The following is a 57,671-nucleotide window of genomic DNA, read 5'->3' as shown; positions in this document are numbered from 1 at the left end:
CGCGTTTAGCCCTGTGCCCACCGCCGTGCCCCCGATGGCTAGCTCACTTAGATATTCCAAACTCTGTAAAATCTGCGCTTTAGAATGCTCGAGCATACTCACATACCCGCTAAATTCCTGCCCTAGAGTTAAGGGCGTGGCATCTTGTAAATGGGTGCGCCCGATTTTAATAATGTCTTTAAATTCTTGGCTTTTGGCTTGCAAAGTGGCGTGCAGTTTGTCTAGCGCGGGCAAAAGGGTTTTATGCAATTCTAGCACGCTCACAATGTGCATAGCTGTGGGGAAAGTGTCATTAGAGCTTTGGGACATATTTACATGGTCATTGGGGTGGATGAGCTTTTTTTCTCTAAAATTCCCACCCAAAATCTCGGTGGCGCGATTGGCAATGACTTCATTCACATTCATATTCGTCTGTGTCCCGCTCCCAGTTTGCCAAATGGCTAGGGGGAACATGTCAGCTAATTTGCCCGCGATCACCTCATCACAGGCTTGCACGATGGCTTGGGATTTTTGCGTATCCAATTTACCTAGTTGTGCATTCACCACCGCAACAGAGCGCTTCAACTTAGCAAAAGCCCTAATGAGCGCGGGGGGCATTTTTTCTGTGCCAATTTTAAAGTTTTCAAAACTTCGTTGGGTTTGCGCGCCCCAATACTTGCTATCTTCTACCTTGACTTCCCCCATAGTGTCGTGTTCGGTGCGATAAGACATGTCGTTCCTTTGGTTATAAGATGAAAAATTCTAACACGCCAAACTTTAATTTCCACAAATGATCCACAGAAACACACTACTATAACGCCATCTTATTTTGTAAGGAGTTTAGATGAAAAAATGGCATGTGTTGGCGTTAGCGTGCGCCTTGAGTTTGGGGAGTTTACAAGCATGGGATTTAAAGATCAAGGCTAAAGAGGTGGACACCCTTTTAAAATCCGATCAAAAGCCCGTGAGTGGTGATAACCATTTTACTTTAAGTCCCACTCTTAAGGGCAAACCCCTCAAAGGCGCGCATGTCAAGGTGAAATTTAGCATGCCTGAAATGCCCGGTATGCCCGCCATGCACGAAAACGCCCAAGTAAAAGAAAAAAATGGGATTTATGATGTCAAGGTCAATCTACCTATGGGGGGTACTTGGCAAATTAGAGTAGACATTAAAACTAAAGAGGGCAAACTCTACAAAGGCAAGGGCAGTATCGATCTATGAGGCTAAGGGCTTTGATCTGGGGGGTGTTGTTTATGTTGGGGGGGCTAAAGGCGTGGCACTCAGAAACTAGCCTAGAGTCTGTGAGTGTGAGCGCGCCCCTGCCAAACAAACGCCTAGACTTGCCCAGCATTTACAACAAATTTTTGCACAAGAACGCTAAAATCGCCAGTCTGCAAGCCCAAATTGAGAGCCTGCGCGCCCAAGCTAAAGCCAGCGCGCGCTGGGATAATCCGATTTTGTATGTGGGCTATAACAACGCCGATGTGTTCAATTTCTTTATCCTCGATTCTAGCTTCATGCAAAGTATTAGTGTTGGTTTGAGCCAAAAATTTGATGTGAATGCTAAGAGGCACACCCAAGCCCAAGTGCTAGATTTAGAACGCCAAAAAAAGCTTTTTGAACTGCAAAAACTCAAGCAAGATATCGCTATTGGCGTGCTCACCAACGCGATCCAGGTCTATAAGAACACCCAAAAACTAGCCCTATTAAAAGAAGCCTTAAATAACCTAGAGAACCTACTCTACAACGCCCAACATGCGAGCAACCCGGATTTAATCGCTATTGCCAAAATTGAAGTGCTTAAATCCCAGCTAGAGATCAAACAAAACGATTTACAAGACGCACTAGAAGACAATAAGATCAATATCAGCGAACTCACTTTTAGCCAAAGCGATCTACTCTCTCTAGCACCCCAGAGCATGGCTTTAAACAACACGCAAGAATTGCAAAATATTATGGCAAGCAATTACGACATCAAAATCGCCCGCTTGCAAGACGCTCAAGCGCGCAAAAACATCACTTTAGCCAAAAAGAGTTTCTTAGAAGACATCAATGTTACAGCAAACTATCTCTTTAGGAAGCGCATTTTTGACATGTTTACTATCGGGGTAGCTATTCCCCTACCCATTTATGGCAAACAGAGTAACACCCTGCAACAGCGCAAACAAGAGCACTTAGTCGCGCTGAATAATATTGACAACACTATTAACCAAGTGCGCCACCGCGCTAAGAAGTTGTTTAAAAAAATGGCGCAACTTCAAAAAAATCTCTCCAGCATTGAGACCATTTTAAAGGCAAGCGGGCGCATTGTGCATATCTATGAAAAGAATTTGATCTCTGCTAGCGGGGATTACAACACCTATTACAACGCCTTTAATGATGAGATTAATATCAAGCTCTCTAAGATCGACACCCTAAGTGAGCTCAATACGACCTATTTGGCTTTAGAAAATTTAAAAGGACTTCCATGAGAGTTATTGGATTATGTGTAGCTCTACTTGGCATGTTATGGGGGGCACAGGACACTATTAAAGTTACCCTTAAAGAGATCGCCCCCTTTAGACAATATTATGCTAGTCTGCAGGCGGACGAACAAAAGAGTTACACCTACACTCTACGCTTTGATGGCTATATTGAAAAACTCTATGCCAATCAAACTTATAAGCCCATCAAGGCAGGGCAGAAACTCTTTAGTGTGTATGCGCCCGCACTCATAGGGGTGCAAAGCGAATTGCTCTCAGCCATGCATTTTAACCGACAGGTCGAAGAGATTAAAGAAAAATTACGCTTACTGGGGGTGGGAGAGGGAGAAATCGCCAATATTATCAAAGATAAAAAAATCCACAACCGCATTCCCATGCGCTCCCAGTTTAATGGGATGATCTTTGCTAAGAATATCCAAGAGGGTGGCTTTGTCAAAAGTGGGGCAACTCTCTATGAAATTATAGATTTGAGCGCGCTCTATGTGATTGCTCAAGTCAATCAAGAGGATTTAGACTTCGTGCGCCATATGGACAGCGCACGCGCACACATAGAGGGCATCAAGGGGGATTTTAGCCTACAACTAGATAATATCAACCCACTCATCAACCCACAAACCAAAATGTTACAGGTGCGTTTTGTGCTGGCTAATCCGCACAATCTCTTTTTTCCTAACATGTTTGCTAAGGTAACTTTGTATCAAAAATCCCAAAAAGGCCTAGTCTTGCCCAAAGAGGCGGTGCTGGTCAAAAACGATAAAACCATCGTCTTTAAAAAAGAGGATGAGGAATTTGAACTCACAGAGGTCAAGGTCAAGCGCAATAGCGATGGGAGTTACACCATCTTAGAGGGGCTCTCTCAAGGCGATGAGGTGGCTAAAAACGCGCTCTTTATCTTAGATGCCGATGCGATCAATAATGGGGATGAGTGATGATCAATACGATCATTTCATGGAGTTTAAAAAATAAGCTCATTGTCATCTTAGCGGTGTTGTTGCTCTTTTTGCTCTCTTTATGGGCGATCAAGAACACCCGTCTAGACGCTCTGCCTGATCTCTCGCCCACGCAGGTAGTCGTGCAGGTGAGCTACCCCAACCAAAGCCCCCAAGTGGTGCAGGAACAGGCAGTTTATCCTTTGGTGTCTAATTTTATGGGGATTGCTGATATTGAAACCGTGCGTGGGATTTCCAGCTATGAAACGGGCTTGATCTATATCATCTTTAAAGACAAGGTAGATTTATACTTTGCGCGTGATCGCGTGTCTGAGCAGATGGCGCGTGTGCGCCTGCCTTCTGAGGTCAAGGTAGAGATGGGCAGCGATGCCACTTCCATTGGCTGGGCGTATCAATACGCACTTAGAAGTAAAACTAAGAATCTAGCTGAGTTGAAAACCTTACAGGATTTCTATTTTCGCTACGCCTTGTTGGGGGTGGATGGGGTGAGTGAGGTCGCCAGCATTGGGGGTTTTGAGAAAAACTACGAGGTTACGCTAAATAATGACGCGTTGATCAAATACGATCTAAGTGTCGCCGATGTGGTGCAAGCCATTAAAAAATCTAACGCGGACATGGGCGGGGGGGTGATCTTAGAAAATGGCTTTGAGAAGATCATCCATGCGCAAGGCTACACTAAGAGCTTGAAAGATTTGGGCGAGATTGTGCTTAAAACCCCCAATCTCACCCCCATCAAGCTCAAAGACATCGCTACACTCAACTTAACCCCCAAACCGCGCCGCTCGGTGGCAAATCTCAATGGCACAGATGAAGTGGTGGGCGGGGTGGTGATGGTGCGCTACCATGCCGACACTTATAGCATTTTAGGGCGCATTAAAGAGAAGATCGCCACTTTGCAAGAGAGTAACCCTGATGTGCAGATCGTGCCCGTCTATGATCGCAGCGAACTCATTGAAAAGGGCGTGGCTAATCTCATCCACACGCTCATAGAAGAGAGTGTCATTGTCTTAGTCATCATCGCGCTCTTCTTGTTGCACCTACGAAGCGCGCTAGTGGTGATCATCACTCTGCCCTTATGCGTGTGCTTGAGCTTTTTGCTGATGCACTTTTTCAATATCGAGGCGAGCATTATGAGTTTGGGCGGGATTGCTATTGCCATTGGGGCGATGGTGGATGCGGCAATCGTGATGGTAGAAAACGCGCACAAGTATTTGCAACACACCAATATGCAAGATGAAAACGCGCGCCAAAGCGCGATCATCAAGGGCGTGCAACAAGTCGGACCGGCAATCTTCTTTGCCCTGATGATTATCGTGGTGTCTTTCTTGCCCATTTTTAACCTCACCGGACAAGAAGAGAGGCTTTTTTCCCCTCTAGCCTACACAAAAACCTTTGCGATGTTGATTGGGGCACTGCTTTCTATTAGCATTGTGCCTATTTTGATGATCTTTTTAATCAAGGGCAAAATCCGCGAGGAGTCTAAAAATCCCATCAATGCGTTTTTTATTGCTGTCTATGGGGCTTGTTTGTCCTTTGTGTTGCGCTTTAGATTTTTCTTTTTAGCCCTAAGCGTGCTAGGTTTAGGGGGGCTTTACTTTGCCTATAAAAAGCTCAACTGGGAGTTTATCCCGGCTATCAATGAGGGCGTGGTGATGTACATGCCCGTAACCACGAATGCGGTAGGCATTGACACGGCTAAAACATATTTAGAAAAAACTAACGCCATTATCAAAAGCCTAGATGAGGTCAAACAGGTCTTTGGCAAAGCCGGGCGGGCAAATACCAGCACCGATCCGGCCGCACTCTCCATGCTAGAAACCTATATTGAGCTCAAGCCTAAGTCAGAGTGGAAGGAGCAAATCACCTACAAACAACTTAGAGAAAAGCTTGAGCACGCCCTGCAGGTGAAAGGCTTAGTCAATTCTTGGACCTACCCCATTCGCGGGCGCATTGACATGCTCTTAACCGGGATTCGCACCCCCTTAGGCATTAAACTCTATGGCAAAGACCCCGCCCTCTTGCAAAACCTAGCCATTAGCATGGAGCAACAACTCAAAAATCTCCCCGAGTCGCTCTCTGTCTTTGCAGAGAAGTCTAATAATGGCTACTATCTCAATGTGGATTTGCGCCCTGAAAAGCTCGCTGAATATAATATCACTAAGCAGAATGTGCTAGATATGGTGAATTTTGGCATGGGAGGTTCTGCCATTAGCACCCTTTTAGACGGGGTGGAGAGTTACCCTATTTCTGTGCGCTTGAAAGATGTAGAGCGTAACAATATTGAGAGTTTAGAAAATCTTTACATCAAAACCCCCTATAGCTTTGTGCCTTTGCGCACCTTCGCACATATCTATTATGAAAACGCCCCGGCGGTGCTCAAAAGTGAAAAGGGGCTAGGGGTGCATTTTATTTACATTGTGCCTAAAAATGGGGTGAGTTCAGAGACCTACCGCCAAGCCGCGCTCAAAGCCCTAGAAAACTTTAAACTCCCTAGCGGGTATTATTACGAGTTTTCAGGGGAGAGCCAGTATTTAGATGAAGCCTTTGCGACCCTGCGCTACATCGTGCCCTTGAGTATCTTTGTGATCTTTATTCTCATCGTCTTTGCGCTCAAGAATACTACTAATTCCTTACTCTGCTTTCTCACCCTCCCCTTTGCCTTTTTGGGGGGGTTGGTGTTCATGCAGATCATGGGGCTTAATTTGAGTATCGCCGCGTTGGTGGGCTTTTTAGCCCTCTTGGGTGTCGCCTCTGAAACCGCGATTGTGATGATCATCTATTTGGAGGACGCTTACCAACACTTTTTAAAGCAGGGCGATCACACCCGCGCTAGACTCAAAGAAGCGATCATGCACGGGGCGGTGCAACGCGTGCGCCCCAAATTGATGACATTTTTTAGTATCTTGGTTTCTCTCATCCCTATCATGTATTCGCACGGGGTAGGCTCAGAGATCATGCACGCCATTGCCGCCCCCATGCTAGGGGGGATGATCACTAGCGTGGTGCTCACTCTCTTTATCATCCCCAGCGCGTATTTTGTGATTAAAAGTGCCTCATTAAAATCTCACACTAGCACAAAGGTTATGGAAGCTTAACGAAGATTTGTTGTTTTGTTTAGAGTATGGTGTGCTGGAGGAGTGGATTCTCCACCATTGCTTGAGAATATGCACGGTGCGGGCTATTTTGGAGGGAAATGATATGAATACTGAAAGTGTCCGTGTGCATCCTTACATGAGGTTGCGAGTGTAACATACTGGATTGTTAAACAGGGGGGAATATTACAAAGCGCGATCTTTACCCGTGCGCTTTGTAGCTATCTACACGATTTTACCCAACTCATTAAAAAAAATAGGTTTTAAATCCAAAGCGTAGAATTGTCAAACCGGCTTGTGGGTTAAAATAGAGATAAATTTTTGAAAGTGGAAGGGAGTAGAGTATGTTAAGGGCTTTTACGCGTATTTGTGTGTCTTTAGCCTCGCGCTGGCTGCCCGATTCCTTTGTTTTAGTAGCCCTTTTAACTTTTGTAGTGTTTGTTGCAGTGTGGGTTGCTACAGGACAATCTATCCTGCAGATTGTACAAAATTGGGGCAATGGAGCATGGAAGCTGCTCGCCTTTTCTATGCAAATGGCCTTAGTGCTTATTTTAGGGCAAGTGCTAGCACAGGCAAAAGCGATCTCTTGGGGCTTGCAAAAATTAGCCCAAATTCCTAAAAGTCCTTTTAGTGCTATTGTTTTGGTGAGCGTGTTAGGAATGTTGGCAAGTTTGATCAACTGGGGGTTTGGATTAGTTGTTTCAGCCATTTTTGCCAAAGAGATCGCCAAGAAGGTGCGGGGCATAGATTACCGCCTCTTAATGGCGAGTGCCTATTCAGGCTTTGTGGTGTGGCATGGTGGACTTTCTGGATCGATTCCCTTAACTCTGGCTAGCGGTGGAGAAGCCTTGAGCAAGAGTACAGCGGGTATTTTGCAAGCAAGCATCCCCACTACTTCTACGATTTTTGCCCCCTTTAATCTGATGATTGTGGGGATTATTTTTTGTGGCGTGCCTTTTTTGTTGGCTTCCATCCACCCCAAAGCTCAAGACATTATAGAAGTTAACCCTAAACTTTTAGAAAATGCACACCCTGATCCCATCAAAAGCCCCTCCACCTTAGCCAGCCATTTAGAGCAAAGCAAACTTTTAAGCATTTTGCTTGCTCTATTGGGTTTTGCCTATATTGTGGCGCATTTTGTGCGGGGGGGAGGCTTGAGTTTAAATATTCTCAATATGATCTTTCTTTTTGCTGGACTCTTGCTACATAAAACCCCCATCGCTTATATTCGTGCTATCAATGAGGCAACCAAAAATGCCGCAGGGATTTTGATTCAATTTCCCTTTTACGCGGGGATTATGGGAATGATGGTGGGGAGTGCTGGAAATGGGGTGAGTTTGGCTGGCTTGCTCTCTGAGTTTTTTATCAATATCGCCACACCACACACCTTTGCCTTATTCACCTTTTGGAGCGCAGGATTGATCAATGTTTTTGTGCCTTCAGGGGGCGGGCAATGGGCAGTACAAGCTCCCATTATGATTCCTGCAGGTTTAGAATTGGGGGTCAAACCAGCCATTACAGCTATGGCTATTGCTTGGGGCGATGCTTGGACAAACATGATCCAACCCTTTTGGGCATTGCCAGCTTTGGCCATCGCTGGTTTAGGGGCTAAGGATATCATGGGTTATTGTGTGATCACACTGATTTTTACCGGATTTGTGATTGGAATGGGCTTTTTATTGTTAGTCTAGCACTCCAAATTTTGATATTTTTGTGGAACACTAGGGGGAATTTTTATAAGGAGTGTCGATGATACGGATCGAAAAAATTTCTAAAGCTCTGTCTAAACATTGGGTTGGAGATGGCCTTCATGTTAGCTCTATGTTCAGCTATTTTGAACCTCGATTGGAGCAACCCAGAGGCGTGGGTGCACATTCATATTGAGGGTTTCAAACTATTACCATCGTCTATCAAGGAGAAGTCGCACATCGCGATTCGTATGGAGGCGGGGGGGGTGATTAAAGCGAAAGATGTGCAGTGGATGAGCGCAGGAGCAGGCATTCCACATGAAGAATTTCATTCCAAAGAGTTTAGTCAAACCGAGGGTTCTCAAATTGTACAACTTTGGGTCAACTTCCCTAAAGTCCATAAAAACCCCACCAAATTACCAAGCCATCAGTGCAAAAGACATTCCCAGCGTGTCTATTGTAGAAAAATACGGTCATTTAAGGGTGATTGCTGGAGATTATCAAGGAGCTAAAGGCCCTGCGCACACCTTCAGCCCCATCAGTCTTTGGGACACCACTTTTTCTTCTGAAGCCATCTTTGATGCTAGCCTCCCAAAAGGCCATCATTGATCATTGCTTGTCTTAGAGGGACAATTGCGCCTCAATGATCAAGACATCATGCAAGAAGAATTAGCAAGTTTCCAAAAAGAGGGGTAAGCCTGCGTATCCAAGCTCTAAAGTCAGTGAATTTATGTTGGTGCCTGTTAGGGCACTTTAGCTAAAAAACCTTTTCTTTAGGGAGGGTGTTCAATCCTCTCAAACTTTCCGCATATAGTTTAGCAAATAAGCCTTGTTGAGCCAGCAGAGTGTCAAAGTCGCCCTGTTGCACCACGCGTCCCTCCTCTAAGACGAGGATTTCATGGGCATTTTTGGCACTGATGATATGGTGGGTGATGAGAATTGCCATTTTGTCCTCCAGCATGGCAAAGATGAAATCTAAAAAGTCTTTTTGGGCGATGGGGTCGATCGCGCTAGAGGGTTCATCTAAGATAATGCAAGGGCTTAGTTTTAAAAAGGCTCTTAGAGTGGCTAGGCTTTGTTTCTGCCCACCTGAAAAATCCTGCCCATTGTATTGGACACCAAAGATATCTTTCCCGAATTTTGCCAAGAGTTTTTTGGTGGGTTCTAAGAGGGCCAGAGCGCGCTCTTGGTATGCTAGCTGGGCTGGGCTAGGCTGGGTTTGCATGAACAGGTTATGTTCGAGGCTATAGCCCGCATAGAAGGAAAAATCTTGGAAAATAGCACTCAGTTGTCGGCGGTAACTCTTGAGGTCTAAATCTTTGAGAGAATATTGATGATTAATGATAATCTCTCCCGAGCCGGGCGTATAAAAACCCATCAATAATTTAATGAGTGTGCTTTTACCACTCGCGTTCTTACCCACGATCGCGTAGATTTTGTGCGCGCTAAAGGTGCAGTTGAGATTATGTAAGACTTGTTTATGTTGATAAGCAAAGCACACATCTTTAAAGCGGATATGCGTGATCGTCCCCTCTAAGACTTGCTTATTTCCCGCCTGATTTTGCGCATCTAAGAGTCTAAAATAGTTTTCAAAATAGGCGTTGAGGATAAAAAACCACCTTCCAAAGAAAGCTAAATCGTCTAATTGTTGATTAGCCATGTTAAAGGCTTGGATATATCCAGCAACTGCCCCCACCCCCACACTCTGAACTAACAAGACAACAATCATCAAAAATAACAAACTTGCATTGAATAGAGCCACTAGGATATTCAAAAACAAACTACGGATTAATTGCTGTTGGTTGATGTGTGTAAAAGATTTGAGGTACTCGACCTTTTTAAATGTGAAATCTGCCTTAAAAGCGGAGATGAAATTAAACAAAAGATTATCTTTATTTTTAGTACTATCTAGGCCATGCTGTAAGTAATTTTGTAAGGCTTCTTTTTGATCTTGTAAGGCATCTAGCTCTTTGCTGTGTTTCTTAGCGATGTGATTAGAAAACAAGAGGCTAGGGATACTTGCTACGAGCATCACAAAGGGTAGGTAGATACTAATCGAGCCAATCACCACAAATAAGGACAACAAACCAACAACGCGTTGTAAATTAAAAAATAAGTTATTAACATAGTTAAGCGGTCGGACATGCAAGCCATTTTTAAGGGTGTTGATTTGCACACTGCGCTCTTTATCCTCTAAGAAACTCAGATCATCGGTCGTCTCTAATTTATCAGCTAGCTTGCTCAAGATATGCATGGAAAACTCTTCAGCAATCAGGGTTTGCAAATGGGCTAAGACTTGAGAGATCACATGGGATCCAAATAAAACCAAAGCTCCCAGGGATAAAATTGTGAGCAGGGGTTTGTATTCTAGGTTGTGGTGTTGTAGCATGAAGGCGATGAGATTAATCAGCTTAATGGTGATTGCCACACTTAAGGAGGGAAATACGCCAAGCAGTAAAACCAAACCCAACGCATAGAAAATGCGTCTTGGAGCACTCCGATAGAGCATTAGAAAAGTGCGCAAAGGGGTTGAGTGATCTATCCTATACATTGCTCGCGATTTTAGCCGAATTTTGAAACTTATGCGGCATGCCTACTTGCTGAGGATAACTGGGATTGCTTAAGTGACTCTGTCCACCGAAAGCGCAAATACGCTACGATGGTGGGCATCATAGCATACATGCTAAACAATCCCTAAAGTCGTGGGCTTAACGCGCAGGTAGTTCATGAAGATAAAAAAACACGGCAAAAAGATGGTGGTCCCGACTGGACTTGAACCAGCGACCCCTACCATGTCAAGGTAGTGCTCTACCACTGAGCTACGCGACCACAATTTACTAGGAGTTGCTAAAAACCACCATTATACCTAATTGTGTTGGTCTTTTGCCTTAAGGCTTTTGTTCTTGCTTAACTTTTGTCTGAGTGCATCCAGCAAGAGTAAGCCCACGCCTATATCAATGAGCACATCGGCTAAATTAAACACCGCAAAATCAAATTTATAATGCCAATAGACATAATCGATCACATGCCCATGCACGAAGCGATCCAGCAGGTTAGAACTCCCACCTCCCAAAATCAACCCAAAAGCAAGATAAGTTTGGATCAAAAGGTCGCGTTGGGATAAAATCATAACTGCCATCCCTACAATTAAAAGGGTTTGCAAATACTTGAGCCAAGGTCCTAAAAACTCCAGCATAGAAAAAGCCACACCCTTATTATAAGCAAGCACGATAGAGATCACCGGTCCCTCTGCTCTAAATCCTTGTAAAATCCATTGCTTGATGGCTTGATCGCACAGTATAGCTAATAACCCCACCCCTACAAGCCAGAACAACGCGCGCTTAAAAGGCATAACACTCAAAACAGTTGCTCTTGTAAAAAGGCTTTGAGCTCCTTAGCTTTATTTTCTAACAGAGTGCGCTCCTTGCCCTCTAAGAGAATGCGTAAGAGATTTTCTGTGCCCGAGTAGCGAATTAGATGGCGGATATGCGCCTTTTCTAAAGCCTGCAATTTCTGCTCAAACCCGGGCAATTTATCTAAGGGCTTTTTCTCTTTCACACGCACATTTTCGAGTACTTGAGGGTAGAGATTAAAAGGGTTGAGAACCTTGCTACTGGGCTGTTTGCTCTCTACCACCATGGCGGCTACCTGCAGTGCGCCCATAATCCCATCTCCGGTTTTAGAATAATCCCCAAAGATGAGATGCCCGCTCTGCTCTGCTCCAAAACTCAAGCTATGTTGTTGCATTGCTGCGCTCACGCATTTATCCCCCACATCGCAAAACACCACCCCGATATGATGCTGCTTGAGATATTCTTCTAAAGAGAGATTGCTCATCGTGGTGGCTACAATGCTAGCGTTGCTTAACGCATTGCGCTTGTGGTTGTAAAGGGCGAGTGCGCCAATGAGTTTATCCCCGGGCACCACTACGCCGGTATTATCCACCACCACTAGCCGATCGGCATCTCCATCTAAGGCAATACCCAAATCCGCGCGGTAGCGTTTGACTTCTTGGCTCAGCTCTAAAGGATAGAGCGCGCCACATTGCGCGTTGATATTGCTCCCATTGGGCTCATCATTGATCACAATCACATCTGCACCCAACTCACTAAAGACCACAGGAGCGACCTTGTAGCCCGCCCCATTAGCCGTGTCAATCACCACGCGCATGCCCTGCAAATTGAGATGTTTAGGGAAGGAATTTTTCAAATGCACGATGTAGCGCCCAATCACATCATCAATGCGTTTAGCACTCCCAATATCTAGTCCAGACTGGCAACTCTGCTCCACGCGCTTACTATCAGCAAAGATTTTTTCAATCTGTAATTCACTCTCCCTTTGGAGCTTGTAGCCAAAGCGATCGAAAAACTTGATCCCATTGTCCTCAAAAGGGTTATGACTCGCACTAATCATCACCCCCGCATCACAGCGCATGTTCTCGGTTAAAAAGGCAATGGCGGGTGTTGGCATAGGACCAATTTGAATCACATCATAGCCTACAGAAGTGAGCGCGCTCACTAAGGCGTTTTCAATCATGTAACCGCTACGGCGCGTGTCCTTGCCCACTAAGATTTTATTGCTGATGGCTTGTTTACGAAAATAGAGCCCCGCGGCGATGCCCAGTTGCATCACAAACATAGGCGTGATCTCTACGCCCGCCCTGCCCCTGACCCCATCCGTGCCAAAAATCATGCGCGCCCCAAATTTAGTTGTCTTTAATTAAGATAAAGCTACAATTCTAACATACTATTTTTGATAAAAGGATTAAGTGCATGGCCAACCACAAATCGGCAGAAAAACGCATCCGCCAAACCCTCAAGCGCACCGAGCGCAACCGCTTTTATAAAACCCGTTTGAAAAACATTGTGAAGGCGGTGCGCGAAGCGGTGGCGCATAATGACCTCCCTAAAGCCCAAGAAACCCTTAAAGTAGCGAATAAAGAATTGCATAAATTCGTGAGTAAGGGTGTTTTAAAGAAGAACACCGCGTCTAGGAAGGTGTCGCGCTTGAACGCGAGTGTGAAGAAGATCGCTCTAGCCAACGCTTAAATCGTGCTATCTGCTAAACTAAAAGAGGTCGTGGCGCGTTATGACGCGCTCTCCCTCTCTCTCACCCAACCTGAAGTCTTAAACGATGTCAAGCGCCTAACTGAGCTCAGCAAAGAACAAGCTAACTTAGAAGAGCTTGCCACACAAGCAAAAGAGTATTTAGGTGTGCTTGATTCGATCCAAGAAAACAAAGCCTTATTAGAGGACAAGGAGCTAGGCGAATTAGCCAAAGAAGAGCTCAAACTCTTAGAGGAGCAGAGCAAAGTCCTAGAGGAGCGCATTAAAATTTTGCTCATCCCCAAAGACCCTAATGACAACAAAAATATCTATTTGGAATTGCGTGCGGGCACGGGAGGCGACGAGGCAGGTATCTTTGTGGGCGATCTCTTTAAAGCCTACTGCCGTTACGCAGATTTAAAACGCTGGAAAGTAGAAATTGTGAGCTCCAGCGAGAATAGCGTGGGGGGCTATAAGGAGATGATCGCTTTGATCAAAGGGCAGGGGGTGTATTCGCGCCTCAAATTTGAGGCAGGCACGCACCGCGTGCAACGCGTGCCAGAGACCGAATCGCAAGGGCGTATCCACACCTCAGCCATCACCGTGGCAATCATGCCTGAAGCCGATGATGTGGAGATTAACATTAACCCCAATGATTTACGCATTGAGGTTTTTAGGGCGGGCGGACATGGCGGGCAGTGCGTGAATACCACCGACTCCGCTGTGCGTATCACGCATGTGCCCAGCGGAATCAGTGTTTCTATGCAGGATGAAAAATCCCAACATAAAAACAAGGACAAGGCTTTAAAGATTTTAAAAGCCCGTTTGTATGAAAAGCAAATAGAAGAACAACAACAAGCCCACTCAGAGGAGCGTAAAATGCAGGTGGGCAGTGGGGATCGTAGTGAGCGCATCCGCACCTATAACTATCCGCAAAACCGCTTGAGTGATCACCGCATTAATCTAACCCTCTATAGCCTAGAGGAGATCATGCTCTCGGGCAATTTAGACCCCGTGATCGAACCCTTGATCGCACATGCCCAAGCAGTGGTGAGCGCACAGCCTTCGAACCTATAAAAAGCCCCGCGAAGGGATAACATCATATCATGGGGTTTATCGTGGACAGTAAGCGAAGTGAAACCCTGCTGTCGTGCGCATTCTCTCTTTTTGAAACTTTAAAAAATGAGGGTCTACCAGAGAGCTCCTCGCTCTTTTCCTATAATGGTGATCGCAGGCTGATTAAGTATCTCAACGACCTCTGATCTCATTTACTTTCCATTCAAACTGTTTTTTAATACTCTCTTAGCAATGCGAGTTGCTAAATTCATACGATAGGAGTTTTTATGGGTAGCATTGGAAGTATGGGTAAACCCATTGAGGGTTTTTTAGTTGCGGCGGTTCAGTTTCCTGTCCCCGTTGTCAATAGTCGGGCTGATATTGATAGGAACATTGAAAGCATTATTAGGACCTTGCATGCCACAAAAGCGGGTTATCCTGGTGTAGAGCTCATTATTTTCCCTGAATACAGCACGCAAGGACTGAATACCGCTAAATGGTTAAGCGAGGAGTTCTTGCTCGATGTGCCTGGCAAAGAAACCGAGATGTATGCCAAAGCGTGTAAAGAAGCAGGTGTGTTTGGCGTGTTTTCTGTCATGGAAAGAAATCCTGATCCTAACAAAAATCCTTACAATACCGCTATTATCATCAATCCACAGGGAGAAATTGTCCTAAAATATCGTAAACTCTTCCCATGGAACCCCATCGAACCTTGGTATCCTGGCGATCTAGGCATGCCTGTGTGTGATGGACCTGGAGGCTCTAAATTGGCTGTGTGTATCTGCCATGATGGCATGATTCCAGAGCTAGCTAGAGAAGCAGCATACAAGGGATGCAATGTTTACATTCGCATTTCAGGTTATAGTACTCAAGTTAATGATCAATGGATTCTTACTAACCGTTCAAATGCATGGCATAACCTGATGTATACCGTGAGCGTGAATTTAGCTGGCTATGACAATGTCTTTTACTATTTTGGAGAAGGGCAGATTTGTAATTTCGATGGGACCACTCTCGTGCAAGGACATCGCAATCCTTGGGAAATCGTCACAGGTGAGATTTACCCCAAAATGGCCGATAATGCGCGCTTGAGCTGGGGCTTGGAAAACAATATTTACAACTTGGGTCACCGCGGTTATGTTGCTAAACCTGGGGGAGAATCTGATGCGGGCTTGACCTATATTAAAGACTTGGCCGCTGGTAAATACAAATTGCCATGGGAAGATCACATGAAAATCAAAGATGGATCGATCTATGGTTATCCTACCACTGGCGGGCGTTTTGGGAAGTAACTTGTAGGGCGGTTCTGAGCGCCGCTGGTAGCTCTGTTGCTAGTGGTTGTCGCTCTGACGAAATGGGGGCGTTGGAGCCCCATGCAAAATCCGCAAAAAAACTTAGGTCTCCTGACGGCTATGAGTAGGGCTAGTGTCGTTATAGGGGTTTTTCGCTGATCGATCGGCTCCTCGGCCTACTTTGTGTGTCTGACCTCAAGTAGTTTGTGGCAGTAGGGCAGTATCTGGCGAGCGCACTAAACGGGCAAACTCTTGAAAGATATAGAGTCCATCTTCAGGTCCAGGGCTAGCCTCAGGATGGTGTTGCACAGAGAGAATAGGGTGATCGCGATAGGCCAGCCCCTCGATCGTGCCATCAAAGAGATTGATGTGGGTAATAGTAGCCACGCGCTCAATGTCCTCAGGCACACAATAATTGTGGTTCTGCGCGCTAATCTCTATGCGTCCCGTGGCGCGGTGAAGCACGGGGTGATTGCTCCCATGGTGACCAAATTTGAGTTTATAAGTGGAATAACCATAAGCCAGGCTCAGGAGTTGATGTCCCAAACAAATCCCACACAAAGGAATGCGCGCCTCAATGAGGGCCTGGATTTCCTTAATCTCATTTTTGAGTTTGAGCGGGTCGCCCGGCCCATTGGAGAGTAGAACCCCCCCAATTTCCCCTCGCTTATAGGCTTCAATGAGGGTGTGTGCCCGACTCTCATGCCTATAGAGGCGCACCCCTAAACCCACTGCGCCTAAGTGATTTAAAATACTTTGCTTGACCCCAAAATCTAACACCCCGATAGTGTGTTGTGCGTGTGCTAGGGGGCGGTATGCTAGAGTGTTGAAGTCATAAGAGCCGTGTGTGGGAGGGGTGGCCTTATTGGAAACCATGGGAATTACATTCATTTCGCGTAGAGGAGGAGTATTGCGCAAAATTTTGGCAAGTGCATCTTTTTCCATGAAAGTGGTAGAAATTACCACCTGCATTGCACCCTCATCGCGCAACATCCCTACCAGTGCGCGTGTGTCCACGCCGCAGATCCCTAGTACGCCCTGTCTTTGTAGCCACGCTCCTAAACCCTCTCGCGCTCTAAAATTAGAATAACGGGTAGGGGTGTGGCGTACCAGGATTCCAGAGCAATAACTTGTCGATTCACGATCCTGTCCATTCACCCCCACAACCCCCACCTCTGGCGTGCTAAAGATCACAAACTGCCCATAATAACTCGGATCGCTAATAATCTCTTCATAACCACTCATAGCGGTGTTAAAGACCGCTTCGCCCACACGCACACCTGACACTCCAAAACTCCGCGCTTCTAAGAATACCCCATTTTCAAATAAGATGGATGCCACTATAAAAAACCCTTACGGCGTAATTCTTCCTCATACATGCGCTCAAAAACCAACTCGTACGCATCGCTCCCCACAGGCAACTTGCGTTTATAATGCTTGATTTTTTCGGCCACCTCTAGCTCAATGCTCTCGTAGAGCTTTGCGTAAGTATCCATGGATTTAAAGATGAGATTACGAATTAGATTTTCAGAAACGGAAAACATGACAATATCCGCATCTAAAATATTATCTAAAATCGCATGCGAGAGCGCATTGCAGCGATCTTCCCACAGTAGGACAAATTCTATTTTAGAGGCAAGCTCTTTTTTAATCATCCAAAATAAATGCCGTTCATCAATGCGCATAAATTCAATTTCATCTAAATGATCTTCTAAGAGCTCGCGCGCCTGTTCGTCCAAGCGCGCCTCTTGGGCAACATTTTCTTGTAAAACATGCTGGATAATCCGAGTCAATTCGTCCAAAGTGCCTCTAAGTTCTAACAAGGGTGAGCGCACCAAATCTTGGGCAATTTTATGCACAATGTAGCCAATATGGTTAGGTTTCAATCTCATCTGCGCCGTCCTCAAAAATAGCCACTATTCTAGTTGATCTTTGCTCAAAGAACACTGAGAGGGCTGACAAGGTTTCTGCGTGTTCGCCCATAGCCCACCTGCTAAACGCAGGTAGACCTGAGCACTCGCACGCTAAAGCCCAAGCATAAAGCTATGGAGAATATGTCAATTCTATGATGCTACTTCTACTTGGGAGCTCATGAGCGCGCACGGGCTTTTTTGCATTTCGTAAACCTGACTGGTGCAAGCCCCAAGACTAAGAAGCAAAGCTAAGTTGAACATCCATTTAAGACCCATTAGTGCTCCTAAAAGTGGTGGTATCGATGTGAGGCTTGGAGTCTGAGAGCGTCTGGACATGTAAGGACATCTCTTGAGGCATGTACGCGGTGGCGTGGCTGTGTTGAGCTGTGTTAGACACACCGGAGTGGTAGATTGTCTGCACATTTTGCAAGAAGCTCGCCCTACCTAAGCCCACCAAATGTACCATGTCTTTGACACCGCCTTGAGTATGAAACAAAGACTGAATAAAGTGGGGCACCCGTTGGATTAAAAAGAGCTCTAAAAGCGCACTAATGATGACCAGCACATAAGTTTCATAGGCTTGTGGAGTGTTGAGCACGGGGATTAAGGTTTGTAACACTCGTGCATTATAACAGGCAAGCAAGACCACAATGGGCTGGTAGAAACTCAGGGCAACGCACTTTTTTAAGTAGAGCCAGAGCATTGGTCGTGTGCTGGCAAAAAAGCCTAAGGGTAATACCAGGATACCTAAAGCCAACCAAAGATAGATTTCAATGGCAACCATCAGAGCTAAAGCGAGCAATAAGGTGAGCAGAGCTCCTTGGGAGAGTAGCACGCCTAGAACAAGCATTTCATGCACTTGCAGAGTAGATGCATCCATTGTCTGAAGGAGCAAGCCCAAGGTGTGGAAGGTTTGGTTAGTAAGGAAGGCAAAATCTAAAGATAGATTTTCGAGCCCTAAGCTAGAATTTTGCAAACTTGAGCGAACGATACCCATTAAAACATCTGAACCATAAAACACAAGGATTTTGAGCTTCGTATAGAAGTCCTGAGAATGTTTCCAAGCGTAGTTAAACAGTGTAAAGAAGCCTGCAAAGCCCGCTAGAGAAAAAAGTGTCTTGGAGCTAAACATATCTCCCAAACGCACGCGCTGATATCCCCACGCCATTAGCGCTAAACTCACTAGAGCATTGCCCAAAAACGGGAGTTTTAAACTCTCTAAAATCTCATCTCCCACATTGCTTAAAAGCACCTGCGTAGGATCCATGAAAAACTGCAAGAGAGTCTGATAAAAATCCACAGCTAACCTCGATGCGAAGTATAGGCATGATAGCCAATCAGGACTGACGCACTGCTTTGCATCGTGTCAATCCTGCATTTCTGCCTGAATTTCACACTCCAGCGCTTGCGCAAAAACGGCGCTGTAAGGTTTATCTTGGGGGAGTTTGTTTTTAAAGTCCACAAGAATATTGAGGTAGTGTTCTTTGGCTAGCATGCCTTTGGAGAGAATGTATTTTAAATACAGCCAATAGGTGTTGAGCACATCGCCCTGACAATAGTTATCGATGCGCTCTAGGCGATCACTCTCTTGGCCATAATAAATTTCGTGCACATGTCCTCCACTCAGGTCAAATTTGCCCGGTAAGCCCGCCATAGCGCATACCCCATCGAGCTTAAGTCTCGCTTGGGTGTTAAAATGAGAGAGGCTATCGAGTAAGTCTATGTGGAATGCTTCGTTGTAGCGGTAGCGGTAATTCTCCCACTTATTTTCTTGGCTGTAAAAGGTGCGTGCGTCCAGGTTATAGGCTAGAGCTTTGAGCATCAACACAGGCAAGTCAAAGTTACGCCCATTAAAGCTGACTAACATGGGTTTTTTATGGTTAAAAAAGCTTAGAAAATCCGCGACTAAGTGCTTTTCGTCCTCCTTTTGCCCTTCTTGTCTGCCAAAATTGCCCACTTTGATAAAATGCCCCTGCGCATCGGCTAACACGGCAGCAATGGACACCACTTTATGCCAATATAGAGGTAAAAACTCGCTCCCACTCTTGGCTTTTTGCATGGTAAACGCCTTGGTGCAAAGGTCCAATGGGCTTAGTGCCCAATCGGGGTCTAAATCGCGACTAATGAGCTCAATATCTGGCACGGTTTCAATATCTAGGACACAGAGCATGCGCACCCTTTTAAGTTAGCTTGTATTAGAATGCGTATTTTAGGACTTTTGCGCTTAAAGGATTGAGCATGGTTGTGACGCGTTTTGCACCTTCGCCCACAGGGCACTTACATATCGGGGGATTGAGAACAGCTCTTTTTAATTATCTCTATGCCAAAGGAGCGGGGGGAAAATTTTACTTGCGCATTGAGGACACAGATTTAGCACGCAATAGCCAAGAAGCCACGGAAGCGATTTTACAGGCCTTTGAGTGGGTGGGCTTAGATTTTGATAGCGAAATTCTCTACCAATCCCAACGCTTAAAACTATATCAAAGCTATATCCAACAACTCTTAGAAGCAGGCAAAGCATATCACTGCTACATGAGTAAGGAAGAATTAGAAGCTTTAAGAGAATCCCAGCGCGCACGAGGAGAAACCCCCCGCTACGATCGCCGTTACCGTGATTTTAAAGGCACGCCCCCACAAGGGGTTACCCCCGTGGTGCGCCTTAAAGCCCCTTTAGAGGGAGAAATTGCCTTTGAAGACGGAGTTAAGGGTGCAGTGGTGGTGCAGGCTAAAGAGTTAGATGATTTCATCATCGCGCGCGCAGATGGCACGCCCACTTATAATTTTGTGGTGAGCGTTGATGACGCACTGATGGGAATTACCGATATTATTCGCGGAGACGATCACCTGAGCAACACCCCTAAACAAATCCTCATCTATCAAGCACTAGGCTTTGGATTGCCTAATTTTTACCATGTCCCCATGATTTTAAACGAGCAGGGGCGCAAGCTGAGTAAGCGCGATGGAGCGATGGGGGTGATGGATTATAAGAATTTAGGTTATCTTAAAGAGGCTTTGCTCAACTTCTTGGTGCGCTTGGGTTGGAGCTATGGTGATCAGGAGATTTTTAGCTTAGAGGAATTGCTGCAACACTTCAGTCCTAAAGAGCTCAATAGCGCGCCCAGTTGCTTTAGCCCTCATAAACTAGACTGGCTCAACGCGCACTATCTCAAAGCAACCCCCAATGACATTTTAGAAAGCCTTCTAAAAGACTTTGATATGCCCCCTAGTTTTGCTCGTTTAAGACCCGCTCAAAAAGACATTTTATTAAGCGCGCTCAAAGGGCGATGTGCCACACTTCAAAGTTTGAGTTTAGGGGTGCATGAGGTGCTAGACTCCCCCACTGCCTACGAATCTATTAAAAATCCTGAGGCTAGAGTCTTATTAGAAGCCTTTATGCACGATTTGAAAGAAGCATCGTTAGACAGCTTAGAGAATGTCCAAACTCTCTTGCACACCTTTTTAGCAGCACATGCGCTCAAACCCGGGACTTTCATGCCAGTCTTGCGCGTTGCGCTCTTGGGAAAAAAGGGGGGAATTGACCTTAAGGAAGCGCTATTTGTCTTGGAAGATCAAGTTTTAGAACGCCTACAGACTTTCTTGGAGCGCACCTAGTGGTGGTGGCTACGCACAAAGTCCACGAGCTCCCTTGTATCAATAGAAAGGGTCACGAATTGCTGAAAGGTAGTGTACCACTTACCCCCCGTGCCATTCAGGCTGTGCCCATCGCCCCCACCCATGAAGTTAAAAAATGCGTCCGCACGCAAGCTGATGAATCTATTTTTATAGACATAATAAAGTGCAAGCCGTTGGAAATTGGGAGCATGGTACCAGGGTAGACCGGTGTAGAGCGCGCGTCCATAGGTGGCATAAAATTTCATCTGAGGCTTGTCGGAAAAGTAGTATTTTTCATAAAATCCAAAGCCCTTGTATTGCGCCACAAAGTCAAACTGCCCACCCAAACTATTATACCACTGGCTAGGACCACACTTCACTCCTGAGCGCACACAATAATGCTCCTGTTCAGACATCGTGCCAAATTGAAAATAAATCTTATCCATGTAAGGCATGAGTTGTTTTAGATCTGTTTTGATATAAGCGTGGTAATAAATGCGATCGAGCACGGTGGGGTTAGCATATTTCCCCGGCACACCCCCCTGAGATTCTCCGCTAAAATAGGGATAGCCATTGGGCCAGAGTGGGGTTTCATCGTTTTGATTCATATAAGAATGCCCATCAAAGGGATATTTGCTACCCATGCTATAAGAGCTGGTATTATGGAAAGCCACAATCCTACCTCCAAAGCCAAGATAGCCCTTTAAAAACGACCACTCTGTGGAACCAAAGTAGAGCATTTGATTCATGTCATAGTTTTTATTAGCCGGACCATTATTCCAGTTACGCCCCCCATACCAATCGATGATGAATTCTCCCCACCCATTCCACCAGCGATTAGGGTCATAAGGAGGTTTGTATTGCAACATTGCCCCCCTAGCTGTAGGGTCTTTAAACCAAAAGAGTTTTTTAAAGGCGGCCAGGGGATAGGAAGAGATAGAGTAAGTTCTAGGGATGATCCCCACATAAGCCCTAAAATTTTTTCCCACCGCGCTATAATACATCGTAACTCCCCAAGAATAGGGGAAATAACTATAATGTGTGTGGAGATTCTGGATAAACCACCCACCAAACATAAGCGATTGACTCTTGCTAAATTGGACTCCAATCTCGGGCATGAGGCGATTTTTCATATTGAGCACACTATTCCAGTAGGGGTTGTTTTCTCCAGCCAAATTATAGGTAAAGCTTACAAATTTCAAATCGTAGGCAAAGCTGGCCGCAACCCCTCCTGTCGTAACAGTTCCCCACAACATTAAAGCACAAGATAACGCACTCCGCATTAAAAAACCTCAGAATAAGGGATATTCAACCAACCCCCCGTGTGCTAGGGTTGAATTTGATTAGAAATAGACACACCCAAGACAATCATACCAGCCCGGGCAGCAAGGGATAAAAAACACACCACAGCCAACTCTGCGCAGGCATTCTGCCTTAAATTCTCTGTATATGGGCTTAAAATTAGCCCGAAAAGGCACAAGTGGAGAAGACCATCTTAAAGCCAGAAACACCCCTGGATTAATTTGGAAATCTAAACTCAAAACCAATATACCTATTAAATCTCTATTAACGAGTAGATTAAGCTAATTTTAGTTAGAATCGCGCCCGCATGGGCGGTGGTTGCTCTAAAAGTTTTTTAGAGAGGAAAGTCCGAGCTACATAAGACGGGATTCCATTTAACGAATGGCTAGCGTAAGCTAAGGGAAAGTGCCACAGAAATAAACCGCTCGACTAGAGTAAGGGTGAAAAGGCGGGGTAAGAGCCCACCGCACCCCAAGCGATTGGGGCTGGCTAGGTAAACCCAATCCGTAGCAAGAAGTGCGTGGTAGAGTCTTAAGCGTAGCACTTCGCATGAGGTGGGTTGCAAAACCCATCCTAGATAAATAACCACCCACGACAGAACTCGGCTTATGCCCATGCCACCAAAGTAAAGGACTGCATGCATCAAAGTGTTTTACTTCAAGAAGTGATCGAGGCTTACACACCTCTCTCTTACATTCAAAACCCTATTTTGATCGATTGCACTTTGGGTTTGGGTGGACATGCTCTAGCGTTATTGCAAGCCTATCCCCATCTACGCATTATTGGGATTGATCGCGACAGAGAGGCCAGTACCTTGGCCAAGCAACGACTGGAAACCTATATGCCCCGTTTTACTTACTACCATGGCACTTACCAAGATGTCATCTCTCAGCTAGTCCAAGAGGGAATATGGGAGCGTTGTGATGGGGTATTAGCGGACTTGGGGGTAAGCTCTTTGCAACTAGATACCAGCACAAGAGGCTTTGGTTTTGATTCCTCCACCTTGGATATGCGCATGGACATTGATGCGTCCCTAGATGCGTATAAAGTGGTCAATCGTTACAGCCTTTATGAGTTAGAGCGTGTGCTAGAGAGGGGGGAAGTGCGAGGTGCTAAAAAAATTGCCTCTCTCATTGTTCAAAGGCGACACCAACGCGTATTTCAAGATGCCAAAGACTTGGCAAGTTTTTTGAGTACACACCTCAAGCGCCATAAACACCACCCTGCAACCCTAGTGTTTCAAGCCATCCGCATGGAGGTCAATGATGAAATGGGCAACTTGCGCGCGCTTTTAAATTACGCCAAAAATTTAAAACACGCCTTATTGACTATTATCTCTTTCCATTCTCTGGAAGATAGACAGGTCAAACATGCTTTTAAAGAATTCGCTAAGTCTTATGGGCAATGCCTCACCAAGAAACCTATCACTCCAAGCATGTTGGAGTTACAGCAAAATCCCCGGTCGCGGAGTGCTAAAATGCGCATTTTTCATTTTCAAGGTTGAATATGTCACACACACTTGCTATAGAAGAAGAGCATTTAGAAGAGCGCCGTTTGCGCACCAGCGCAAAGGAGAGAGACGCGCTTTTTAGCGAGGAGGCCACAGAAAGACAGGGTATCTCTGTGGCGTGGTTATTCTTGAGTGTGATGGGCTTGATACTCTCTTTGGTGCTCTTGACCCCCAAAATATATTTGACCAATAACATTTACTACACCAGTCGCGCCATCCAAAAACTCAAAGGTCAAGAAAACTTACTTCAAGAAGAGAAACGGCAACTCCAGCTTGAGTTGGAGAAACAGCGCTACAAATACACTATAGAGAATATGCCCTAATCAGTCGCCTAAGGCTGAGATCTGAGAGCGTAGATGAAGTAATGCTGGCCCTCCCCCTGGGAGGCATGATTTACTTTTTTGACTTTTGACAATGATCTATGGCTTGTTCCAGCACCTCTTGGGCTTGGGCTTTGTTGCCAAAGCCCTTCACCTTGACCCATTTGTCTTTTTCCAAATCTTTGTAAGTTTCAAAGAAATGTTTGATCTTCTCTAGGGTGATGGGGGGTAAATCCTCTAGACTTTGGATTTTAGCATAGCGCGGATCGATTTTCTCTACGGGGAGGGCTAAGAGTTTTTCATCCACTCCGCCCTCATCTTCCATGAACAACACTCCGATTAGGCGGCATTTGATCACGCTCCCCGCTTGCAGAGGGTCTTCATTGAGCACCAAAATATCGGCTGGGTCGCCATCGCCCCCCAAAGTATGGGGCACAAAGCCGTAGTTGGCAGGGTAAACCATAGAGGGGTAGAGCACGCGATCGACCACCACTGCGCCGCTGTCCTTGTCTACCTCGTATTTGACATGCGAGCCATAGGGAATTTCAATGATCGCATTGATCGCATCGGGATTTTTGCCGATTTTAATGTACTGGATTTGCATATGTGTCCTTATAGATTATTTTTAATGTAGCTTTCAACATCGTTCACAATTTCTTCAATGCCTCGTTCACCATTGATTTCTTGGTGCACCTCAAGGGCTTTATAAAACTCTAAGATACTCTCTAGGGGTTGAGTATACACCTGCATGCGCTTGTTAAAGACCTCTAAATTATCATCATCTCCCCTTGAGCGCCCCAAAACGCGCTCTCTAGCTACCGGCTCGCTCACCTTGACCTCCACCACGCCCTTTAAGCGCACTTCCTCTTGTGCTTTGAGCATGCGATCTAGGGCTTGCATTTGCTCCACACTGCGCGGATAGCCATCAATGATCACCACATCCTTAGGCGCGCTTTTAATCGCGCTGATGATCGTATCAATCACAATATCTAAGGGCACGAGATCGCCCTTGTTGGTGAACTCAGCAATGCGTAGCCCGCGCTCACTTCCCTTAGCAATTTCTGCGCGCAAGAGGTCGCCGGTAGAATAGTGCACCATATTAGCACTATTGCGCTGTGCAATAAGCTGTGCGTCTGTGGTTTTACCACTCCCGGGCGCGCCGATGATCAAAAATAGGTGTTTCATGGGTGTTTCCTTTTAGGGTTTCTTAAGCGGATATGCAATTCTCTTAACTGCTCCTCAGAAGCCTCGCTGGGGGCTTGGCTGAGTAGGCAGGTGGCTTTTTGAGTTTTGGGAAAGGCGATCACATCGCGGATACTGGGCACTTTGGCAAGCAACATCACAAGGCGATCTAACCCTAGAGCAAAGCCCGCATGGGGGGGTGCACCATATTGCAATGCCTCTAAAAAGAAGCCAAATTTTTCTTGGGCTTCCTGCTGGCTAATGCCCAGTAGCTCGAACACTTTGGCCTGCACTTCCTCTTTATGGATGCGCACACTCCCCCCGCCCAATTCAACCCCATTGAGCACGATGTCATAGGCAATCGAGCGCATCTCCTCTAAATCCTCATTATCTAGGTCTTTGGGCATGGTAAAGGGATGATGTGCTGCGCTGAGTTTACCCTCTGCGCTCTCAAACATAGGGAAATCCACCACCCATAAGAGATTAAAGGCATCTGCATTAATCAGTCCTAAATCTTGAGCGAGTTTCAAGCGCAGACGCCCCATGTAATCCCAAACGACCTTTTTAGCCCCCGCGCCAAAAAAGAGAATATCTCCCACCTGTACCCGTGTGCGCGCTAAGAGCTCTTGCAAGTGTGCTTCACTTAAGAATTTCACTAAGGGTCCCTTAGCCCCCTCAGGCTTGATTTGTAAATAGGCTAACCCCTGTGCCCCAAAGCTACGCACAAAGCTTTCCGCCTCGCTCAAATACTTACGACTACAAAAGCTATCCCCCCCGGGCACGCGCAGGGCTTTAAAGCGATTCTTTTTAGGATCGTTAGCAATGCTTTTAAAAATCTCATTACTGCTCTGTACAAAGAGATCACCCACTTCTACTAAGGGCAGCTCAAAGCGCAAATCGGGTTTATCACTCCCGTATTTTTCCATTGCCTCCATGTAATCTAGGCGCGCAAAAGGAGTAGCAACCTCCACTCCCACGCTTTTAAAGACAGCTTGTAATAGAGTTTCGGCCACTTCTAGGACATCCTCTTGGGTGCAAAAACTCATTTCCACATCCACTTGGGTAAACTCAGGCTGGCGATCCGCGCGCAAATCCTCATCTCTAAAGCACTTGACTATCTGATAGTAGCGGTCCATGCCCGCGACCATTAAAAGCTGTTTGAAGAGCTGGGGGCTTTGAGGCAGGGCAAAAAATGCGCCATCATGCACGCGACTAGGGATAAGAAAATCTCTAGCCCCCTCTGGGGTGGTTTTGGCTAGCATAGGGGTTTCCATCTCTAAGAAGTCCAAAGAGTCTAAGCAATCGCGCACGGCTTTAGCCACACGGCTACGCATTTTAAAAATCTCATAACTTTTAGGGGAGCGTAAATCTAAAAAGCGGTATTGCAGGCGTAAATCCTCATTCACACTTGAATCCCCTATAGCAATAGGAGGAGTGAGGCTTTTATTTTCAATATGCAAGCTCTCTAGCACCACCTCAATTTTGCCCGTTTTGAGTTTGGGATTTTCCAGCCCTTGCGCACGCGCGCGCACCACACCCTTAGCGATGAGCACAAACTCATGGCGCACTAAATTAGCCACTTCATAAGCCGCAGATTGCGGATCGCACACCAATTGCACTAACCCGCTTTTATCACGTAGATCGATGAAGATCACCCCCCCATGATCGCGGTAATTATGACACCACCCACACAGCTCTACGCGTTGTCCCAGCAGCGCTTCGCCCACTTGGGCACATAAATGTGTCCTTAACATCAATTTCCTTTTATTCAGACTTGTAAATATGCGTGCAAGAGTTCGCGGATTTCATCCGGGTGGGATTTGATAACAAACCCATCGGCATGCAGAGAATCAGCAAGCTGTTTATTCGACTCGCTACTCATAGAAGAATTGATAATGACGGGCAAGTGCTTGGTGCGTGCGTCCTCTTTGATTCGCTTGAGCACTTCAAACCCAGACACCATGGGCATTTCTAAATCGGTGATGATCGCCCCCACATGCTCGATCATCTTGTCTGCAAAAAGCCGTTTGAGCAACGCCTCGCCATTAGGGAAAGCCTCGTATCTGAGATTTAAATTCCCCACGATTCGCTCTAGGTTTTTCATTGCCACTTGGGAATCCTCGGCAATTAAGATCAGCTTATCGCTCTTGATGGCCTCCACAAACTGCGCCTTGAGTCGATTGAGTTCCTGTAAGTCTGGAAAAGTATCTACCAGCATACGCTCCACATCTAAAATCTGAATCACTCTATCCTGCTCAAAGCGCGTGATCGCGCTCACCTTACCCCCCGCTCCAAAGCCCTGTTTGTCCCCCACGCTTATATCTCCCCAACTCTTGTGCACAATGCGCTTAATGGCGAAGATTTTCAATCCCACTACACAGCTGGAAAACTCGCACACAATCACCAAATTTTCCTTGCTTTGCACAGACACGCCACTGAGATCGCGATCAGGATCGCTAGGCTCATAATGAAGCCAGCGCTTCACATCGATGAGAGGCACGGACTCCCCCCGAATAGTCAAAAATCCTAACATCATGCTCTCATTGCCCCCCACAGTTTCGGTCACATCTCCATCATAATAAATGATCTCACGGATTTTAAAAATATTGATCCCATAGAGCTCAGCATTATTACCGCTATCATCGCTGAGTGTAAAACATAGGAACTGCGCCTCGTTATTCAGGTGCAAAGAAATGCTAGAATCCACATCGCCAATCAAGCTCATCCTTTCTCTTAACCTAAACTCCGCTACAATGCCCGCCATTATAGCAAAGACTGGACAATGATACAAACTTTTCAAGACTATCAAGCTTGTGTAGAGCGCGCCTGCAAATACGCCCACCATTACTATGTGTTAGACGATCCGCTCATTAGCGATTTTGAGTATGACACACTCTACCAGCAGATCAAGGATTATGAACGCACCCACCCCGAGCAGATTTTGGAACACTCTCCCACCCAACGCGTGGGCGATGCCTTGCTCTCTTATTTGCCCAAACACACACACCTAGAGCGTATGTGGAGTTTAGATAATGTCTTTGATGTAGAGGGTTTGCAAACTTGGATCACGCGCATTCTCAAGGTTTATCCGCATGCCCGCTTCACCTGTTCGCCTAAGCTTGATGGAGTGTCTCTCAATCTCTTTTATGATCAAGGCAGGTTAATCAGTGCTGCCACAAGGGGCAATGGTGTAGAGGGGGAATTAGTTACCCACATCGCTAAAACCATTCCCTCCATTCCTTTGCGCATTACTCACACAAGCCCCCTAGAAATTCGCGGAGAGGTGGGGATCGAACATAGCGATTTTGAAAAGCTCAACCAAGAAAGACTTGCGCAAAATCAGCCCCTCTTTGCTAATGCGCGCAACGCTGCTGCAGGGAGTTTGCGCCAACTTGATGCGCGCGTGAGTGCCAGGCGCAAGCTGAGTTTCACCCCCTGGGGTTTAGGGCGTTGCACCCCCACTTTATCTAGTTTTAAAGCTATGATGGATCTTTTGTTAGAAAATCACTTCTTGCCCATGCCCTTTAGCCTTTGTGAGAGTATAGAGGACATCCAAAAAGTCTACATGGAATTATATGCCCAAAGAAAGCATGCCAAAATGGCGATGGATGGCATGGTAGTGGTAGTAGATGACTTTGGTATGCAAAACGATTTAGGCTTCACTCTCAAAGCCCCGCGCTTTGCTATTGCCTATAAGTTCCCAGCCAATGAAAAACACACCCGCTTGTTAGAGGTTATCGCGCAGGTGGGGCGTAGCGGAGCGATCACACCTGTGGCGTGTTTAGAGCCCGTGAATTTAGACGGGGCACAGATTGCGCGCGCTACTTTGAATAGCTATACAGATATCCAACAAAAAGACCTTCAGCTGAATGATATGGTGGTAGTGCTCAGAAGTGGAGATGTAATCCCCCAAGTGATCAAACCCTTAACCCATCTGCGTGATGGCAGTCAAAAACCCATCATTCCCCCCAGCCACTGCCCAGCATGCCAAAGTGTTTTAGAACAACAACCTCTTAATATCTGTCCCCAATGCCATTTATCTCTACTCTTAAAGGATAAGCCTAATTTCTGCCCTACATGTGCGCTTTTTATGCACCGCCACCATACCTGCCCCAAGTGCGATCACCTCATCAGCTCACGCGCGCGTGCATGCCCTAATTGCGCACATTCTGCCTTTCCGCTTGTCTGCTCTGTATGTCTTGGGGCTTTAGAATACAGACCTTATTGCTACCGTTGCAATTTAGACCTCTCAACTTACCCGCGCGCGCTCTGCTGTGCTAACCCCTCTTGCAGTGCAAAATTGCATGCCAGCTTGGTCTATTTTGCCTCCAAACAAGGCTTAGAGATCGCCGGGTTGGGAGATAAAGTGGTTAAACAATTGCTAGAGGCTAAATTAATTAGTCAAATTAGCGACCTCTATACTTTGCAACTAGAAGATTTGCTCAAACTGGAGGGCTGGAAGCAAAAGCGTGCTCAAAATCTCTTAAATGCCATTGCCAAAACCAGGCACACTCCCCTATGGCGCTTGATCAGCGCTTTAGGCATTGGCAATATCGGTAAAGGAGCGAGTAAAAAGCTCGCAGATGTTCTAGGCTTGGAAGTTTTTAAGCAAGATTACCAAGGGTATCAACGCGCCTTCCAGCAGGTGTTTCAAGGAGTCAAAGAGGATCAAAAAGGGGATTATAAAAGCGCGCAATCTTTCTGGGAGTTTGTGCAGGCTAATCAAGAACTCATCGCGCATTTAATGCAGATCATCCAGCCCACCGCCCCCATCTCTCAAGATTCTCCAAATCATTTCTTCAAGAGCAAGATCATCGTCATCACAGGGAGCTTTGCAATCTCTAGGCAAAAGCTGACTCAACAATTAGAAGAGTTAGGCGCGCAGGTCAAAAACCATTTGAGCAGTAAGACTGATTTCTTATTGTGTGGTGCTAATCCGGGAAGCAAGTTAGAGCAAGCACGGATACAGGGTATTGCCATCATAGAGGAGGCACAATTACAGCAGATACTGGGAATTGATTAGAACACCCGTCAAATCCTACAGATCGCAGAACCTGTGCATCCTACTTACCCACCCAAGGAGGGGTGGCTTTTACAGACTCCTTTGACATACTCTCCCATAACTAAAGTTAGGGGATTCTAACTTTAGTGGAGATCGCGGCTTCAAGCAGGACAGCTCCGTTTGGAGTCTTACGTTCCCTATTCCAAAGGTTGATGCCCCAACCCCAAGGGTATTACCCCTTGATTGCACAAATATTAGCACAGCCATGCTGGTGCTAGCCTTATAGACTCCTGTAGAAGGGCTGTTATGCCTGTGAGATCTATGGTTATACCATCTCTTCCTTGTCTGTGATCACTTTATAGCCTTGAATGGCAAAGAAAACGATGTAGAAATAGCAAACCATGGGAACGAGATAAGAGGTGATAAGCCCCATGTAGTCAGCAACAATTCCCTGTACAGGAGGCACGAGTGCGCCCCCGACAATGGCAATACAGATAAGTCCAGAAGCTTGACTGGTGAACTTGCCTAGATTTTTAGTCGCTAAGGAGAAAATAGTGGGGAACATGATGGAGTTGAAGAGTCCGATGGCAAGTAAGAAATAAATCGTTACATGGCTATCAAAAACAATCGCCAAGATAAGCAACACCACATTAGTGATTGCATTAAAGGCTAAACATTTATTGGGCGCAATTTTAGACATAATCGCGCTCCCGATGAAGCGCCCCACCATCGCCCCACCCCAATAGAAGCTGATGTAGTGCGCACTGGTCTTGGCATCCATGCTGGCCACTTTTTCCATAGTGAGGACCAAGAACGATCCAATGGACACTTCCGCACCCACATAAAAGAAAATCGCCAAAGCTCCAAGCACTAAATGAGAATACTCAAACATGCTCTGTTTACCATCGTGGTTTTCTTCGCTGATTTGTTCAGCGCGTTCACGCACATCGGGCAATTTGAGTAGATAAATCACCACAGCGAGCAGAACGGCCACGCCCGCAATCATCAGATAAGGAATTTGCACAGATTGCGCACCTTTAACCTTATCGACCATTTCTGCTGTGTCCGCAATGATGAGCAGGGCACCAAAGTGTGGTCCTAAGAATGTGCCTAACGAGTTGAAAGCCTGCACTAGCGTGAGCGCACTCGCTTCCTTACCTGGCGATAGCAAAGTAACAAAGGGGTTGCCCGCTGTTTGCAAGAGCACGACTCCACTGGCTAAGACAAAGAGCGCGCCCAGAAAGATAGGATAGGAAGCCGTAGAAGCGGCGGGGTAGAAAAGCACACAGCCCAAAGCGGTGAGTAAAAACCCCCCCACTACCCCAGCTGGATAGCCGATCTTATCGAGCAATTTTCCAAAAAATCCCCCCGTGATAAAATAAGCTCCAAAAAAACAAAATTGTACCAATGCAGCTTCAAAATAGTTGAGATCGAATATCTTCCTAAGATGGGGAATCAAAATGTCATTGAGCACTGTAATGAAACCCATCATAAAAAACAATGCCGTCAGGGTAGCCAGGGCGAAATTATTACTCTTGGTCTGCATGTAAAACTCCTTTGTTGTAGATTTTATAGAGGTTGATTAAGTGTTGTGTCGAGCTATCATGGAAGCTCTGCGCGTTCCCCTCTCGCAGCTGGACCAAAATATCCTTAGCTAGCTCTTTACCTAATTCCACACCCCATTGATCAAAGCTATTAATATCCCAAATGGCTCCCTGCACAAAAATTTTATGCTCATAAAGGGCAACCAGATTCCCAATGCTCTTAGGAGTAATGGCATCTAACAAGAGCACATTGCTGGGACGATTGCCTGAAAAAACTCGGTGAGGCGCAATGACGCAGGCCTGTTCAGGAGGCACACCCTTTTCTATGAGCTGTGCATAGGCTTCTTGGTAATCCTTGCCCTTCATAAAGGCCTCTGCCTGGGCAAAGACATTACTCAGCAAAATTTCATGGTGGCCGGGTAAATTACCCTCTTTGCTCAAAGAAGCGATAAAATCAATAGGGGTTAAATGCGTGCCCTGATGCAATAATTGAAAAAAGGCGTGTTGGGAGTTAATGCCCAAATCTCCCCAAATAATGGGCCCTGTATCGTAATTGACCACCTCGCCCTTAAGTGTGGTGCGCTTGCCATTGCTCTCCATGTCTAATTGTTGGATAAATCGAGGAAGATAGCGCAAATACTGATCGTAGGGAGCGATTAAGTGACTACCTGCATCAAAGAAGTTCACATACCAAACCCCTAGCAAAGCCAAAATTACGGGCATATTGTGCTCAAAGGGGGTGCTCCTGAAATGCGTATCCATCTCAAATGCGCCTTCTAGCAGTTCTTGAAAATTCTCCTTACCCAAATAGATCATGATAGAGAGTCCAATGGCTGACCACAGACTATAGCGCCCGCCTACCCAATTCCAAAACTCAAACATGTTTTTGGTGTCGATTCCAAAGTCTTGCACGGCTTGCTTATTAGTTGAAACAGCCACAAAATGTTTGGCGATGTGGACTTCATCATGGGCGTGGGCCAAGAACCACGCGCGCGCACTCAGAGCATTTGTCAAGGTTTCTTGAGTGGAAAAGGTTTTAGAAGCGACAATAAACAGCGTAGTCTCAGGGTGGATTTTATCCAGAACACTTTGAATCTGAATCCCATCCACATTGGAGACAAAATACATGTTAAGTCTAGGGTGAGCATAACGCTTTAAGGCCTTGCACACCATGAGTGCCCCCAAGTCCGAGCCCCCGATACCAATGTTCACCACATCAGTGATGATTTGATTGGTATAGCCCAACCAACGCCCACAGCGCAAAGCGTCGCTAAAATCTGCCATGCGCGCAAGCACATCGCGCACTTTAGGCATCACATCCTCCCCATCCACCCTCACTTTTTCTTGAGACTGGTTGCGTAGAGCTGTATGCAACACTGCGCGTCCCTCTGTAGCGTTGATCTTTTCCCCCGAAAACATCGCCTCAATCTTGCGCTCTAAAGCACACTCTTGAGCTAAATCTCTCAAAAGCTTCAAAGTTTCATCATTGATGCGGTTTTTAGAATAATCCAAACAGAGACTGCCCACTTTGAGAAAATAGCGCGTGGCGCGCTGCGGATCGTTGGCGAACATGTCTTTCATGTGCACTTCTTTGACATTCTCAAAATGCGCGTCTAATGCTTTAAAAGTGCTCAGGGCTGTTAAACTCATGCTTTAACCTTTAAATGATTGTCTAATGCCACAGCTACACCCTTGATACCCGGATGTTTAGCCAACACCACATAAACGGGAATAGCCGCCAAATACGCCGCAAAACGCCCCTTATTTTCAAAGCGCAAGCGAAAGGGAGAGGTTTTGAAATAATCAATAAAGCGCGGGATAATACCTCCACACAGATACACTCCTCCACGCGCACCTAAAATCAAGGCCATGTTGGAGGCCACAGTGCCTAAGATAGTGCAAAAAATATCCAAAGTAAGACGACATAGAGGTGATTTACCGCTGAGTGCCTGTTGGCTGATGAGCTCAGGGGTCATATGATTGACTTTAACGCCCTCTCGATCAGCTAGGGCGGCATGGATAAGCACTAAGCCTGCACCGCTTAAAAAGCGTTCAGCAGACACATGTCCATATTTTTTACGCGCATAATGCCAAATCATAATCTCGGTATCATCAAAGGGCGCAAAGCTCACATGCCCCCCTTCCCCAGCTAGAGCCGTGTAAGAACCATCACAGCAGGGAATGAGCGCACTCACCCCTAAACCTGTACCCGGTCCTAGCACTACTTTAGGCGCGTCAATTCCACACACATTTCCCCCCACCTGTAGTAACTCTTCAGGGTCTATCTTAGAGATAGCATGGGCTTGGGCGGTAAAGTCATTGATCAAAATAAGCACCTCTAGCTTGAGAGCTTGGCGTGTGGTTTCAATGGAGAACGCCCAGTGATGGTTAGTCATTTGCACCCAATCGCCCATGACGGGGTTAGCGATGGCGATTGCGGCGTATTTCACAGGGGGATTACTGACTTTAGTCAAATACGCTTTGATTGCGTCAACAACGGTGTTATAATCTTGACAAGGTAACACTTCAATGCATTCAATCTTGTCTGGAGCAACCTCCAGTCCAAAGCGTGCGTTCGTGCCTCCAATGTCGGCAAGCAGGCGGGGGTAAGTTTTATCGGATGTAGAAGACAAAGCACTCAACCTTTTCAGAATGTAAGATATAAGAAATGGGAAGTTGGGGGTTGATCTGCTTTTTAGCTAGATCGAACATAGCCCCTTTCTCTTCTCCAGTGGTGAACAAAAAAACGCTTTTACAATTTTCAAGCGCGCTCAAAGACATGCCCAAGCGTTTAAAAGGGTCGTTTTTGGATGTGGTGAGCACGAGGGGCTGGGTGGTACTCATAGCATGCTCATACTCAGGCGCATCGGGGAAAAGCGAGATGATGTGCCCATCAGCACCCATGCCAAGCAGTGCTAAATCGGGTTGTTGGTATTGAGAAAGTGCTTCTTGGAAGATGGTCTCTAAAGGCAGGGTTGCATCGCACACAAGGGGGGTAAAGGGCAGAGGCACGCAGAATCGAGCCCTACACCTCTTTAAAAAATGCTCTTCAATCAATCTAGCACCGCTCTCTTCATGATCTCTATCTACCACGCATTCATCTGCAAGACAGATAGAAAAGCCCTCCCACCAAGAGTTGATCTCTGCTAGTGCTTTTAATAAAGGGGTGAGTGTTTTGTCCCCAGAAAAAGCCATGCGTACATGATCTTGTCGAATGGGAGGGAAGGTGAGCCAATCGCTTGCAAAACCTGAAATCCCGAAAGCTACACTCTTAATATAGCTATCCTCAGACCCTTGAGGTCTTTGGGCGGGAAGTTCTTCAAAAAGCGCAATCATCATAACTCTCTGGGCAAATGCAGGTTTTATGGGGTATAGAAGACATTACAACTCACCTTTTCAGAATGTAAGATGTAGGAAATGGGAAGTTGGGGGTTGATCCCCTTAGCAGCCTCATCAAAAACCCTGCGTTTTTCCTCTCCAGAGATGAGTAACCAGCATTCCTTACAGCTCTCTAAAGCGTGCAAACTCATGCTAATGCGCTTGTGGGGGGCATTTTGAGGCGTGGTGAGCACAAGAGGCTCTGCGGTGCTTAGGGCATGCTCGTATTCAGGTGCATCGGGGAAAAGCGAGGCGGTGTGTCCGTCCAAGCCCATGCCAAGCAGTGCCAAATCGGGTTGCTTGTAACTCTCCAGGGCCTTTTGTAAGATCATCTCGGGAGGGAGGCTGGCATCTGTAACCAAGGGGGTAAAGGGCACATCAATGTTAAACTTAGAGCGCACCTTATCTAAAAAATGCCTATGGATCAAACGCGCATTGCTATCCTCGTGATCAGGGGGGACAATGCGATCGTCGACTAAACCAAGAGTGTATTCATCCCACCAAGTGAGACCTGCCAAATACTCTAAAAAGGGGATCGGGCTTTTGCCTCCCGAAAAGGCGATATGGATTTGGTGATCGTCTGTGGCATAAAGATAATCTAGATCATCCGTGAATGCACTAGCATGGCATCCAAAACTATCTAGGTATCCTTGAGGAGTACCCATATCGGTAAGTTCTAAAAAATTCAAAACCACGCACGCCCCTCCTTCTCCAGCAGATCAAAAGCCTCTTTGGGACCAAAACTCCCCGCTGGGTAGAAATACAAGGGGGTTTCATTGGCTTGCCATGCTTGCAAGATGGGATCAAGCCACACCCAAGCAGCCTCTAACTCGTCTTGGTGGTTGAACGCACTTTGGTTGGAGTCAAAGGCATCTAAGATGAGGCGTTGGTAAGCGTCCATGCCACCTTCTAGTGCACTTTGCAATACGATGGGAGCATTGGCATGCAGACTCAGCCAAATAGCTGGGTTGGGTTGGATGTTAAAGACTAGAGAGTTGTCCCCTTTAAAACCAACTACCACTTGCACGAAAGAACCCCCCATGCGCTTGCCTGTGCGCAGATAAAAGGGCACATCCACCCATTCGGGGCGATCAATTTCTAGTTTGAGCGCGACAAAGGTTTCAGTTTGGCTTTGTGGATTGACATGGGATTCTTGCCTATAGCCCACTAGTGCATCATTTGCGCTGTATTGAGCGCGCACTACTTGGTGGCGCACCGCTTGGTCATCTAAGGGTTTGAGGCTTTGGAGTAAAGAGAGTTTAGCTTTGCGGATGGAGGAGGCATCTAAGTTTGAGGGTAGGGGCATGGTGAGTAGGGCGAGCATTTGGAGCATGTGGTTTTGAAGCATGTCACGCAGTGCCCCCATGGGGTCGTAAAAGCCCCCTCGACTCTCCACCCCCAAGGTTTCGCACACGCTAATTTGCACATGATCAACATGACCATGATTGCAAAGGGCTTGAAGCCAGGGATTAGAGACGCGCAGACCCAAGAGATTTTGCACGCTCTGCTTACCCAAATAGTGATCGATGCGATAAATTTGGCTTTCCTGGTAGTGCTTGGCAATACTCTTGTGAATCGCGCGCGCGGAGTGCAGATCCACCCCTAAGGGCTTTTCTAACACAATCTTAACTTGGGGGGCGTTCAGTCCCACCTGCGCCAAATGCGCGCAAGCGATCGCAAAAAACTCTGGAGCGATGGAAAAATAAATGAGCGTATTGGGGTGAAGGGGCTTTTGCGTGAGAGCTTTAAAATCCTGGGCTTGGGTTAAGTCCATCGGTACATATTCAATATGCTGGGTAAAATTTTCCCACAATACCAAATCAAGATTTTTGAGATGAGGCTTTGTCTTGGTGTCTAATAAATGTAGAAATTCCTCGCGACTAAGGCGCGAACGCCCCGTAGCTAAAATACTAGGGACTAATAACTGATCCTTATAAGCTCTATAGAGGGCGGGGAAAATCTTACGCAAAGCTAAATCCCCCGTTGCGCCTAGTAAAATAAAATGACCCTCACGCATTAAAATCCTTCTAAGCCCATTTAGGACATGGGATATTTTTACCAAAAAGATAGCATACTTTGGACATACACAAGACATACAAGGATCATCTATGGCACTAAAAGCTCTCGAGCATGTTACAAAACTTATCATGGAGCGTAGCAAGCCCACCCGTCAAGCCTATTTAGAACGCGTTACGCAACATCAAGGCAAAATTGCACGCAAAGATTTGGGTTGTGCGAACTTAGCGCACACTTATGCTAGCCTACCCGCTCATCTTAAGGACACTATCAAAGACACCCAAAGGCGCAATTTCGCCATTGTTTCGGCCTACAATGACATGCTATCTGCTCACCAGCCTTTTAAAACCTACCCCGATCTCATCAAAGAGGAGCTAGTTAGGTATGGTTTGAGCGCACAATTTGCTGGAGGAGTACCCGCCATGTGTGATGGGATCACGCAAGGGTATGAGGGCATGGAACTTAGCCTCTTTTCGCGCGATGTGATCGCGATGAGCACTGCGGTTGCCCTTTCTCATAATGTCTTTGATGGAGCGTTTTACTTAGGAGTGTGTGATAAAATTGTGCCCGGCTTGCTCATTGGTGCGCTTCAGTTTGGGCATTTGCCTAGCATTTTTGTGCCCTCAGGGCCGATGAGTAGTGGGATTTCTAACGCACAAAAGTCTAAAACGCGCGAACTCTTTGCTCAGGGCAAAATCTCTAGGGATGCGCTTTTAGAAAGTGAGATGCAATCTTACCACTCTGTGGGCACTTGTACTTTCTATGGTACGGCTAATTCCAACCAAATGATGGTGGAGCTCATGGGCTTGCACCTACCAAATTCTGCCTTTATCAATCCTACTACCTCCTTAAGGCAAGCATTAGTTAAAGCAGCTGCTACGCATATGGCTACCCAAGAGGTTAAACCCATTGGAGTGTTGCTGAGCGAAAAGAATATTGTCAACGCGATGGTGGGCTTGATGGCGACAGGAGGCTCAACTAATCACACCATCCATCTTGTAGCGATTGCCAAGGCCGCAGGGATTATCATTAATTGGGATGATTTCGACGCGATCTCTCAGATGACTCCCCTTTTAGCGCGTGTCTATCCCAATGGTAAAGCCGATGTGAACCAATTTGAGGCAGCCGGAGGGTTAGCCTTTGTGGTGCGCGAACTCTTGAGTGCGGGACTCTTGCATGAGGATTGTGAGACGATCATGGGAGAGGGCTTGCACGCCTACACTCAAAACCCTTATTTGCTAGAGGACAAACTCACTTACAAAGAGGGCGTGTTAGAGAGTTTAGACACCAATATTGTGCGCCCTGTAAAAGAGCCCTTTAGTGTAGATGGAGGACTAAGGACACTCAAGGGGAATTTGGGGCGTGCGGTGATCAAAATCTCCGCAGTTGCTCCAGAACACCAAAGAATCCAAGCTCCTGCCCTTGTATTCCACTCCCAACAAGAGTTTTCAGATCGCTTTAAACGGGGGGATTTGAATCGCGATTTTATCGCGGTGTTACCCTACCAGGGTCCGCGTGCCAATGGCATGCCCGAGCTACACAAACTCACCCCCATTTTAGGCACACTCCAAGATCAGGGCTTTAAGGTGGCGTTGATCACCGATGGGCGTATGAGTGGAGCATCGGGCAAAGTACCCGCGGCTATTCATCTAAGCCCTGAAGCTCTTCTGGGCGGGGCGATCGCGCTCTTGCAAGAGGGCGATGAGGTGCTCTTAGATGCTAAAGAGGGGATTTTAGAGGCCCTTGTAGAACCTACAGAGTGGCAGGCAAGGACGCCTAAACCCACTTCACGCGATCATTTTGGCAGTGGACGCGAGCTCTTTGCCGGCTTTAGAAGTGTAGCCACCAGTGCAGAAACTGGGGCAACTAGTTTTGGAAATTAAGGAGAATGCCATGCAAGCTAAAGAGATTTTAAATACCGGTCCACTTATCCCTGTGATCACCCTTGAAGACCCCAAGCAGGGTGTGCCTCTAGCCCGAGCCCTTCTAAAAGGAGGGATTAAGATTTTAGAGATTACTTTGCGCACACAGGGTGCGCTGGAGGGGATCGCGCGCATTGCCCAAGAAGTCCCCGAGGCAATTGTGGGCGCGGGCACAATCTTAAATGTTTCTATGTTGGAACAGGTTAAAAAGGCAGGGGCGCGCTTTGCTATCAGCCCGGGGATTAATGCCAAATTCGCCCAAGAAGCCAAAGGGGTGGATATTCCCCTTATTCCGGGGGTAGCCAGTGCGGGGGAATTGATGTTAGCCTTAGAATATGGCTTTGAGGCGTTAAAACTCTTCCCGGCTGAAGCGGTGGGGGGGGTGAAATTGCTCAAATCCTTTAGTGCGCCTTTTAAGGGGGTGCAATTCTGCCCCACTGGGGGAATCAGTTTAGAGAATATGCACAATTATCTAGCCCTAGATAATGTTTCTTGTGTGGGGGGCTCATGGCTTACTCCCAAAGAGTTGCTAGCCCATGCCCAATGGGATCAAATCACCCAAATTGCCAAAGAGAGTGTGGCGCAAGCGAGTTTGCTATAATGACGGCATGAAAACATCCATGAGCACAGACCCCCATCTAGTGTTGCGGGCTTCGGCAGGAAGCGGGAAAACTTTTGCGTTGGTGTTGCGCTATGTGGCTCTTCTTTTACAAGGAGTGCGCGCGCATGAGATTTTGGCAATCACTTTCACGAACAAAGCCGCTGCTGAAATGCAACTGCGCGTGCTCAAAGCTCTTGAAGAATTGCGTGCAAATGTAGCAAGCGACCACAGTATGGAATTTAAAAACACTGCCCTTGTGCAGGCTTTGCAGGACACTTATGGGCTTGATCCAAGTGTTATCGCGCCTCGCATTCCTGCTATTTATGCGCAATTCATGCAAGACAAGCCCCAGATCATGACCATTGATGCCTTTTTCCAAAGGATTTTGCGCAAATTTAGCCATTTTGTGGAAGTGAGCGCGCAATTTGCGTTGAGCGATTTAGACCCTCAAGAGAAACTTTTAAGTTTTATCCAAGCCCTTAAACCTAGAGATAGGGAGAGCTTGAAGCGTTTTTGTGCGCATGTTTTGGATTTTAGTAAAAGTTTCAGCACCACAGAAGCCCTAAAGTCCATTTTAGACCTCTATTATAGTGGCGTGCAGATGCAAGTTTCACAGACTAGCACACCCAATTTATCCGCCTTAGAAGAAGAAATCTTGGAGCGCGCACGCGCACTCCAAGCACAAATCCAGCAACGAGTCCCCACTCAAAAGGGTAAAGAAGCGCTCAAGTGTGCGAATCTGCAAGTTTTACTCTCTTCTCCCAAGCCCATTGTTGAAGGCGCAGACTATTGTTATTTTAAGAAGTATGGGCTTGGGGACCTCAACCCTGATTTTGAAACCCTTAAGGAGAAAATTATCTCTTACTACCAATTGCAAGAGGTTTTGATCTTGCAAGAAGTTGCCCATTTTTTAGCCCTCTATGCGACCCACACGCACAGCTCCACACAATTAGACTTTAACACCATCGCCCTAAAAACGCATGCCCTCTTGGCAGGAAATCTAGTAGATAGGGATTTTTTCTATTTTCGTCTTGATGGGCGCATTAGTCATATTCTAGTGGATGAGTTTCAAGACACCAGCGTGTTGCAATACCAAATTTTGCAACCCCTGATTGCAGAGATCAAGGCGGGCAGGGGGCAGAATTTGGCAGATCGGAGCGTGTTTTTCGTAGGCGATGTCAAGCAGAGCATTTATGGCTTTAGGGGGAGTTATAGCGATCTGTTTGTGCATGCGTGTGCGGAATTTGCAAGCAAGGAGCTAGACACCAATTACCGCAGTGATAAAGCCGTGCTGGACTTTGTCAACGCCACTTTTTCTGAAAAATTTAAGGAACAATACAGCGCGCAAAAAGCCCACCCCAATGCCCAAGAGGGTTTCCTCAAGGTGTGTAAAACGCACGATCTCTTAGAAACCCTCTGTGCTGAGGTATGCGTCCTATTAGAGGCTAAAGTTCCCCCCCAAGAAATCGCTATTCTATGTTTCAAAAACCAAGATGCGATCGCTATTAGAGATTTCATGCTCCAAAGCTCCCGACCTCCTTTGCAGGGCGTAGCTTTTATAAGCGAGACAGACGCGCGTCTATTAGCCCAAAGAGAGGTAAAAATTCTCCTGCACGCCCTCAAGCATGCTCTAGCGCCCCAGCAGAATAAACCCTACCATAGCACCTGCATGGCTAAACTCTTAGGGCTACCCCTGCACACGCCCCTGCAACTCCCCTCTTTTGACTCTAATCTTAGTGCCTATCTATTAGCTATTATGCGTACCTTTAAACTTTATAGCGATCCGGCGCGTCACCTGCTAGAACTTTCACTCAATCAGTATGATATAGAGCAATTCATCGCAATGCTAGAAAAGGAGGTGCCGGGCTTTAACCATACGGCATTGCAGGGGATCAAGATCATGACCATTCACAAGTCTAAGGGCATGGAATTTGGACATGTGCTTGTCGTCGAGCCTTTTGGGGGTAAAAGAGCGGACAACTCTAAGTTTTTCACCCTCTACGATCAAAAGCGTCTTAGACCTTTTTATCGACAAAAAGGTAGAGAACACTTTGATTCAGATTATGCAAAAGCCTTAGATACTCTCAAAGCGCGCAATACCCGAGAGGAACAAAATATCCTCTATGTGGCCTGCACACGCGCCAAACATAGCTTGATCGTAATCCAAGACCAACAAAAGAGTGTCTTTAATTGGGAAGAGAGGCAAGTGGGTTCTATTGCGCCCCAAACCCACACTCCACCACCCCAGCTCAAGTCTAGCACGCCCGCACTTTTGGAGAATCAACATGCCTTTGGCAGGCAGAGTGATCACTTGCAAAAGCAAACCCCCAGCTCTTCTGATGCGCATTTAGCCATGCGTTTTGGTCAAGCTTTGCACAAGGCACTAGAGCTCCATTACGGCTATGGAATTGCCTTAGTGCAGCTGCAACCCTACTTGCAACACCATTTTGCTTTTATGAGAGTGGAAGCCTCCCAAGTGCTCAAGCGTTTGCAAGCCCTGCAACAAGAACAATCCTTTAACGCACTCTTAAAGCGCGGAGCACTCAGTGTAGAACTCTCTTTTAAAATCGATCAAAGCGTGTTGCGTATGGACATGCTCATCTGTAATCCTCAAGAAAAACATGTGTGGATTTTAGACTATAAAAGCGGGTCTACCTACTCCCATATGCACCAGCAACAAGTCTTAGGCTACCAGGAGAGTGTGGGGCGCATTTATGCCCAATACCGTGTAAGTGGGGCACTCATCTATACCCTTGAATCAGGTGTACAGGTGCGCCCCATCTCTCTATAAGGACAGCGATGACTCAACCGCGCAAGAATCTTTTTTTAGACTTTATCAAGAGTGAATCCTTTGGAGGGATTTTTCTCTTCATTAGTGCCGTATGGGCAATGATTTATGCTAATTCTTTCTTGTCTACCTATTATTTTGAGCTATGGCACACCAAAGTAGGCTTTAATGTAGGAGAATTTTTCTTTGGTTTTTCCATCCATCAGTGGATTGATGATGTGCTCATGGCCTTGTTTTTTCTCCTGGTAGGCTTGGAGATCAAGCGCGAGGTACTCTATGGGGAGCTTTGTGGATTTGCCAAGGCAGCCTTTCCCGTGATCGCGGCTTTAGGAGGTATGATTGTCCCTGGGCTAATCTATCATAGCTTGAATGCTAATACAGCCAGTGCGCATGGCTTTGGGATTCCTATGGCTACAGATATTGCCTTTGCCTTAGGGGTGATTTTGCTCTTGGGTAAACGCGTGCCCCCCGCGCTTAAAGTTTTTTTAGTTACCCTAGCTGTGGCGGATGACTTGGGCGCAATTATCGTGATTGCGATCTTTTATAGCTCTAATTTATACATGACATGGTTGGCTGGATCGGGGGGAATTTTATTGGCGTTAATCTTGTTAAATGTACTGGGGGTGCGCTATTTGTGGATTTACTTACTCTTGGGGGTAGGATTATGGATCACCACATATAATAGCGGAATCCATGCTACCATTGCGGGTGTAGCTCTCGCCTTCACCATTCCCATTAAGATCACACAGCGCAAACAGGTTTTGCACAGTTTTGGCGCGATGATGGAGAGCTTTAAAAACGCGTTTAACCCCAAGACGCACAGCACCAATAAACCCCTAGACCAGGACCAGCGCGACATTCTCTACACTCTCCAAGATGCCACGAGAAATTTACAAAGCCCTTTAGAGCGCTTGGAACACGCCTTACACCCTTACAGCGCGTATTTCATCATGCCTCTGTTTGCGCTAGCTAATGCGGGGGTAGCTATTAATCAAGACTTGAATTTTAAGGTCGATGAAATTTTATGGGGCGTGATCTTAGGACTGGTGGTAGGAAAACCTATTGGTATTTTGGGGATCACTTTTTTGGCAGAAAAGCTTAAAATTGCTAAACGCCCCGATGGGGTGAGCTGGGGACAGATTCTAGGAGCGGGCATGCTCGCGGGCATCGGATTTACCATGTCCATGTTCATGGCTAATCTAGCTTTTGACAACAAGGATGCAATGGAAGTCTCTAAGATTGCCATTTTATTAGCCTCGCTGATCTCAGGTATACTGGGCACCCTCTATCTAGTTGCCGCACATAAAAGAATAAATCTTAAAGCCAAGCCTTAAGTAAAGTTACTATAATCGAAGTTTTGAATCTCAAAAAGGAAGTTTTATGAACCAAACTAAGGAAATCCTGACCTCAATTTTACCCCTCTTGGTGCTCTTTGCGATTTTTTACTTCCTCATTATTCGCCCTCAACGCGTGCAGGCTAAGAAACATAAGGAAATGTTGGAGGGCTTGCAAAAGGGAGATAAAATTGTCTCTCAGGGAGGGCTCATCTGTGAGGTGATCAAACCTGAGGCCAATTTCTTTAAAGTGCGTTTGAATGAGGGGTTAGAAGTCAAGTTAGCAAAAAATTATGTGGCTTATAAGTTGGATGAAGAAAGCGCAAATAACTCTGTTTCTTTGAAGAAAGAGGCACAGTAGTCTTTGGGGCGGGTGTTTAATGCGCGTTTGCTGATCTTTGTGATCGCGCTTGTCTTTGGCGTGGGACTTTCTTTGCCTAGCCTGTTACAAACTAAGGGACCTAAGATCACTCTAGGTTTAGACCTAAGGGGGGGGTTGAGCTTATTGCTAGGGGTGCAGATCGAAGAGGCGCTCAAGAATAAGTACACTTCTATGGCTACCTCGTTAGACTACGCCTTTAAGGCACAGAATATCTTGGTGAAAGACCTGCAATCCTCTCTGCGAGGGGTGGAGTTTGATCTACTAGACCCCGATGAAGCCAAAGCCTTAAACAAAATTTTGGAGGATTTTAGCAAGGAGGGCGTACAGGTCGATCACGCTCAAGAACATTATACTCTTTCTTTGAGCGCTGAAAAGGCTCAAGATTTTCAGTATCAAACTCTTTTGCAAGTCATTAGCACGATTAGAAACCGCCTTGATCAATTCGGATTAGCCGAACCCACTGTGCTCCAGCAGGGTAGGGACGCGATCCTGGTGCAATTACCCGGGATTAAGACCTTGGCTGAAGAACAGCGGGCTAAAGACTTGATCACCAAATCTGCCCATTTACAGATGATGGCAGTTGATGAGGAAAAGAACCCCTATCTAGCTGAACTCAGCCCAGAGGAAATCCATAAACTAGGTGATGTGGCCTTGCCCTATGCGCCCCAGAGTGGGGGGCAGGGTAAATTGCTCTTGAGGGCAATCCCTATTTTAGATGGAGAAATGCTCACCGACGCACAAGTAGCCTATGATAACAACAACCAACCCGTGGTGAGTTTTAGTTTAGATTCAAGGGGAGCTAAAATCTTTGGGGATTTTTCAGGGAGCAATGTGGGCAAACGCATGGCGGTGGTCTTAGACAATAAGGTCTATTCTGCTCCCTATATCCGTGAGCGCATTGGAGGGGGGAGTGGGCAGATTAGTGGGAGCTTTAGCGTGGAGCAGGCCAGTGACTTGGCTATCACGCTTAGAAGCGGGTCTTTGCGCGCGCCCATCAGTGTGCTAGAAAAGCGCATTATTGGACCGAGTTTAGGAGCAGATAGCATCCGCACTTCTCTGATTGCCCTAGCAGGGGCGTTTATTCTAGTCATCGCCTTTATGATTTTCTACTATGCGATGGCAGGGGTGATTGCCAGCGTGGCGTTGGTGGTGAATTTGTTTTTGATTATCGCCGTGATGGCGCTCTTTGGGGCAACCTTGACTCTGCCAGGCATGGCAGGGATTGTGCTCACTGTGGGTATGGCAGTGGACGCTAATATCATCATCAATGAGCGAATCCGCGAAGGGCTTAGGGGCAATGAAAGCGTGGTGCAGGCCTTGCATTCAGGTTATGCCAACGCTTCAAGGGCGATTTTTGACTCCAATCTCACCTCTTTAATCGCTTCCTTTTTACTCTATGCATATGGCACGGGCACGATTAAGGGCTTTGCGCTCACCACAGGCATTGGGATTCTAGCCTCTATTTTAACCGCCATCATTGGCACACAGGGCTTTTACCAAGCCATTGCCCACAAACTTTCCAAAAAGAAGGGGCTTTATTTTTGGTTTGGGATTAGCTTAAATACCCACTCTAAACCTTCTAAAAAGGTTACACATGGAACTCTTTAAGCGGGTTCGGGTTTTGGATTTTATGGGCTATGCCCGTTTTACCCTGCCTCTTTCGGGCGTGCTCGTGCTCGTCTGTGTGTTTTTGATCTTCTTCAAGGGGTTTAATTTAGGGGTGGATTTTTCTGGGGGGAGTGTGGTGCAGGTGCGCTTTGAAAAGGTAGTCAGCGTGGCTAAGGTGCGCGAGGTGGTGGCTACCCAGCTTAAGGGCGTGCAGGTGAGCGAATTTGGTGCGCCTGAAGAAATGGTGATTAAAATCCCTCTTTTAGCCACCCAGCAGGGCACTCAACAAGATTTAGGCGTGCAAATTAGCCAATTGCTCAATCCTTTAGGCAAGTTCGAAATCCGCAAGTTAGACAGCGTAGGGCCTAGAGTGGGAAGTGAGCTCAAAGAAAAGGGAGTCTTATCGCTAGTTCTAGCCATCATTGCGATGATGATCTATGTGAGTTTTCGCTATGAGTGGCGTTTTGCTTTAGCGGGCGTGCTGGCTTTAGCCCATGACACTCTGGTAACAGCGGTGAGTGTGATTGTGTTTAATATTGATCTCAATTTAGAGGTGATCGCCGCGCTCTTGACTTTGCTGGGCTACTCCATTAATGACACAATCATTATTTTTGATCGTATCAGAGAGGGCATGCTCGCACGCAAACAGCAGGACTTGAATACTCTCATCAACCAAGCGATTTCCAATACCCTAAGCCGCACCCTATTAACTTCGCTCACGGTGTTTTTCGTCTTGGTAGTGCTTTACTTCTTTGGCTCTAAAATCTTAGTGGGCTTTTCTCTACCCATGTTGGTGGGCACGATTGTAGGGACTTATAGCTCAATTTTTATTGCGCCTAAACTCGCCGTGTTGCTAGGCTTTGATTTAAGCAAGTATCATGACAAGGAACTCAAAAAGCTCAAACGCAAACAGGAAAAGGAGCGCCTACGCCAACTTTACGAGCACGGGCGTGTCTAGCTAAAGGAGAAACATGGACTGGGGTCGTGTCGCCTTTGTGATCTTTAGCTTGGGGAGCACCACTTCAGTAGCGGGTTTTTTGTACGAACCCAATGTGGTTGTCTTATTTGTTGCCCTCGCACTCAATCTCATCACCACTACGCTTAAAATTGGAGTGCAAAAACAATTCGCCTCCGAACTCTTAGGAGGATCGATTTCTGCCCTTTTGCACCTCATCCCCGCCTTTATCTTTTTGCAAATTCTCAATAATTCTATTTTCACCTACACCCTCATGGTTGGCGCACTTTTGAGCAATGTTTTTTGTTTGATTTTGATTATCATCGATGGCACTAAAAACATGGATACGGAGTATTAATGCAACACTACAACGCACACAGCATAGAGCAAAAATGGCAGGCAATTTGGACTCGGAGCGGGGTGTTTGAGCCCCTTGAGGATTTAACAAAACCCAAAAAGTATATCTTAAGCATGTTCCCCTATCCCAGCGGGGCGATTCACATGGGACATGTGCGCAATTACGCCATCGGGGACGCACTAGCGCGTTATTACCGCCAAGTGGGTTATAATGTTTTGCACCCGATGGGCTTTGACGCCTTTGGTATGCCCGCAGAAAATGCAGCCATTCAATACGGTGTGCACCCTAAGAAATGGACTTATGAGAATATCGCTAAAATGCGCGAGGAATTTCAGGCATTGGGCTTTTCCTTTTCTCAAGCACGAGAGTTTGCCACCTGCGATCCCCATTACACTAAGATTGAGCAGGGCTTTTTTATCGAAATGTATAAAAAAGGTTTGGTCTATCAAAAAGAGGCGTGGCTAAATTGGTGTCCTAAGGATAAAACCGTTCTAGCTAACGAGCAGGTTATCGAGGGGAGATGCTGGCGCTGTGATACTCCTGTGGTGCAAAAGCAGATGCCCCAATACTACTTAAAAATCACAAAATACGCCGAAGAACTCTTAGCAGAACTCAAAACCCTAGAGGGGTATTGGCCCAGCCAAGTCTTGCGCATGCAGGAAAACTGGATTGGCAAATCCCAAGGTCTTGTTTTCCACTTCAATCTAGCCCCTAAGAGTATTGCTCTCTTAAAAGAACAATACCGCCAAATCGAGGTCTTCACCACCCGTATTGACACCATTTATGGGGTTACCTTTATCGCCCTAGCCCCCGGGCATCCCATTGTGGGCGCGCTTTTAAAAGGAAAACATGTAGACCCTGCCAGTCAGCAAGCCATTGTAGAGATGCAAAACACTTCTGCGCGCGCACGCGCTTTAGAGAAAAAGGGGGTGTTATTGCCCTTGCAAGCCCTGCACCCCTTAACTCAAGAACGCATCCCTATTTATGTAGCTAATTTCGTGCTAGAGAGTTATGGAAGCGGGGCACTCATGGGTGTGCCTGCACACGACACACGCGATCACGAATTTGCCACGCTTTTAAATATCCCTATCAAACAAGTCATCAACGAAGAGGGGGTTTTAGAACACAGCGATACCTACAACGGACTCACCCCCGCTCAAGCGCGCGAAAAATTAAGCGATCTTTTTGAAGGACAGGATTTGGGGCAGCGTGTCACCCATTATCGCCTGCAGGATTGGGGGATTAGTCGCCAACGCTACTGGGGTGCGCTCATCCCAATGGTGCGCTGTGAACACTGCGGTCTTGTGCCAGAAAAGCTAGAAAACCTGCCCATCTTACTTCCTGAAGATGTGCAAATTGATGGAGAAGGCAATCCCTTAGAAAAGCACTTAACTTTCAAGGCATGTTCATGCCCTATGTGCGATCGCCCCGCTCAAAGAGAGAGCGACACCATGGACACCTTTTTCCAATCCAGCTGGTATTTCTTGCGCTACGCCACGCCCAAAGAACTTTGGGAACACCAAGCCTTTGAACCCCAAGCACTCGCCTATTGGCTGGGTGTAGATGAATACATCGGCGGGGTGGAGCATGCGATCTTGCACCTGCTGTATGCGCGCTTTTTTACTAAGGTCTTGCGCGATTTGGGCTATTTGCGCCTAGATGAACCCTTTACATGTCTAACCACACAGGGCATGGTGCTTAAAAATGGAGCTAAAATGAGTAAATCTAAGGGGAATGTGGTGAGCCCCCAAGAGATTTTAGAAAAGTATGGCGCAGACATCGCGCGGCTTTACATCCACTTTGTCGCTCCGCCTAGTAAAGAACTCGATTGGAATGACAAAGCCCTAGAGGGTGCAGCCCGCTTTCTCAAACGCTTTTATGAGAAATCCTTTTTAGCTTCACCCTGCGATCACCCCCCCAAGTTAGAAAATCTCAACCCCGCAGAAAAGCAGGCACGCCAAAAAGTGCATTTAGCTTTGCAAAAATGCCATGCCATCTTTGAGAAAAAACAACCCGGTTACCCCTTTAACACCCTTATTGCTGCATGTATGGAAGCCCTCAATGCGTTAGAAAAAACCACTAACCCTGCCCTTTGGAGCGAAGCCTACTACATTTTAACCCACATCTTAGAGCCCATCATTCCCCATGTGTGCTCAGAAGTCGCCCAGCGACTCTTTAAATGCCAAAATTTCAAATCCCAAGAAGTAGATTCACAAGCTTTAGAACAAGAAAAGATTGAGATTGCTATTAGCATCAATGGTAAAAAACGCGCGAGTGTGGTTGTGGATAAGGATTTAGATCGCGATGCCCTTGTGGCCCAAGCCAAAGAGCAGGTGCAAAAATGGTTAGAGGGTAAACAAATTCTTAAGGAAGTAATTGTACCCGATAAGTTGGTGAATTTTGTGTTGCGATGAGGGCTTTGGTTATGGCGTTAGGGTTTGTTTTAGGTGGCTGTGGCTATAAGCCCATTGCCACCTTCGCGCAGAATGCACTAGGGCAGGGTATCTTCGTGCGCCTGATTGTGAATTTACCCAACCCGCGTAACTCCGTGCAATTTAAGGATATGCTCAATCGGATCATTGTGCAACGCTTCCAAAACACCCTCACCAGCGAAGCACAGGCCGATTCTATCATCACCATAGAAATCACCCGTGTGATTGACACTTCCATCAGTCAGAACCAAGAGGGTTTTACTACCTTCTATCGTGCGACTGCCTATGTGGATTACACCTATGACAATAAAAAAGGCGCGGTGAAAACATTCAAAGATACGGGCTATTATAATTATGCAGTTTCTTTGCAAAATCCTTTGACTACTTATAAAAATCGCCTCTATGCGATCGCGCAAGCCTTGAACCAAACTCTAACCCAATTTGTGGCTCAAATTGCCTATGAGGGCAAGCTCAATAAATGAATTTAAGTGCGTTTCTCACCTCCCTAGCACAGGAATACGCTCCTTTCGATCCAACGCGTTTTCCTAAAGTCTATGCACGCTTTTTGGAACGCTTTAGCGATAATACACCTAAAATTCAGATTATCGGCACAAATGGCAAGGGGAGCACAGGGCGTTTTATCACTTTGCTTCTGGAGCAAGCGGGCCTAAAAGTGCTACATTTCACTTCCCCTCATCTGTTAAGTTTTCGTGAGCGCTTTTATACACAAGGCTCTATTATTTCTGAAAATGCCCTGCAAGAAGCGCATGCCCATTTGCATAAGTATTTGCATAAATTGCGTTTAGATTCTCACATTAGTTATTTTGAATACGCCACTCTCTTAGCGGTCGTGTTAGCTCAAGACTGCGATTTGATGGTGGCAGAAGCCGGACTTGGAGGCGCGTTGGACAGCACTACGCATTTGCACGCGCGTCGTGCATTGGTCTGCACACCCATTAGCCTGGATCACACCGATCGCTTGGGTAGCACACTTTCAGAAATAGTCCATACCAAATTGGCAGCTATGGGAAGTTTGGAGCCTAACACTCCCATCATCTTAGCTCCTCAAGACCCCAGCGTCCAAATGCAGGCACAAGAAATGGCAATGAGCCATAGCTTGCCCCTCTTTTTAGTCAATCCCCCCTCTCCCACCGCTTGTATCTACGCCAATCACTACGCCTATCCGCTCTTTCTAGCCCAAAACCTTCAAACTGCATTGGATAGCCTAGAAGTACTTCAACTTCCCCATAACCCTGCTACTATCCCACCCCTAGATTTACGCGGACGCTTTGAAATCCTGGAGTCTAATTTAATCTTGGATGTAGTGCACAATGTGGGTGGCGCAAAAGCATTAAAAGAGGCCTTGCAACAGAATTTTAAAGATCAAAAAATCCACTTAGTTTATAATAGCTACGCTAGGAAGGATGTGCGGAGTATTTTGGAGTGTTTGCGATCTGTCATTGCGCGCGTGTGGGTCTTCAAGGTTGAAGATATCCAGATCATGGAGCTGGAGAAATTGGAAGATTTACTAGAGAAATTACATCTAGCGTGGGAAATCTTTTCATGGAAAAAATTCTACGCTCTCAAAGAAGAAAATCTTTGGGTCGTGGGAGGTTCTTTCAGTGTTGTGGGAACATTTTTAAGGGAGTATGATGCGGGATAAGCTTGTGTTAACCATCATTGATGAAAGCGGTTCCAAGCAGCTTAGACTCTCTAAGAATGTGAAGCGATATTGTTTAATTACGGCTTGTGTCGTGCTTTTATGCGTGGTAGCTGGAGGAATAGGATTAGGTTATTTGGTACAAAAACTGGGTCAGGTGACTTTAGAGAAACGCATTACAGAGGCTAACTACAAAGAGCTTTACCAAAAAAATAACACTCTCAAACAAAATATCCAGTATAAAACCCAAGAAATCGCCTTGGTGAGTCAGCAAATCAAGACTTTGGAGAACATTCTCAAAATTGATAAAGGCGATACGCTCAACGCGCAGGCCTATGGCCACATCAACTTGGAATCACTCCCCCTATCCAGTAAAAACTTAGCCCTAACTCTCATCCCTAATGGTGTGCCTTTGGCAACTTATACGCAGAAGAGCTTCACAGCTCCCATTCCCAACAGACTACAGGCACATGCGGGCTACGATTTTAGCACTCCCCCTAGAACTCCTGTTTATGCGAGTGCTAGTGGGGTGGTGGATGTGGTGCTTTTGAGCAAGCAGGGGTATGGGAATTTGGTGCGCCTAGAACATGCCTTTGGATTTAGCTCCATTTATGCACACTTAAGCGAAATCGTAATGAAACCCAATAGTTTTGTGCAAAAAGGGGATTTAGTGGGCTATAGTGGCGATGCTAAAAGTGCCTATTCCAAAGGTCTTCACTACGAGATTCGTTTCTTAGGGCAGGTGGTAGACATGCCCGCTTATCTTGCATGGAGTTTAGATAAGTTTGAAGTGATTTTCCAAGAGGAGTCGCCCATTAACTGGAAGAACCTCTTTTATAGCATTGAGGACATTACCAAAACCCAGAATTACACTCCCCGCTCTTACTCTGCCAAAGGTGTTCCCAATGTGGCTCAATAGGCGTCTGATTTTAGTCTTCACCTACCCCGATGGGAGCAAATCCCTCAATGTACACACTCTTTACAAACAAATTGCCTACTATATGCTCTTGTTCGTGCTCAGTGTCCTCTTATTTTTGATTGCTGTGCTCTATCTTTTTGAGACTCAAATCACTCAAAATAAGAAACAGATTACAATCTTACGGGCTGAATTTGAAAAGAGTTCACAAATCCATGCGCGTTTAAATCAAGAAATGCGTGGGTATGTGGAAGATTTACTCTTAGCAGGTGAGCGGGTCAATGATTTAGAAAATCTTGTGGGCATAGAAAATGACACCCAAGAAGATCAGACCCCCTTAAGCGCTCGTTTAAATATGGCCAGTATCACGGGTGCACAGAAGAGTTTCATTATGCGTTTCATTCCCAATGACAACCCTCTGGAATCCTATCGCAGGATTTCTAGCGAATTCCAACAGCGCTATCACCCCATCTTACACCGCATGCAAAACCATACAGGTGTGGACTTGAGCACACCTGTGGACACTCCTGTCTATGCCACAGCTAATGGAGTGGTGGGCATGGCGCACAATGGCTGGAATGGGGGTTATGGGCGACTCATCAAACTTTATCATCCCTTTGGCTTTAAGACCTACTATGCTCACTTGCATAAAATCGTGGTTAAAGATGGAGAATTCGTCAAAAAAGGGCAACTCATCGGTTATAGTGGAAGCTCTGGCATGAGCACGGGACCGCATCTTCATTACGAAGTGCGTTTCATGGACAAGCCCATCAATCCCATTTTTTTCATTAAATGGAATATGAAAAACTTCGACTTTATCTTCACACAAGAGAGGAATATTGCATGGCCATCTTTACTAACGACCATAAACAAGCTGCTAACGGGTCTGCCACCATCATCGCCCAAGGAAGCAAATTCCAGGGAACTTTGAACATGGACTGCCATCTGCACATTGATGGTGAAGTGGAAGGGACGATCCATTCTAGTAACACTGTTGTCATCGGCAAAAATGGGGTCGTGGTGGGAGATATTTTTGCACCTAGATTGGTTGTCAGTGGCAAATTCAATGGAAATGCACAGGCCGATGTGATCGAAATCATGCCTTTGGGCTTTGTGGATGGTAAGATTATCAGCTCTGAGCTGGTTATCGAGCGTAAGGGAATTTTAGTGGGGGAAAGCCGCCCCAAGGACAACGCCCACCCTCTTTTGGACAATAAAACCAATCTCTTAGAAAAGAAGGCCTGATTGATCCAAGCTAGCTTTCATAGCGCGCTTTCAAAAGGGTTTGAGAGCACAATTCTCATCGTGCAAGACGACGCGCAAGCACGTCAAGCTTCCCAAGTGGTGCGTTTCTTTGCTCCTCAAAAAGTCCTCTTCATCTTCCCCGAACTTAGGGCTCACTACTTGGATGACATGCGCGCCTTTAGCGCAGAGTTAAGCGCGCTCTTAAACCAGTTGCGCTTGTTTTACCAAGCCAAAGAAGCTAAGAAAGATTGCTTGCTCATCGCTCCTCTAAGCGCGATTCTGCACCCTCTGCCCAAGTCTTTTTTATGCCAAAGTTTCACTATCCAAGCCCTAGAAGCTACTCCCTTAGACGCGCTGCAAGCACGCCTACGCGCCTATGGTTATGAATTTGTAGACATGGTGGAGTTGCCCGGTGAGGTGAGTATGCGCGGGGATATTATGGACATTTTCACTCCCGGATCTCCCAAACCCCACCGCTTGAGCTTTTTTGGAGAGGAATGCGAGGACATTAAAACCTTCGATCTAACCACCCAGTTAAGCGATCCCCAACTCTTAGAGTGCCTAGAAATTCCCCCCGCGCTCTTCAGCCTCACTCCAGAGCAACACGCTACCCTTCTAACACGCCTAGAGAGTTTAAAAACAGATAGTTTAGTGCCTGATATTGCCTCTCTAGGTTTTTGGGCGTTACAAGATTGGGGGATGTGGCTTTGGGAGGAAGATAGTGCCCTCTTGAGTGCAGAGGCTTATCAAGAAGCCCAAGAATATGCCTGTTTGGAGCACATACCGCAATTAGAAAAAATCCTAGCCCTACCCCAACTTAGGCATCCCCCCGGGTATCAAGATTTGCACCTACCTCTAAAAAATCTCTCCGATTTTTGTGCCCTGCACCCCCAGCACAGCATCACACTCTTACACCGAGCCCATGAGAGTTTACCTCCCCTAGAGGCGCATGTTAAACCCTATATTTCAGATTGCGTGTTGCATTTTAGCACTCCTACGGAGATTTTTATCTCTGCACACACTTATCCTAAACCCCCAAAAGCTAAACCTCTCAACTTCGCTCTCAGTGAGCTTAACAGCGGGGATTTTGTGGTGCATGAGGACTATGGCGTGGGTCTTTTTCAGGGACTGGTACAACAAAGCGTGCTAGGAAGCGTGCGCGACTTTATCGCCCTAGAGTATCAAAACCACGATCGCCTCTTTGTACCTGTGGAAAACCTACACTTATTGGAGCGCTACATCGCCCCCAACACACCCACGCTGGATAAATTAGGTAAGGGAGGTTTTAGCAAACTCAAGGCCAAAGTGCGTGCGGAGCTTCTAGGGCTGGCTGAGGATATTATCAGTGCACATGCAGAGCGCATGTTGCTTGAAGGGGTGAAAATTGCGCCCGATACCACCCCACTAAAAGCCTTCCACAACGCGCGCCCCTTCAAGCTCACAGAGGATCAAGATCGCGCCATAGAGGAAGTGTTGAGCGATCTAGCCAGCGGGCAGGTGATGGATCGCTTGCTCAATGGAGATGTGGGTTTTGGCAAAACCGAAGTCGCTCTTGTGGCAATCTACACCCTTGCTCTAGCAAAACGCCAAAGCGCACTCTTTGTGCCCACTACACTTTTATCTAGCCAGCATTTTGTTACCTTGCAAGCCCGCTTAAGTCCCTTTAATATCACCATTGCCAAACTCGATCGCTTTAGCAAGGACAAGGCGCGTGTTTTAAAAGAATTGCAAGAAGGGCGCATTGATGTGGTGGTAGGAACGCATGCGCTCTTAGGAGCAGAGTTTAAAAATTTGGGATTGGTGGTGGTAGATGAGGAACACAAATTTGGGGTCAAGCAAAAGGAGGCGATCAAGGCTTTAAGTCAAAATGTGCACCTCCTTAGCATGTCTGCTACCCCCATTCCCCGGACCCTGAGCATGGCTTTAGCCAAGATCAAGGATATTAGCTATTTGGCCACTCCTCCAGAGAGCAAACCTCCCGTGCGCACCTTTGTGAAAGAAAAAACCCCCGCTTTGCTCAAAGAGATCATTTTAAGGGAGCTGCGGCGCAAGGGTCAGGTGTTTTATATTTATAACCATATCCAAAGCATGCCTATGGTCCAAAAAATGTTGCAGGACCTTTTGCCCCATCTTAAAGTGGAAATTTTGCACTCTAAGACCCCGGCGCTCCAAGCGGAAAGTTTGATTTTGGAATTTGCACAAGGGGGTTTTGAGGTCTTGCTATGCACCAGTATTGTGGAATCGGGGATTCATCTACCCAATGCTAACACAATCATCATTGACAACGCGGATAGCTTTGGGTTGGCCGATTTGCACCAACTCAGGGGACGTGTGGGGAGGGGTATGCATGAGGGGTTTTGTTACTTTCTGGTAGAAGGCAAACAAAATTTAAGTCCGAGTGCGACTAAGCGACTGCTCGCTTTAGAAAAAAATGCCAGTTTGGGGAGCGGGGCGCATATTGCCCTGCATGACTTAGAAATTCGTGGTGGGGGAAATCTTCTAGGAAGCCATCAGAGCGGGCACATTAAGAGCATTGGTTATGCGTTGTATGCGCGTATGCTCGAAGATGCACTGCAGGAAAAGAGTGGGTCTGTGGGGGCGCGTGGCAGTGTAGAGCTCAAACTGGCCGTGAGTGGGTTTTTAAATGCGGAGTTAATCACTAGTGATGCCCTGCGCTTAGAGTTGTATCGGCGTTTGTCGCTTTGCCAAACAAGCGCGCAGGTGATAGAAATTGCCCATGAAATTGAAGATCGTTTTGGGGCATTAGACCCGATGAGTGCGCAGTTCTTGGCAATCATGCGTATTAAAATCTTGGCTAACCAACTCCAAATCCCCAAGATCACCCACCACCACCAGCATATCACGCTACACCTCCCCCAACCTGTCCACTTACAAGCCCCCAGCAAGGACGATACTCAAGTACTAGAAACCTTGCTAGGATATTTAGAACGCGCCTTAGTGTGTTAATCCTCAGACTCTGCCCGCTTGTCTATCAAGTTTTCTATCTTAACCTTTAACTTTTGCTCCGACTCGCTTAAAGAATCTGCGCTCTCTTTAACCAACATGATCACACTACAATCATCGGTCGTTTTTTCTTTAACCCGTGTTTCTAGCAAAGTTTCTAAGGAAGCCTGCACTTGATCGCGCATGCTCTGTGCGCGCGACATTCATATAATCTTGCAATATAGTTACTAAGGTGCGTTCTCTATTGCGGTAAAAGGATTCGCCCGCGCCATCAGACATCAGCACAAAGCCCGTAAAATTCTTATCGCTCAATTTGCCCTTAAACACTTTTGTGCTTAAAGGGGCATCTTTAGAAGTGGTGAAGATAGTCTCATTGCTAAATTCGCCATTTTATCGGGGTGGCTTGCCACCACTAAAGTGCGATCTTTTAGCACCCCGCAGATGCCATCGCCTAAGTGCAATAATAAAAATTCATCGCCATTAATAGCCACTGCAAGCAAAGTAGAAGCGAGATCCTGCAAATTAAAAGCCTTGTTTTGGATTGTTTCCTGCAATTTTTGTAATCTATCTTGCAAGGTGGTTTTTAATTGGGGGCTAGCTGACACAGAGCAGCGCCACTCTTTTTTAAAACGCTCTACAAGTTGCTTTTCTTCTTCAAAAACTTTTTCTAGCTCTTGCATACAAGCGCTTAGGTGGAGTTCGTGGAGTGCGCTTAAATCCTCAGCGCGCCAAATGTCTTGAACTCGAAACTCTTGGATGCGCTCTTGCAAGGTGGTGCAACAAGTGTTGAGTGCTTCTAATCGCTCTTGCAGGGTATTTTCTAGGGCTGTGACTTTGCTTTTAAAACCCTCTAACTCTTGTTGGCGCTTTTGTATAGTTTGGAAGTTTTGCACTTGGGTTTCTAGGATTGCAAAGTGTGCTACAAAGCTCTTGTATTCAAGATTGCCTAAAACATCTTTGGTCGGGGGTGTTGGAGTGAATGGAGGGTTATTGAGGTTAGAATTTTTGATAGCATGTCTTACTTTATCAACAGCACGCTCTGCTTGGACTTGCAAGCTTGAGCTCAAATGTTGTAAGGTGCGCTTGAGCTCTTGGCTCTGTGTGGCGTAGTCTTCATAGTCTGTGAACCACCCACCAAAGA

The 57,671-nt window shown here is 46.4% G+C and carries 50 protein-coding genes, 1 tRNA gene and 1 other RNA gene (1 of these 52 running past the window's edge); 29 read left to right on the top strand and 23 right to left on the bottom strand.

The window, feature by feature from the left end; genetic code table 11:
- A protein-coding gene (gene fumC, locus C6H04_RS04470) for a class II fumarate hydratase (protein WP_104732433.1) crosses the window boundary here: on the bottom strand, positions 1-711 show its 5' portion. It extends 681 nt beyond the left edge of the window; only the first 711 of its 1,392 coding nucleotides appear in the window; the start codon lies at positions 709-711; its stop codon lies off the left edge, out of view.
- A 112-nt stretch (positions 712-823) separates the two neighbouring features.
- Here fumC and C6H04_RS04465 point away from each other — a divergent pair, with 112 nt between their 5' ends.
- From C6H04_RS04465 to C6H04_RS04440, 6 genes are all read left to right on the top strand, one after another.
- Positions 824-1,201, top strand: coding sequence for a FixH family protein (locus C6H04_RS04465; protein ID WP_104732432.1), 378 nt, complete (start codon positions 824-826; stop codon positions 1,199-1,201).
- A 32-nt stretch (positions 1,202-1,233) separates the two neighbouring features.
- Entirely contained in the window at positions 1,234-2,451 is a 1,218-nt protein-coding gene (crdB, locus tag C6H04_RS04460; RefSeq protein ID WP_104695588.1) for a copper resistance outer membrane protein CrdB, read from the top strand.
- The gene (locus C6H04_RS04455; protein WP_104732431.1) at positions 2,448-3,392 is read left to right on the top strand and encodes an efflux RND transporter periplasmic adaptor subunit; all 945 of its coding nucleotides are present in this window, start codon (positions 2,448-2,450) and stop codon (positions 3,390-3,392) included. Before crdB ends, C6H04_RS04455 begins: the two co-directional genes overlap by 4 nt.
- Positions 3,392-6,508, top strand: coding sequence for an efflux RND transporter permease subunit (locus C6H04_RS04450; RefSeq protein WP_104732430.1), 3,117 nt, complete (start codon positions 3,392-3,394; stop codon positions 6,506-6,508). The genes C6H04_RS04455 and C6H04_RS04450 overlap by 1 nt, the downstream gene beginning before the upstream one ends.
- Before the next feature lie 341 nt (positions 6,509-6,849).
- Positions 6,850-8,196 carry a short-chain fatty acid transporter gene (locus C6H04_RS04445; protein WP_104732429.1) on the top strand — a complete coding sequence of 449 codons (1,347 nt, stop codon included), beginning with the start codon at positions 6,850-6,852 and terminating at the stop codon, positions 8,194-8,196.
- Between the two features lie 110 nt (positions 8,197-8,306).
- On the top strand, positions 8,307-8,705 hold the full coding sequence (locus C6H04_RS04440) for a pirin family protein (protein WP_199767084.1): 399 nt from the start codon (positions 8,307-8,309) through the stop codon (positions 8,703-8,705).
- 245 nt (positions 8,706-8,950) lie between these two features.
- On the opposite strand, the gene C6H04_RS04435 is transcribed toward C6H04_RS04440, so the two are convergent.
- From C6H04_RS04435 to glmM, 4 genes are all read right to left on the bottom strand, one after another.
- Entirely contained in the window at positions 8,951-10,744 is a 1,794-nt protein-coding gene (locus C6H04_RS04435) for an ATP-binding cassette domain-containing protein (protein WP_199767083.1), read from the bottom strand.
- A 203-nt stretch (positions 10,745-10,947) separates the two neighbouring features.
- Positions 10,948-11,022 (bottom strand) — tRNA-Val (locus C6H04_RS04430).
- A 37-nt stretch (positions 11,023-11,059) separates the two neighbouring features.
- Positions 11,060-11,545 (bottom strand): signal peptidase II, encoded by a 486-nt coding sequence (gene lspA / locus C6H04_RS04425; protein WP_104732458.1) that lies wholly within the window; start codon positions 11,543-11,545, stop codon positions 11,060-11,062.
- A 5-nt stretch (positions 11,546-11,550) separates the two neighbouring features.
- The gene (gene glmM, locus C6H04_RS04420) at positions 11,551-12,885 is read right to left on the bottom strand and encodes a phosphoglucosamine mutase (protein ID WP_104695569.1); all 1,335 of its coding nucleotides are present in this window, start codon (positions 12,883-12,885) and stop codon (positions 11,551-11,553) included.
- A gap of 80 nt (positions 12,886-12,965) precedes the next feature.
- Here glmM and rpsT point away from each other — a divergent pair, with 80 nt between their 5' ends.
- From rpsT to C6H04_RS04405, 3 genes are all read left to right on the top strand, one after another.
- Positions 12,966-13,241, top strand: coding sequence for a 30S ribosomal protein S20 (gene rpsT / locus C6H04_RS04415; RefSeq protein ID WP_104695568.1), 276 nt, complete (start codon positions 12,966-12,968; stop codon positions 13,239-13,241).
- 3 nt (positions 13,242-13,244) lie between these two features.
- A complete protein-coding gene (gene prfA, locus C6H04_RS04410) occupies positions 13,245-14,315 on the top strand; it encodes a peptide chain release factor 1 (protein WP_104732428.1) in 1,071 nt (356 codons plus the stop codon).
- A 266-nt stretch (positions 14,316-14,581) separates the two neighbouring features.
- On the top strand, positions 14,582-15,586 hold the full coding sequence (locus C6H04_RS04405; protein WP_104695566.1) for a formamidase: 1,005 nt from the start codon (positions 14,582-14,584) through the stop codon (positions 15,584-15,586).
- Between the two features lie 195 nt (positions 15,587-15,781).
- Here the strand turns inward: C6H04_RS04405 and carA are convergent, their stop codons facing one another.
- From carA to C6H04_RS04380, 4 genes are all read right to left on the bottom strand, one after another.
- Positions 15,782-16,927 carry a glutamine-hydrolyzing carbamoyl-phosphate synthase small subunit gene (carA, locus tag C6H04_RS04400; RefSeq protein ID WP_104732427.1) on the bottom strand — a complete coding sequence of 382 codons (1,146 nt, stop codon included), beginning with the start codon at positions 16,925-16,927 and terminating at the stop codon, positions 15,782-15,784.
- Positions 16,927-17,478 carry a DUF507 family protein gene (locus C6H04_RS04395; RefSeq protein WP_104695564.1) on the bottom strand — a complete coding sequence of 184 codons (552 nt, stop codon included), beginning with the start codon at positions 17,476-17,478 and terminating at the stop codon, positions 16,927-16,929. Before C6H04_RS04395 ends, carA begins: the two co-directional genes overlap by 1 nt.
- A gap of 286 nt (positions 17,479-17,764) precedes the next feature.
- Complete coding sequence (locus C6H04_RS04385; RefSeq protein WP_233711850.1) at positions 17,765-18,799, bottom strand: type IV secretion system protein; 1,035 nt, start codon at positions 18,797-18,799, stop codon at positions 17,765-17,767.
- Positions 18,800-18,865: 66 nt separating this feature from the next.
- Positions 18,866-19,669 (bottom strand): 3'-5' exonuclease, encoded by an 804-nt coding sequence (locus C6H04_RS04380; protein WP_104732426.1) that lies wholly within the window; start codon positions 19,667-19,669, stop codon positions 18,866-18,868.
- A 68-nt stretch (positions 19,670-19,737) separates the two neighbouring features.
- Here C6H04_RS04380 and gltX point away from each other — a divergent pair, with 68 nt between their 5' ends.
- Positions 19,738-21,111: a glutamate--tRNA ligase gene (gene gltX, locus C6H04_RS04375; protein WP_199767082.1), complete on the top strand. Its 1,374-nt coding sequence runs from the start codon at positions 19,738-19,740 to the stop codon at positions 21,109-21,111.
- Here gltX and C6H04_RS04370 read toward each other — a convergent pair.
- The gene (locus C6H04_RS04370; RefSeq protein ID WP_104732424.1) at positions 21,108-22,394 is read right to left on the bottom strand and encodes a hypothetical protein; all 1,287 of its coding nucleotides are present in this window, start codon (positions 22,392-22,394) and stop codon (positions 21,108-21,110) included. The two genes, gltX and C6H04_RS04370, sit on opposite strands and share 4 nt — an antisense overlap.
- 322 nt (positions 22,395-22,716) lie before the next feature.
- Here C6H04_RS04370 and rnpB point away from each other — a divergent pair.
- From rnpB to C6H04_RS04355, 3 genes are all read left to right on the top strand, one after another.
- Positions 22,717-23,037: RNase P RNA component class A (gene rnpB / locus C6H04_RS04365), an RNA gene on the top strand.
- Positions 23,038-23,050: 13 nt separating this feature from the next.
- A complete protein-coding gene (rsmH, locus tag C6H04_RS04360; RefSeq protein ID WP_104732423.1) occupies positions 23,051-23,917 on the top strand; it encodes a 16S rRNA (cytosine(1402)-N(4))-methyltransferase RsmH in 867 nt (288 codons plus the stop codon).
- 2 nt (positions 23,918-23,919) lie between these two features.
- A complete protein-coding gene (locus C6H04_RS04355; protein WP_104695558.1) occupies positions 23,920-24,246 on the top strand; it encodes a hypothetical protein in 327 nt (108 codons plus the stop codon).
- 70 nt (positions 24,247-24,316) lie between these two features.
- Here C6H04_RS04355 and ppa read toward each other — a convergent pair whose 3' ends face one another.
- Genes ppa through C6H04_RS04335 form a run of 4 tightly spaced genes read right to left on the bottom strand, consistent with a single transcriptional unit; the run spans position 24,317 to position 28,144 of the window.
- Complete coding sequence (gene ppa, locus C6H04_RS04350; RefSeq protein WP_104695557.1) at positions 24,317-24,847, bottom strand: inorganic diphosphatase; 531 nt, start codon at positions 24,845-24,847, stop codon at positions 24,317-24,319.
- Positions 24,848-24,855: 8 nt separating this feature from the next.
- A complete protein-coding gene (locus C6H04_RS04345; protein WP_104695556.1) occupies positions 24,856-25,428 on the bottom strand; it encodes an adenylate kinase in 573 nt (190 codons plus the stop codon).
- Positions 25,425-27,179: an aspartate--tRNA ligase gene (gene aspS / locus C6H04_RS04340; protein ID WP_104732422.1), complete on the bottom strand. Its 1,755-nt coding sequence runs from the start codon at positions 27,177-27,179 to the stop codon at positions 25,425-25,427. The genes C6H04_RS04345 and aspS overlap by 4 nt, the downstream gene beginning before the upstream one ends.
- A gap of 14 nt (positions 27,180-27,193) precedes the next feature.
- Positions 27,194-28,144 carry a chemotaxis protein gene (locus C6H04_RS04335; RefSeq protein ID WP_104695584.1) on the bottom strand — a complete coding sequence of 317 codons (951 nt, stop codon included), beginning with the start codon at positions 28,142-28,144 and terminating at the stop codon, positions 27,194-27,196.
- A gap of 63 nt (positions 28,145-28,207) precedes the next feature.
- On the opposite strand from C6H04_RS04335, the gene ligA reads away from it, so the two are divergent.
- The gene (gene ligA / locus C6H04_RS04330; RefSeq protein ID WP_104732421.1) at positions 28,208-30,448 is read left to right on the top strand and encodes an NAD-dependent DNA ligase LigA; all 2,241 of its coding nucleotides are present in this window, start codon (positions 28,208-28,210) and stop codon (positions 30,446-30,448) included.
- Between the two features lie 304 nt (positions 30,449-30,752).
- On the opposite strand, the gene C6H04_RS04325 is transcribed toward ligA, so the two are convergent.
- The 6 genes from C6H04_RS04325 to zwf are packed head-to-tail and all read right to left on the bottom strand — an operon-like array spanning position 30,753 to position 37,366.
- A complete protein-coding gene (locus C6H04_RS04325; protein WP_104695553.1) occupies positions 30,753-31,973 on the bottom strand; it encodes a sugar MFS transporter in 1,221 nt (406 codons plus the stop codon).
- A complete protein-coding gene (pgi, locus tag C6H04_RS04320; protein WP_104732420.1) occupies positions 31,957-33,621 on the bottom strand; it encodes a glucose-6-phosphate isomerase in 1,665 nt (554 codons plus the stop codon). Before pgi ends, C6H04_RS04325 begins: the two co-directional genes overlap by 17 nt.
- Positions 33,618-34,604 (bottom strand): glucokinase, encoded by a 987-nt coding sequence (locus C6H04_RS04315; protein WP_199767081.1) that lies wholly within the window; start codon positions 34,602-34,604, stop codon positions 33,618-33,620. Before C6H04_RS04315 ends, pgi begins: the two co-directional genes overlap by 4 nt.
- Positions 34,585-35,307, bottom strand: a complete 723-nt coding sequence (gene pgl / locus C6H04_RS04310; RefSeq protein WP_158653811.1) for a 6-phosphogluconolactonase — start codon at positions 35,305-35,307, stop codon at positions 34,585-34,587. Before pgl (C6H04_RS04310) ends, C6H04_RS04315 begins: the two co-directional genes overlap by 20 nt.
- Positions 35,308-35,333: 26 nt before the next feature.
- Positions 35,334-36,038, bottom strand: coding sequence for a 6-phosphogluconolactonase (pgl, locus tag C6H04_RS04305; RefSeq protein WP_233711849.1), 705 nt, complete (start codon positions 36,036-36,038; stop codon positions 35,334-35,336).
- Positions 36,035-37,366, bottom strand: a complete 1,332-nt coding sequence (gene zwf / locus C6H04_RS04300; RefSeq protein WP_104732417.1) for a glucose-6-phosphate dehydrogenase — start codon at positions 37,364-37,366, stop codon at positions 36,035-36,037. Before zwf ends, pgl (C6H04_RS04305) begins: the two co-directional genes overlap by 4 nt.
- Before the next feature lie 91 nt (positions 37,367-37,457).
- Here zwf and edd point away from each other — a divergent pair, with 91 nt between their 5' ends.
- From edd to mfd, 15 genes are read left to right on the top strand one after another with little or no spacing between them, the layout of a single operon-like run.
- Entirely contained in the window at positions 37,458-39,248 is a 1,791-nt protein-coding gene (gene edd, locus C6H04_RS04295) for a phosphogluconate dehydratase (RefSeq protein ID WP_104732416.1), read from the top strand.
- 10 nt (positions 39,249-39,258) lie between these two features.
- Positions 39,259-39,888: a bifunctional 4-hydroxy-2-oxoglutarate aldolase/2-dehydro-3-deoxy-phosphogluconate aldolase gene (locus tag C6H04_RS04290; protein ID WP_104732415.1), complete on the top strand. Its 630-nt coding sequence runs from the start codon at positions 39,259-39,261 to the stop codon at positions 39,886-39,888.
- 7 nt (positions 39,889-39,895) lie between these two features.
- Positions 39,896-42,679: a RecB-like helicase gene (locus C6H04_RS04285; protein ID WP_158653810.1), complete on the top strand. Its 2,784-nt coding sequence runs from the start codon at positions 39,896-39,898 to the stop codon at positions 42,677-42,679.
- Between the two features lie 8 nt (positions 42,680-42,687).
- Positions 42,688-44,010: a sodium/proton antiporter NhaA gene (nhaA, locus tag C6H04_RS04280; protein WP_104732413.1), complete on the top strand. Its 1,323-nt coding sequence runs from the start codon at positions 42,688-42,690 to the stop codon at positions 44,008-44,010.
- Positions 44,011-44,056: 46 nt separating this feature from the next.
- Complete coding sequence (yajC, locus tag C6H04_RS04275; RefSeq protein ID WP_104695544.1) at positions 44,057-44,371, top strand: preprotein translocase subunit YajC; 315 nt, start codon at positions 44,057-44,059, stop codon at positions 44,369-44,371.
- Positions 44,372-44,374: 3 nt separating this feature from the next.
- A complete protein-coding gene (gene secD / locus C6H04_RS04270) occupies positions 44,375-46,000 on the top strand; it encodes a protein translocase subunit SecD (protein ID WP_199767080.1) in 1,626 nt (541 codons plus the stop codon).
- A complete protein-coding gene (gene secF, locus C6H04_RS04265; protein ID WP_104732412.1) occupies positions 45,987-46,958 on the top strand; it encodes a protein translocase subunit SecF in 972 nt (323 codons plus the stop codon). Before secD ends, secF begins: the two co-directional genes overlap by 14 nt.
- 13 nt (positions 46,959-46,971) lie before the next feature.
- On the top strand, positions 46,972-47,313 hold the full coding sequence (locus tag C6H04_RS04260; protein WP_104695542.1) for a DUF6394 family protein: 342 nt from the start codon (positions 46,972-46,974) through the stop codon (positions 47,311-47,313).
- On the top strand, positions 47,313-49,727 hold the full coding sequence (gene leuS / locus C6H04_RS04255) for a leucine--tRNA ligase (RefSeq protein ID WP_104732411.1): 2,415 nt from the start codon (positions 47,313-47,315) through the stop codon (positions 49,725-49,727). The genes C6H04_RS04260 and leuS overlap by 1 nt, the downstream gene beginning before the upstream one ends.
- Complete coding sequence (gene lptE / locus C6H04_RS04250) at positions 49,724-50,227, top strand: LPS assembly lipoprotein LptE (RefSeq protein WP_104695540.1); 504 nt, start codon at positions 49,724-49,726, stop codon at positions 50,225-50,227. Before leuS ends, lptE begins: the two co-directional genes overlap by 4 nt.
- A complete protein-coding gene (locus C6H04_RS04245; protein WP_104732410.1) occupies positions 50,224-51,408 on the top strand; it encodes a folylpolyglutamate synthase family protein in 1,185 nt (394 codons plus the stop codon). The genes lptE and C6H04_RS04245 overlap by 4 nt, the downstream gene beginning before the upstream one ends.
- Positions 51,398-52,324, top strand: a complete 927-nt coding sequence (locus C6H04_RS04240) for a M23 family metallopeptidase (RefSeq protein ID WP_104732409.1) — start codon at positions 51,398-51,400, stop codon at positions 52,322-52,324. Before C6H04_RS04245 ends, C6H04_RS04240 begins: the two co-directional genes overlap by 11 nt.
- Positions 52,311-53,252, top strand: a complete 942-nt coding sequence (locus C6H04_RS04235) for a M23 family metallopeptidase (RefSeq protein WP_104695537.1) — start codon at positions 52,311-52,313, stop codon at positions 53,250-53,252. The genes C6H04_RS04240 and C6H04_RS04235 overlap by 14 nt, the downstream gene beginning before the upstream one ends.
- Positions 53,165-53,566, top strand: a complete 402-nt coding sequence (locus tag C6H04_RS04230) for a bactofilin family protein (protein WP_104695536.1) — start codon at positions 53,165-53,167, stop codon at positions 53,564-53,566. The genes C6H04_RS04235 and C6H04_RS04230 overlap by 88 nt, the downstream gene beginning before the upstream one ends.
- Positions 53,567-56,533 (top strand): transcription-repair coupling factor, encoded by a 2,967-nt coding sequence (gene mfd, locus C6H04_RS04225; protein WP_104695535.1) that lies wholly within the window; start codon positions 53,567-53,569, stop codon positions 56,531-56,533.
- On the opposite strand, the gene C6H04_RS08140 is transcribed toward mfd, so the two are convergent.
- The 3 genes from C6H04_RS08140 to C6H04_RS08270 all read right to left on the bottom strand — a co-directional run.
- Complete coding sequence (locus C6H04_RS08140; protein ID WP_233711854.1) at positions 56,530-56,733, bottom strand: hypothetical protein; 204 nt, start codon at positions 56,731-56,733, stop codon at positions 56,530-56,532. The two genes, mfd and C6H04_RS08140, sit on opposite strands and share 4 nt — an antisense overlap.
- Positions 56,663-56,896, bottom strand: a complete 234-nt coding sequence (locus C6H04_RS08275; RefSeq protein WP_324731048.1) for a PP2C family serine/threonine-protein phosphatase — start codon at positions 56,894-56,896, stop codon at positions 56,663-56,665. Before C6H04_RS08275 ends, C6H04_RS08140 begins: the two co-directional genes overlap by 71 nt.
- Positions 56,866-57,671, bottom strand: an 806-nt coding sequence (locus C6H04_RS08270) for a protein phosphatase 2C domain-containing protein (protein WP_267892270.1), incomplete at its 5' end; no start/stop codon positions are given. The genes C6H04_RS08270 and C6H04_RS08275, both read right to left, overlap by 31 nt.

It is taken from the genome of Helicobacter salomonis (genome assembly GCF_900197775.1).
Classification (GTDB): domain Bacteria; phylum Campylobacterota; class Campylobacteria; order Campylobacterales; family Helicobacteraceae; genus Helicobacter; species Helicobacter salomonis.
The sequence above is the reverse complement of the archived record's forward strand: the minus strand, read 5'-3'. Positions and strand labels throughout refer to the sequence as shown.

What these genes read in the sequence shown, in the direction of transcription:
- yajC (WP_104695544.1), top strand. Translation starts at nt 44,057, where the DNA reads ATGAACCAAACTAAGGAAATCCTGACCTCAATTTTACCCCTCTTGGTG.
- C6H04_RS04395 (WP_104695564.1), bottom strand. Translation starts at nt 17,478, where the DNA reads ATGAGATTGAAACCTAACCATATTGGCTACATTGTGCATAAAATTGCC.
- lptE (WP_104695540.1), top strand. Translation starts at nt 49,724, where the DNA reads ATGAGGGCTTTGGTTATGGCGTTAGGGTTTGTTTTAGGTGGCTGTGGC.
- C6H04_RS04355 (WP_104695558.1), top strand. Translation starts at nt 23,920, where the DNA reads ATGTCACACACACTTGCTATAGAAGAAGAGCATTTAGAAGAGCGCCGT.
- pgl (WP_158653811.1), bottom strand. Translation starts at nt 35,307, where the DNA reads ATGATTGCGCTTTTTGAAGAACTTCCCGCCCAAAGACCTCAAGGGTCT.
- C6H04_RS04245 (WP_104732410.1), top strand. Translation starts at nt 50,224, where the DNA reads ATGAATTTAAGTGCGTTTCTCACCTCCCTAGCACAGGAATACGCTCCT.
- C6H04_RS04260 (WP_104695542.1), top strand. Translation starts at nt 46,972, where the DNA reads ATGGACTGGGGTCGTGTCGCCTTTGTGATCTTTAGCTTGGGGAGCACC.
- rsmH (WP_104732423.1), top strand. Translation starts at nt 23,051, where the DNA reads ATGCATCAAAGTGTTTTACTTCAAGAAGTGATCGAGGCTTACACACCT.
- C6H04_RS04380 (WP_104732426.1), bottom strand. Translation starts at nt 19,669, where the DNA reads ATGCTCTGTGTCCTAGATATTGAAACCGTGCCAGATATTGAGCTCATT.
- C6H04_RS04450 (WP_104732430.1), top strand. Translation starts at nt 3,392, where the DNA reads ATGATCAATACGATCATTTCATGGAGTTTAAAAAATAAGCTCATTGTC.
- gltX (WP_199767082.1), top strand. Translation starts at nt 19,738, where the DNA reads ATGGTTGTGACGCGTTTTGCACCTTCGCCCACAGGGCACTTACATATC.
- leuS (WP_104732411.1), top strand. Translation starts at nt 47,313, where the DNA reads ATGCAACACTACAACGCACACAGCATAGAGCAAAAATGGCAGGCAATT.
- aspS (WP_104732422.1), bottom strand. Translation starts at nt 27,179, where the DNA reads ATGTTAAGGACACATTTATGTGCCCAAGTGGGCGAAGCGCTGCTGGGA.
- secF (WP_104732412.1), top strand. Translation starts at nt 45,987, where the DNA reads ATGGAACTCTTTAAGCGGGTTCGGGTTTTGGATTTTATGGGCTATGCC.
- lspA (WP_104732458.1), bottom strand. Translation starts at nt 11,545, where the DNA reads ATGCCTTTTAAGCGCGCGTTGTTCTGGCTTGTAGGGGTGGGGTTATTA.
- zwf (WP_104732417.1), bottom strand. Translation starts at nt 37,366, where the DNA reads ATGCGTGAGGGTCATTTTATTTTACTAGGCGCAACGGGGGATTTAGCT.
- glmM (WP_104695569.1), bottom strand. Translation starts at nt 12,885, where the DNA reads ATGATTTTTGGCACGGATGGGGTCAGGGGCAGGGCGGGCGTAGAGATC.
- C6H04_RS04285 (WP_158653810.1), top strand. Translation starts at nt 39,896, where the DNA reads ATGAAAACATCCATGAGCACAGACCCCCATCTAGTGTTGCGGGCTTCG.
- edd (WP_104732416.1), top strand. Translation starts at nt 37,458, where the DNA reads ATGGCACTAAAAGCTCTCGAGCATGTTACAAAACTTATCATGGAGCGT.
- C6H04_RS04455 (WP_104732431.1), top strand. Translation starts at nt 2,448, where the DNA reads ATGAGAGTTATTGGATTATGTGTAGCTCTACTTGGCATGTTATGGGGG.
- C6H04_RS04290 (WP_104732415.1), top strand. Translation starts at nt 39,259, where the DNA reads ATGCAAGCTAAAGAGATTTTAAATACCGGTCCACTTATCCCTGTGATC.
- C6H04_RS04465 (WP_104732432.1), top strand. Translation starts at nt 824, where the DNA reads ATGAAAAAATGGCATGTGTTGGCGTTAGCGTGCGCCTTGAGTTTGGGG.
- C6H04_RS04445 (WP_104732429.1), top strand. Translation starts at nt 6,850, where the DNA reads ATGTTAAGGGCTTTTACGCGTATTTGTGTGTCTTTAGCCTCGCGCTGG.
- pgi (WP_104732420.1), bottom strand. Translation starts at nt 33,621, where the DNA reads ATGAGTTTAACAGCCCTGAGCACTTTTAAAGCATTAGACGCGCATTTT.
- ppa (WP_104695557.1), bottom strand. Translation starts at nt 24,847, where the DNA reads ATGCAAATCCAGTACATTAAAATCGGCAAAAATCCCGATGCGATCAAT.
- C6H04_RS04440 (WP_199767084.1), top strand. Translation starts at nt 8,307, where the DNA reads ATGGCCTTCATGTTAGCTCTATGTTCAGCTATTTTGAACCTCGATTGG.
- ligA (WP_104732421.1), top strand. Translation starts at nt 28,208, where the DNA reads ATGATACAAACTTTTCAAGACTATCAAGCTTGTGTAGAGCGCGCCTGC.
- C6H04_RS04370 (WP_104732424.1), bottom strand. Translation starts at nt 22,394, where the DNA reads ATGCGGAGTGCGTTATCTTGTGCTTTAATGTTGTGGGGAACTGTTACG.
- rpsT (WP_104695568.1), top strand. Translation starts at nt 12,966, where the DNA reads ATGGCCAACCACAAATCGGCAGAAAAACGCATCCGCCAAACCCTCAAG.
- C6H04_RS04435 (WP_199767083.1), bottom strand. Translation starts at nt 10,744, where the DNA reads ATGTATAGGATAGATCACTCAACCCCTTTGCGCACTTTTCTAATGCTC.
- C6H04_RS08140 (WP_233711854.1), bottom strand. Translation starts at nt 56,733, where the DNA reads ATGTCGCGCGCACAGAGCATGCGCGATCAAGTGCAGGCTTCCTTAGAA.
- C6H04_RS04345 (WP_104695556.1), bottom strand. Translation starts at nt 25,428, where the DNA reads ATGAAACACCTATTTTTGATCATCGGCGCGCCCGGGAGTGGTAAAACC.
- C6H04_RS04235 (WP_104695537.1), top strand. Translation starts at nt 52,311, where the DNA reads ATGTGGCTCAATAGGCGTCTGATTTTAGTCTTCACCTACCCCGATGGG.
- nhaA (WP_104732413.1), top strand. Translation starts at nt 42,688, where the DNA reads ATGACTCAACCGCGCAAGAATCTTTTTTTAGACTTTATCAAGAGTGAA.
- C6H04_RS04325 (WP_104695553.1), bottom strand. Translation starts at nt 31,973, where the DNA reads ATGCAGACCAAGAGTAATAATTTCGCCCTGGCTACCCTGACGGCATTG.
- C6H04_RS04230 (WP_104695536.1), top strand. Translation starts at nt 53,165, where the DNA reads ATGGCCATCTTTACTAACGACCATAAACAAGCTGCTAACGGGTCTGCC.
- crdB (WP_104695588.1), top strand. Translation starts at nt 1,234, where the DNA reads ATGTTGGGGGGGCTAAAGGCGTGGCACTCAGAAACTAGCCTAGAGTCT.
- C6H04_RS04240 (WP_104732409.1), top strand. Translation starts at nt 51,398, where the DNA reads ATGCGGGATAAGCTTGTGTTAACCATCATTGATGAAAGCGGTTCCAAG.
- C6H04_RS04405 (WP_104695566.1), top strand. Translation starts at nt 14,582, where the DNA reads ATGGGTAGCATTGGAAGTATGGGTAAACCCATTGAGGGTTTTTTAGTT.